The following is a 57,671-nucleotide window of genomic DNA, read 5'->3' on the forward strand; positions in this document are numbered from 1 at the left end:
CAACAACGGCACCGCGATAGAGCCCACGACGATCAAGGAGGTGCGTACCGGCACCGGTGAGATCATCAAGCCGGAGCAGCAGGTGGTGCCCGAAGCCGTGTCGCCGGGGAACGCCTTCCTCCTGACGAAGGTGCTCGAGCAGGTGATCGAGCGAGGCACGGGGCAAGCCGCGGACATCGGACGGCCCGCGGCGGGCAAGACGGGAACGACCAACGAGTACAACGACGCCTGGTTCGCCGGCTACACGCCCGACCTGGCCGTGGCGGTCTGGGTCGGATATCGCTACCCGAAGCCGATGACGAACGTCCATGGGATCCGCGTGTTCGGCGGGACGTTCCCGGCGCAGATATGGAGAGACTTCATGCTGGCCGCCCACGCAGGGCTTCCGGTGAAGCGCTTCAAGTTGCCCAAGAGCGACCTCGTGACCGTGATGATCGACCCGGTCACCGGGCTTCTGGCGGCGCCGTGGTGTCCGGGGAAGCCGCAGACGATGCTTCGCCAGCTGGCCCCCACGGAGTACTGTCCACCACCGCCACCGGCACCAGTTCCGACCTTGTCACCGGGGGCCACCCCGTCACCGGCCGGCACGCGCCGGCCCTCGCCGGAGGCGACGGTGGGTGCGCGCGGCAACGCCAGCCCTGAGCCGACGCCGTCAGGGCAGACCTCGCCAACACCCCGCCCCACGCGTACCGGCTAACGCGGCGCGGGCACCCGCACCTCGACGCGAGTTCCGTCGTCCGCCGCGACGGTCATCGTCCCGCCCAGCTCGTCGATCAACGAGCGGACGATCTGGAGACCGAGCCGCGCGCCGCTCAGCACGTTGGTCGAGATCCCGATCCCGTCGTCCCACACGACCATCACCACGTGGTCGTCTTCGCGCGATAACTCGACCTTGATCGTCCCGGCGCGATCGTCGGGGAACGCATGCTCGATCGCGTTCTGCAACAGCTCTGCAAGCGTGACCGCCAGCGGCGTCGCGAGATCCGCCCCCAGCGCCCCGGCCACGCCCGACACCTTGACGTCCACGCTTTGGTGCGGGAGCACCAAGCCGTCTCCGACCATCTGACCGATCCGGCGGGCGACCTCTCCGAACTCGGCCACGTCTTGCGGGTTCTCGGCCAACGTCTCGTGCACCAGCGCGATCGAGCCGATGCGAACGACGCTCTCGTTCAACGCGGCCTTGGCTTCCTCGGAGTGAACCCTCCGACCCTGCAAGCGCAGCAGCGATGCGATCGTCTGCAGGTTGTTCTTCACACGGTGATGGATCTCTCGGATCGTCGCGTCCTTCACCAAGATGACCCGATCCTTCTGACGCAGCTCGGAGACGTCGCGGGAAAGCGCGAGGCCACCCGCCACACGTTCGCCCTCGAACAGAGGGAGCACACGGAGCCGGATGTGAGTGTCACCGCGCGACAGCTCACCGTCCAGGAGACGGCCCTCCAGCAGGGCCTCCTTCACCGGGGTCTGCCCCAGCCCCAGCTCGTCCAGCTCGCGCCCCAGGACGTTCTGCGCGACCCCCAGCCGCCGCAGCGAGCTCACGGCGTTCGGCGAAGCCCAGGTGAGGTGACCCGCCTCGTCGAACGTCAAAAGCCCGTCACCGACACGCGGCCAATCGCCCGCGGGCGTGTCGGGGTACGGGAACGTGCCGGCGCTGATCATCTGCGAGACATGCTCGGCCGCGTCCAGGTACACCTGCTCCATCCGGCCCGGCCTGCGAGAGGTGGCGGGACTGCCCTCCTTCGTGACGACGCCGACCACGCGTTCCCCATACCGCACCGGCACCGCATCCATCCGGATCGGGATCCCGTCGACCAGCACCGGATCCGCCTGCGCCCACACGCGGCCCTCGCGGAATGCCCGCTCCACGATCGGTTGCTCCGGCTGCGTCACCCGGTGCCCCACGAGGTCCTGCGGGTACAACGTCTGGGACGTGAACGGCCGCAGCTGCGCGGAGATCTCGAAAGAGTCCTCGTCGGCAACCTTCACGTAGAGCAAGAGGTCCGAGAAGGAGAGGTCGGCCAGCACCTGCCACGACCGGCACAGGCTGCGCAGATGCTCGGCCTCGGGGCGGGTGAGCGGCGAGACGGCGAGGATGCGGTCGGCGAGCGTCGCCATCGCTGCATCGTAAGTCGCACGCTCTTGTGACCACTACTATCCGCACCCATGCGCATAGCCGTGCTCGCCGACATCCATGGGAACCTCGTCGCGCTCGAGGCCGTCGTCGAAGACATCGCGAAGCATTCGCCCGATCAGATCTGGTGTGGAGGCGACCTTGGGTGGCTGGGCCCACGCGCGCAGGAATGCATAGCCGTCGTGCGAGAGGCGGGGTGGCCGACGGTGAAGGGCAACACCGACGTCTGGATCACCGGCGATCCGCAGACGGTGGAAGACGAAGACTCCAGGTCCACCCTCATCGGGGTCGCGGGAGCTCACGACGTTTCCGAAGACGACGTGCGCTGGTTGATATCGCTGCCGCTGGGACATGCAGGACCCGGCTCGATCCTGATGGTGCACGGGACGCCGGAGTCTCCGTTCACCGCACCCTTCCCCGACGAACCTCCCGCTGCCTTCGCTCCGTACGAAGGCAAAGCGGGGCTCGTGCTGTTCGGCCACGTCCACATCCCGTTCGTCCGGCGCCTGAGCGACGGGACCGTAGTTGCGAACCCGGGCTCCGTTGGGCTGCCGGTCGAGGGACAGGACGCCTCGTACATGATCGTGGACCAGCACGGTCCCCACTGGACGATCCACCACCACCACGTCGCGTTCGACGTCGATGAAGCGATCTCGCAGGCGCGCGACTTCGGCGGTCCCGCGGGAGAACGCTTCATCGCGCTCCTCCGCGACTAGCGCGCGAGCACACCCAGTGAGCGAGAAGCGCTACACCGTCCGGGAGGCGAACGCGCTGCTGCCCTACCTCGCCCCGACGCTCGTCGAGCTGCGACAGAAGTCCGAAGAAGCCATTCGGATCCAGGAAGCGATAGAGCAGTCGAGCGTCTCGAACGGCGGTTCGGCCAAACGCGAGAGGTGGACCCGCACGCTTGCGCGCGTGCAAGAGCTGATCGATCGTCTGAACGAGTGGGAGATCGAGCTGAGAGACCTAGACAGCGGCCTGGTGGACTTCCCGGCGGTCATCGCGGGATCCGATGCGTATCTGTGTTGGCGGTTGGGCGAACCGGCCGTCGCGCACTGGCACTCGCCCGAGGACGGGTTCCAGGGCCGCAGACCGCTCTAGCACCATCAGTGGCCCTTGAAATCCGGGGGGCGGTTCTCGGATAGAGCGCGCAACCCCTCCTGTAGATCCTCGCTCGCGTACACCGCGGCGACCAGCCGGTCGAGCTCCGTCACCACCTGCTTCTTGTCTTCCCGCGTGCTGCCGAGGTGATCCAGGACCGCTTGGATGGACACCTTGGTGCCCTGGACCGACAGCGGGGCGCGCTGTGACAGCTCGCGGGCCAGGTTCTGAGTCGCCGCCTCGAGGTGCTCCGGCGCGATCGACCGCGTGATGATCCCCGCGGCCTGGGCCTCCTCGCCCGAGTACGTCCGACCGGACATCAACATCTCTTTCGCGATGGCTTGCCCGGCGAGGAGCACGAGGCGCTCTATGTTCTCGAAGTTCACAAGGATGCCGAGCTTCGAGGACGGGATGCCGATCTTTGCCACGGACTCCGCCATCCGGAAGTCACAGACGCTGGCTAGCTGGAACCCGCCACCGAGAGCGGCCCCGTGGATCGAGGCGATCGTTGGGAGCCGATGCCGAGCGAGCGCGTCGAGCATGCGCTCGAAGGCCGGCAGGAACTGCAGCGCGCCAGTGCCAGACACGGCCGCGAGGTCGGCGCCCGAGCAGAAGACGGGGCCCGCACCCTTGACGACCAGCACCCGCGCGGCGCTCCCGTCGACCTCCCTGATGCCGCCCACGATGGCGTCGCACATCGCGACCGAGAGCGCATTGCGCCCGTCCGGGCGATTCAGGGTGAGGGTAGCTACGCGGCCATCGTCGCTGCTGTCTAGGAGGATCATGAGGGGTCTATAACCGCGATCACGTCTCCCTCTTGTACGACGTCTCCCTCGGACGTCAGGAGCTCGCTGATCGTGCCCGATGCCGTCGCCTCGACCGGGATCTCCATCTTCATCGATTCGAGGATGCAGATCGCGTCGCCCTCTTCGATCGCGTCGCCGGGGATGACGAGCACCTTCCACACGTTCGCGACCATCTCGGCCACGACCTCCTCAGCCATGCGCCGGCTCCTCGTAGGCGCTGCGGTCCGGCGGGTCTTGCAGTGACAGGAGTCGCCGGGCGGTGGCGGGGTCCGCTACGTCGCGCCCCGACAGCTCGACCAGATGAGCTGCCGCTTCCACCAGCTCACCGTTGGACGAGGCCATCGAGCCAGTGGGGAGATAGAAGTTGTCCTCGAGGCCGACGCGCACGTTCCCACCGAGAGAACACGCGGCGGCGACGAGAGACCACTGCAGGCGGCTGATCCCGATGACCTCCCAGGTGGAACCGTCGGGGAGAAGGCTCGCCATGTGTGCGAGCGTCCTCGCATCCGGCGGCGCGCCACCCAGCACGCCGAGGATCAACGAGAACTGGACCGGCTGCTTCAACAGTTCCATGTCGATCAACGGCATGACGTTTCCGATGTGGCCCGTGTCGAAGCACTCGCACTCCGGCTTGACGCCGACAGAGTTCATGCGCTCGAGCAGATAGGTGATGTCGCTGAAAGGGTTGGTGAAGACGAAGTCGAAGATCATCGACTTGCGCTTGGACGAGTACTTCGCGTAGTTCATCGAGCCCATGTTGAGCGCCCCCAGCTCCGGTCTCAGGGCCACGATCTTCTGCACCCGCTCCTCGATCGGGATCCCGACCGCGCCCGTGGAAAAGTTCACGATCACGTCTGGGACCTCCGCCAGGATCGCCTGGGTGATCGCGCGGTACTCCTCGACGCGATAGCTGGGCCTGCCGTCGGGGTAACGCGCGTGGATGTGCAAAACGGACGCACCCGCGTCGCGGGCGCGCCGAGCCTCTTTGGCGTAGTCCTCGGGCGTGTACGGGATCCCGGGGCACTGGTCCCTGTTCGCGGCGACCCCGCTCATCGCACAGGTGATCACGCAGAGGTCCACGACGCGGAAAGCTAAACGATTATCCTCGCCCGCGTGACTGTGACGGTGGTCGATCACCCGCTGGCACAACACCTCTTGCTCTCACTGCGCGACGAAACGACGGCGCCCGAGCAGTTCCGGCACGTTACGAAGCGCCTCACGACGCTGCTCATGCTTCAGGCGACGGTCGACTTCCCCACACGCGAGGAAACGGTTACTACACCGCTCGAGAACACGCAGGGCCGCGTCCTGGACGGTGCGCTGGTGGCGGTTCCGATCCTGCGGGCGGGGCTCGGGATGCTAGACGCCGTGGTGGAGCTGTTCCCGACGGTGCGCGTCGGCTACCTCGGCCTCGAGCGCGACGAGGCAACCTTCGAGCCGTCGGAGTACTACGCGAAGCTGCCGCGCCTCGAGGAGGCGCTGACGTTCGTGCTGGACCCGATGCTCGCGACAGGCGGCTCCGCGAACGCCGCTCTGGACTCCGTCAAGGAAGCCGGTGCTTCCTCTATCCGGATGGTGTCGATCGTGGCCGCGCCCGAGGGAGTGGCGGCCCTCCAGCAGAGACACCCGGACGTGGAGATAGTGACGGCGTCGGTCGACCGGGAGCTGAACCGCTCCGCCTACATCGTCCCGGGACTCGGCGACTTCGGCGACCGATTGTTCGGAACCGAGCCTTAGCCGGGGACCCGCTGCGGTTGCGTCAGGTCCAGCGCGACAGGCGCTTCAGGTAGCCGACGAGGTGGCGGTTGGTCTCCTCCGGTTGCTCTTGTTGCGTCCAGTGACCGCAGTTCGTGATCAGCACGGTCTCTAGGTCCGGGACGCGCGCCTCCATCCCCGTGGCCAACCCCGGATGCAGCACGGGATCCCCTTCGGCGGTGATCATCAGACACGGAACCTCGATCTTGATGTCGGCTAGGTCCTCGGTCAGGTCCCAGTTGCGGTCGAGGTTCCGGTAGTACTCGAGCGGAGGCGTGATCGAGCCCTTCATCCGGAAGGCGTCGACGTAGGCGGCGATCACCTCGTCGGTAAAGACCTCTTTGCGCACGCAGGCGGGGCCGGTGAAGAAGAAGCGGAGGAAGCCTTCCGGGTCTCGCTCGAAGAGGTCTTCGGCGGGGCCCCGCTTCTGGAACTGCAGGATGTAGTCGTTCTGCGAGGCCCCCGAGCCCCGGATGTAGATCGTCGGGGGAACCGGAGGGCGAGGAAGGTCGGGGGTGTTGAGGCCGACGACCCCGGCGGTGCGCTCCGGATGCAGCCGCGCGAACGGCCACGCGATCAGCCCGCCCCAGTCGTGGCCGACCACGACCGCCTTCTCGTGGCCGAGCGCGGTGATCACGTCGGCCACGCACTGTGCCACCCACAGGACGTCGTATTCGACGTCGGGCTTGTCGGAGCGCCCAAAGCCGGGGAGGTCTATGGCGACGGCGCGGAACCCGGCGTCGGCGACCGGTCCCAGCTGGTTGCGCCACGAATAGGAGTACTCGGGAAACCCGTGCAGGAACAGGACCAGTGGGCCGGTGCCCTCTTCGACGTAGAAGAGCCGGATCCCGTTAGCGAGCGCGTAGCCGAAGCTGGGCATCAGCCACGCGCCTTGCAGCGGCGCGTCATACCGGAAGAACGCCGTGCTTGCGCCACGGTCGCTCCGTCTTCTTCGTCGCGGCCGAAGCGAGCGCTCTAGCGACCACTCGGCGCGTATCCGCGGGATCGATCACGTCGTCGATGAAGGCCCATCCTGCGGCGACATAAGGCGAGATCTGGTCGCGGATCACCGAGACCATGTTGTTTCGCGCCGCCTCCTGCTCCTCCTCGGGCATCGCTTCGATCTGCTTGCGGAAGATGATGTTGACGGCTCCCTCCGGGCCCATCACAGAGATCTCCGCGGTGGGCCAGCCGACGATCAGATCGGGCTCGAATGCGCGCCCGTTCATCACGTAGTAGCCGGCGCCGTAGCCCTTACGCATCACGACAGTGACCTTCGGCACCGTCGCCTCGGAGACGGCGAACAGCATCTTGGCGCCGTGGCGGATGATTCCTTGCTTCTCGACGGCGCTTCCGACGAGGAAGCCCGGACAGTCCATCAGGAACACGAGCGGGATGTGGAACGCGTCACACAGCCACACGAAGCGGGCTGCTTTGTCGGCCGCGTTCACGTCGAGGGCGCCGCCCAGGAACTTGGGTTGGTTCGCGACTATCCCGACGGCGCGGCCCCCGATCCGTGCGAAGCCCGTGACCAGGTTGCGCGCCCACTCCGGCTTCATCGGGAAGAAGTCGCCCTCGTCGACGATCGCCCCGATCACCTTGTGGACGTCGTACGCCTGCCGCGGGTTCGCGGGGACGATGTCGTACAGGTCCTGGACGCGGCGGTCCTCTGGGTCGCTGCTGTCGGTGACCGGCGACTGCTCCAGGTTCGACGACGGGAAGTACGAGAGGTATTTGCGGATCGCATCGAGACAAGCGCGGTCGTCGGGGACCTCTAGGTCGGCGACCCCGGACATCTTGCAGTGCACCTTCGAGCCACCCATCTCCTCGGCCGTGACCTCTTCTCCGACCGCGGCCTTGACGAGGTGCGGCCCCGCGAGCGCCATGTTCGAGTTGCCTTTCACCATCGGAACGAAGTCGGCGAGCCCCGGGATGTAGGCGGTTCCGGCTGCACCGGGACCCATCATGGCCGCGACCTGCGGGACGACGCCGCTCATGATCACCTGCTCGCGGAAGAGGTCGCCGGTGCGGGCGAACATCGAACCCGTTGCCTCCTGGATGCGCGCGCCCGCCGAGTCGATCAGCCACACAAGCGGGATGCGCTCCCGCAGCGCGAGCTCGCGCATCCGCGTCGCCTTGATCTCGGTGACCATCCCCATGGACCCGGCCATCACGGTGAAGTCATAGGCGATCACCGCCACCATCCGGCCGTCGATCCGCCCGATACCCGTTAACACTCCGTCTGCGGGCGTGAACTTCCCCTGCATGGCCGGGGACTGCGACTGGTTATGCGCGAGGAGGCCGCGTTCCTCGAAGGAGCCGGCGTCGAACAGCAGGTCGATGCGCTCTCGCACCGTCAACTTGTTCTGATCGTGCTGGCGCTGGATCCGCTCGGGACCACCCATGCCGAGGTACTCGTCCCTCTTGCGCGTCAGCTCCTCTACATGGCCGCGCATATCGGGGCCCTCGTACGAATACGTCACCTGCGTGCGCTCTTGCGACACGATGCTCACCTTCCTTCTGGGGCCCGTCGCCGGCGCGGAGCCGAAGTCTTCCGGGGCCTCGCTGCCGCACAGGCTAGCGGGCGCGCCTGAGCGTGTCCCGAGCCAACTTCCGCACCAGCGGGAACCCTTCGACGTCCACCGTCGTCTGAACCACGACAACGGACGCACGAGGAGGTCGTGACGTGGCCCGCACATATGGAACGGCACAGGGAGACGCCATCACCACGAGACGGCGGATCGCGGCGCTCTGCCTCCTGGGGGTACTCGCCCTCGCGGCTTGTTCCGGTGCGGATTCAGAGAGCACCAGCAGCGCGGGATCCGACGGAGAGGCCGCTCAGGAGATGGAGGCGGCCCCACGCGGTAACGAAGGTCGTGCCATCGCCGAGACGGGCAGCGGGGCAGGGTCCAGTGCGGCGCTGGCGCAGACAACCTCGAGCGGGGTGGGCGGTTCCGGCGGCGACACCAGCGGAGCCACCGGTGTCGCCACGAAACTCCCGTCGGTCGGGCCGTCGGTCATCAAGACCGCGACCGTCACCGTGGCCGTTCCCGATGACGAGCTCGACGAAACGCTCAACGAGGCGGTGTCCACCGCCGGGCGCTACGGCGGCTTCGTATTGTCCTCGCGCCTCGGCCGTCGCGACTCCGGCGGCACGCTCACGATGCGGATCCCGGCGAACCGGTTCGAGGCCGCGCTGGCAGACCTCGAGGCTCTTGGCGAGGTGCGCGCGGAGAACATCTCCGGCGAAGACGTGGGCCAGGAGTTCGTCGACCTCCAAGCGCGTCTCAGGAACTGGGAGTCGCAAGAGGCCGTGCTGTTGAAGCTGATGGGGCGCGCGGAGAGCGTCGTCGACACGATCCGGGTGCAGAGCGAGCTGTCGCGGGTCCAGCTCGAGATAGAGCAGCTGCGAGGCCGTCTCAACTTCCTGCGCGACCAGACCTCGCTCGGCACCATCACCGCGACCTTCAGCCCCCTTACGCCTCCCCGCCCCGACGCGCCCAGCCGGTTCGCGCAGGCATGGAGCCGCGCGCTCGACCTGATGCAGAGCTTCGTCGCCGGGATGATCGTGACGATGGGCGTGATCGTTCCCCTGGCTTTGATCGCGTTGGTCGGCTACCTGATCTTCAGGGGACTACGGCCGCGCCTCACGAGCTAGACGTCCGTTCCAGAGTGGAAGGGTCGCGAGTCAACGGCCCTTCCAGTCGGGCGGCCGCTTCTGCAGGAACGCGGTCACGCCCTCGACCGTGTCTTCCGTTCCGAGGCAGACCGTCAGCATCCCCGCGAGGTACTCCAGCGCATCACGATGCGGCATGTCCTCGGCTCGGTAGAACGCGCGCTTGCCGAGCGCGGCGATGAGCGGGCTCTTCGACCCGAGTACCGACGTCAGCTCTCCCACGGCCTCGTCGAGTTGAGCCCGGGGAACCACGCGGTTCACGAAACCCCAGCGCGCGCCCTCGTCGGCGGGCATCCGACGGCCCGTCAACATCAACTCCAGCGCCACCTTGCGTGGAACGTCGCGCTGGATCACCGCCGTGATCATGAAGGGCCACAGGCCGATGTTGATCTCCGGTGTCCCTAGCTCCGCGTCGTCCACCGCGATCACGAGGTCGCACGCGAGCATCAGCCCGAATCCGCCCGCGAGCGCGTGACCGTTCACACGCGCCACGATCGGCAGTCGCAGTGCTCTCATCTGCTCGAACAGCGCGCCGATCTCAGCGCGAACGAAGTGCTCGTCCACCTTCGACCCCGCGGTCATCCCGCCCAGGTCACCGCCGGCGCAGAAAGCCCGATCACCGGTGCCGGTGAGCACGACGGCGTGCAGATCCCGATCCTTCTCCGCCTCCTCGAGCGCGGAGGAGATACCGGAGACCACCTCCGGGCTGATCGCATTGCGTCGCTCCGCGCGGTCGATCGCGATGGTCGCGACACCACCGGAGCGTTCGAAGAGGACCGCGCCTCGGTCGTTCAAGGAGCGAGAAAGGTCAGACGATCTCTAGGCGGCGAGCAAGTTCCTGGATCGCGGACGACGGGAAACGGCGGTGTCCGCCCAGCGTCATCACGTGCGGGATCTTGCCTTCCTTGGCCCAGCGAGAGACGGTCTTCGGGGAAACCCTGAGGATCTTGGCGGCCTCTGCCGTGCGGATGTACACATCGTTGTTGGAGCCGTTCTGCACCTCGGCCATACCCACCGGCGGGCCTCCTGGGTCTGTCGCGTCTGTCCGTATGGGGAGTATCGGCCGAATCGAGGCACTACCTGAGGGGAAACGAGGGCCGGTCCGAGGCGACAAAGACGGGCCGATTTCGGGTGGGCCGACAAGCGAAGGTCAGGCTTGTTCGAGCAGCGTTGCGATACGGGTCTTCAAGCCGTCGGGACAGGGGTTGGCGGTGCGGAGGCGAGCCATCAGAGAGAAGAGCTCCTGCTCCAGCCCGTAGCGCTCGAGACAGGGGGTGCACTCTTCGAGATGGACCTGGATGTCGAAGCGTTCCGTCTCCGAGAGGACCTCCCCGTCGAGGAAGAGGTAGGCCCGTTGGAGGGTCTCCCTGCAGACCTCGTTCACGGACGGTGCCCGTCTTTATCGCTCATGCCGTCTCCGGTGGGTTCGCTTTGGGCCGCGGCGCCGATGCCCCGGTCTTTTGCTAGCTCCCACAACCGCTTCTGGAGCGCTTTTCTTCCCCGATGGAGCCGCGACATGACGGTTCCCAGCGGAACCTCCATGATCTCGGCCATCTCGGCGTAGGAGAAATCTTCTACGTCCGACAGCACGACCGCAAGCCTGAATTGCTCGGGGAGGTCGTCCAAGGCCTGGATGATGTCGGAATCCACGACGGAATCCATGACGATCGACTCGGGGCTCCGGGTGTAGGCGGGGTCGTGGTTCTTCAGCTCCTGGTAGAGGTCGAAGTCCTCGACCTCCTCAGAGGAGAGCTTCTGAGGCTCCCTCTGCTTCTTCCGGTAGACGTTGATGTAGGCGTTGGTGAGGATCCGGAACAGCCAGGCTTTCAGGTTCGTGCCGGCCTCGAAGCGGTCGAAGGCCCGATATGCCCGAAGCATCGTCTCCTGGACGAGGTCCTCGGCGTCGGCGGGGTTGCGCGTCATCCTGAGCGCGCCGGCGTAGAGCGAGTCCAGCAGCGGGAGCGCGTCCTCCTGGAAGCGCCTCTTCTCGTCCGCGGAGAGGTCGACGGGCGTGGTCTCAGCCACGGGTTTTCGCTCCCCTGGCGGCGCGATCCAGCATCCCGGACTCGAAGCTGAAGAGACGCTCGCTGGTGGAGCGGTGGCGCTGCAGCGCGATGTCGACGAGCTCGTCGGCGAGGTCGGCGAAGGCGAGGCCGCTCGCCTCCCACAGGTAGAAGGCGAAGGAACCGGGGGTCGTGTTGATCTCCATCACCCAAGTCTCCCCGCTCTGCGGATTTAGGAAGGAGTCGATCCGCGCCACGCCGGACGCACCGATGGCCCGGAAGGCCTGCAGCGCGTTCTCCTGGATCTGCTTGGTGGACTCTTCGGAGATGGGGGCCGGGATCCTGCGGTCGAGCGAGGCCATCCCTGTGGCGGATTTTGCCCCGAACGGAGCCTCCCCCGCCGACGACCCCGAGCTCTTCCCGCCCCTCATGTACTTGTCCTCGAAGGAGAGGAACTCCTCCCAGGCCACCGGTTGCTCGCACACCGATGCCCGCGGGTCGCGGCCGCCGCCGCCGAGGACCGAGCAGTTGATCTCGACGCAGTTCTCCATCGCCTTCTCCACGAGGACGCGGGAGTCGTATCGCGCCGCCACCTCGACGAGTTCTTTCAGGGCGCCGCGGTCGCGGGCTTTGCCGATCCCGACGCTGGAGCCGGCCTTCACCGGCTTCACGAAGGCCGGATAGGCAACCTCGCTCTCGACCCGGTCGAGACTCGCCTCGAGCCGATCGGGCCGGTCCATGTCGATCAAGACGTCGCGGACGAGGGGAAGGCCGACCCCCTTGAACGCGGTCTTCATCGCGACCTTGTCCATCCCGACGGCTGAAGCGGCTACGCCGGAACCGGCGTACGGCAGCCCCGCAAGCTCGAGCGCGCCCTGCAGTGTCCCGTCCTCGCCGTAGGTGCCGTGGATGGAGGGGATCACGACGTCGAGAGCGACCTGGCGGGACGGCTTGAGCCGGCCGCCCTGGATCAAGAGGCCGCCGAAGCCGTGGGTCGACGGCAGCAGGGCCTCGTCACCCGCCTGTTCCCAGCGGCGATCCCGATAGACGGAGAGGTCGTTGAGGGCGGAGCCGGTGAACCAGCGCCCATCGCGGTCGACGTAGATGGGGACCACGTCGTGGCGCTCCTGCAGGACCGCCATCAACTGATGGGCGGACACGATAGACACCTCGTGCTCGACCGAGCGGCCCCCGAAGATCACTCCAACCCGCATGGCGGGGCAGTCTAGTGGCCGGGTAAGACGCGGCCTCGGGGGCAGTGCAGGAGGGGTCAGCCGCCGCTTTTCGACAAAACGTGCGTTTAACGCACGTTTCATACGAGAGCGTGGCGCGTTGGGGCTAGTGCTCGTACTGGTCGGGAAGATCGTTTTCGAACAACACGACGTCCCCGGGCTGGAGCCGCCCCTGAAGTTGCTGCGTCGCCTCTTCGAGCGAGTCCACCGACACCACCTCGGCCCTCCCGCCGGCGGCACCCGCGAGGAGGGCGTCGCGGTTGAGTGACGCGACGAAGATGACCGTGTCGGCGACGTCCGCGGCCCGGCGGCCGAACCTCTCGTTCTCCTCCGCTTGCAGGGGGCCGAGCTCGACGATGCCGGGGGTGACCACCACGCGCTTGCGCGCCGGCATGGCCGCGAGCACTTCGAGGGCCGCGGCCGCGCCCTCTGGGTTCGAGTTATAGGCATCGTCGATCACGGTCACTCCGCCGGCGCCCTGGATCACCTGAAGACGGTGCTCCACCGGCTCGAGCGCGGCGATCCGTTCGACCAGGTCCCGCAGCGAGCGTCCGCTGACGGTCGCTACCGCCACGGCCGCCAGGATGTGCCCGAGCGCGTGACGACCCAGGAGCCGCGTGGTCACCCTGGCCTGGTCGCTCCCAGTGACGACGGTGAAAGAGGTGCCGGCCGACGCCGTCTCTATGTCGCGCGCGGTGACGTCCGGCCGTCCCTCCGCATCCAGCCCGTACCGAACCAGCCGCACGTTCGTCGTCGCGTCGGCGAGCTTCCTAACCTCGGGGTCGTCGACGTTCATGACCGCGGTGCCGTCGCTGCCGAGACTCTCCACGATCTCGTACTTGCCCCTTCGGATCGCGTCCATCGAGCCGAACCGCTCCAGATGCGCGGGTCCGATCGCGGTGAGGACTCCGATCGTCGGGCGGACGAACCGGCACAGCTCCGCGATCTCGCCGACGCCGTACGCGCCCATCTCGACGACGAAGTACCGGTGGATGGGCTGCAACTGCTCGTTGATCGTGCGACACACGCCCAGCGGGGTGTTGAACGAGCCGGGTGTCGCTAGGACCTCGTTCGTCGGGCCGATCAGTCGCTGGATCGCGAACTTGGTCGAGGTCTTCCCAAACGAGCCGGTGACACCGATGACCCGCGGCGAGACCTCGTCGAGCTTCGCCTTCGCCTTGCGGAGGTAGGTCGCATTGATCGTGCGCTGAACCGGCGCCATCAAGATGTCGGCCAGGATCAGTAGGCGCGGGAGCCCGAAGAAGAGCAGCGCGATCATCGTCCCGCACGTGACGAGGTCCCACGGTGTCCCCAAGGTGACGTGGACGACGCCCGACGGGACGAGCACACCGAACACCGAAAGGAGCGTGCCGGTCACCAACAGCCGCCAGGCCCGGCCCGTCATCACGAGCGGCTTCTTCTGCGGGAACGAGATCATGAAGAGCCTGCGCTCCGGATTCGCGCTGCACCACGCGAGGAAGCGCTTGCGCTTGTACCCCTCGAGTTGGAAGACGTGCAGAGCGCGCCGCAGACGGAAGAACTGGAGCACGCCGAAAGCGGGAACGACCACGTAGATGATCACTCGCAAGACCCAGGAGTAGAAAGGGAAAGGATCCGGGCGCATCAACTTCCTACGCCCAGGAAGTGGCGAACGACGACGCAGAACCGCTCGGGCTGATCGAGGTAGGCGAAGTGTCCGGCCCCCTCGAAGACGACGAGGCCCGCATCCGGGATGAGCTTCTCCATCGTGCGGCCGTGTTGCAGGGGGGCCGCGTCGTCGTCACTGCCCCAGATCAAGAGCGTCGACGCTTGGACCCGCGGCAAGACGCTCTTCATGTCCTCGTTCACGACCTTCACGAGGATCGGGCGCATCTCTCCCGCGTCGCGGTAGTCACTGGACTGGATTCGCTCGTACAGCGCGTCCCGCAGCTGCTCGCCGGATGGACCGAACTTTGCGAGCGTCCTAGCGCCCTTCGACACACCTCGCTTCAACCGCGCCTGCAGCGACGGCGGCGTCCGCAGACCCGAGGACCCCTGGAGCACGAGCTTGTCCACCAAGGACGGATGTGTCGCGGCTAGATAGAACGAGGTCTTGGCGCCGAACGAATGGCCGACGAAGTGAGTGCGCTGGAGGCCGAGCTTGCCGAGGACGTCGCGGACGAACGTCGCGTAATCCGCGGTCCCCCAGGTGCCGCTCGGAACAGAAGACTCACCGAACCCCGGGAGGTCGAGAGCGACGACGCGGAACGATGCGCTGAGGCAGTCGATCACCGGTGTCATCGACTCGATCCGACCGCCCCACCCGTGCAGAACCACGACGGGATCACCCGAACCGCGTTCGAGGAGCCGTGTGCTCTGGCCCCCGACCTCGATAGATGTCTCGCCCTGTGCGCTCACCGCCCGAGTATCCCCGCTGCCGATCACCCGACGCCGCTATCGACGAAGGTCCCCGGGGCCACGCTGTAGGCACTCACGTCCGGCCGCGCCTGAACTTCGTCATGAAATACCGACTGAGTCGACCTCCGGTGCCAATGTTCGGCGTTCGCGCCCGCCGGTCGGAGGGTGGCGCCGACTTCGCTATCATGGCCGGGCAGGGTGGAGCAGTCTGGTAGCTCGCCGGGCTCATAACCCGGAGGTCGCGGGTTCAAATCCCGCCCCTGCAACCATAAAGGCCCTGGTAACGGGGCCTTTACTTTTTCTGGGTCTAGCGCCGAACAGCCGATTTGCTAACGGCCGGAGCCCCAGCGCCCGTCGCGCCGGCTCATCAATCGGTCCGCCAGGGTCACGCCGAGGACCAGAACGATTGCTCCACCACCCAGGTTGATCGCCGTTTCCCATCCGTCGCTCACCTGTCGTTGGAGTAAGTAGCCAAATCCATAGACGGCAATGAGGGTTACCACGACCAACCATGCTGGCCAATCTCGTGGACTCATCTTCATGTTGGGTCAGCTGGCCTTCGCGATCTGGACGTCGTAGGTGCCCGATGACGATACTGCTGGGGTATGAGGAGACCACGCGGATTTAGCAGAGGCGTGCTATCCGAAATCTCTCTGCTGCGTCTCTGATGATCTCCAGGCAGCCCGGACCAGCGGGGGAGGTAGCGAGTACGCTTCTTCGATGCTTCTACTCGCGTTGCTATTCGTCCTCGTTCCGCTCGGTATCAGTTTCCTCATTCCCTCCCTACGCGTTGCGACTGTCATATCGCTGACCAGCGCCGCGATGGCGTGGTTGTTCATCGCAAGATTCACCTACCTACAACCGATTCCTTTGAACGAGCCGGAGTGGTGGGGCGGATTAGCGATCATCTCTACGCTCACCGCGATCGGAGTCATCATGGGCGTCTTCATGCGCCGTCGGCAGACACGCTCGCTACGGAACAGCGAACCCTAACCGTCTCAGAATCCCTCGGCTGGTCGTGGTCTGGGTTATCGAGCAAGGACTCGAGCGACCGTCTGGGGGTGCCACTTGCCAAGTTCCTACCAGAGGACTTCGGTAGCCCCCCGGTAGCCCCTCCCTGCACGACTCGATAAGACCAAGCTCTCCGAGTTCTCGGTTCACCGGCCTGTAACCGCAAGTAGAGCCCTGATTTGCAGACCGCGTAGCACCCATTGCCACGGCCGCAATCACGGTCATGCCCGGAGGTCGCGGGTTCAAATCCCGCCCCTGCAACCAGTCAAAGGCCCTCTCACGAGGGCCTTTTTCTCGTTCTGCTGGAGGTGGGGCACCAGGAAACCCGTGGTCGACGCAGAAGAATGGTGAGTGAAACCCCGTCTGGTGCGCTGCGTTGTGGCGGCGCTACTGCTCAGCGTCACCGTTCTTCCGGCAAGAGCGATCTCCGCAGAACCACCCTCCCGCTCCGTGATGCCTCCTCGCCCGCTTTGCTGCGGCAACGGCGTGGCCCTGCAGGGCGATCGCCTGTTCATGAACCACGCGGCCCTTGACCGGATCAGCCGGATCAACGTCGACACCCGCTCTATCAAGGTCTTGGCGAGTGAACGAGACCCTGACGACGAGGAGCTGGTGACACCGGACGACCTGTGGATCGACCGCAAAACCGGCGACATCTACGTAACCGAGATCCTCGTTAACAGGGTGACGCGTATCTCTCCGGACGGAACGCGGACCACGATCGTCGCCGGGTTCGCGGACGGAACCGCTCACCCGAACGCGATCACCGGGCTGCGCCGGAAGGGCGAGGACCTGCGGCTATTCATCACTATGGTGTCGTTCGAACCCGACTCGAAGACCGGGATCTACGAGATCGATCCCCAGCGGCGCTTCCCGCCCCGGCTTGTGTATGGAGCCGCGGGTGGCCAAGTGATCTACGGCCACGGGATGCGAGCGCCGAATGCCATGGAGTTCGATCGCCGGGGACGAAGGCTCTACGTGCCAGAAACGTATGGCGGAAACGTCTACGCGGTCGACGTCGACGAGCACACTGCGCGCCTCGTCTACAGAGGACGTTCTAAGACGACCAATGCAACCGCAGTGCGGTTCGCGCGCGACGGGTCTCTGTTGTACGCGGAACAGAGCTCCGGCCGCCTTTTGCGACTCGATCCCAAGGGTCCGGCATCACAGGAGCCGGAGGTCATAGCGCGCCTCAACCCGGGCATCGACGGTATCGCCGAGCACCGCGACGGGCGTATCTTCCTGTCTAACTTCCGCTTCGGCGGTCTAAGCGTCGTTCATAACAGCGGGCGCGTCTCGCAGCTATTTCGCCTCTCGCTCTCGTTGCCGAACGGCGTTACACCGCTGGAGGACGGACGCATCGCGGTCGCGGACCTCGGCTCCCTCGCACTCGTCAATCCGAATCGCGAACGACGCCGCCTGTCTCGCCCGAAGCAGTTCCTACGGGACAACTTCGACATAGCGGTGGGAGTGGCGACGACAGGAGGTTGCGACGTTTACGCCACGGGTTTCTTCCGCGGAACACTGCAACACGTCGATGTGTGTGAGCCGTCGAAGCCGCACACAGAGATCGTCCGCCGAAGGACGTTCGTTGCCGCGTGGGACATCGCTGCGCGAGATTCGGAGCTCTGGGTAACGGATGCCACCGGAAGCGTCTATCACGTGACCGGGGTGAACGGCGCGGATCAAGCCCGGGCGCGCCTGCTCCTGAGCGGCCTCGCCAATCCCACCGGCATCGCGATCGGCGACGGTGTGCTGTACGTGTCGGAATCGGACGGAGACCAGATCCGCCGGATCGACCCCGTCACCGGCGCCACGACGGGCGTCATCACCGGTCTTGACGAGCCAGAGGGCCTGGCGGTTGAAGCGGATGGTTCCATCGTCGTCGTGGAAGCAGGTGCCGGGCAACTCGTTCGCGTGCGCCCCGACGGCGAGCGCGAGGTCGTCCTTCATGATCTGAAGACCAACATCCGCGGGATAGGCCCACTAGCCTTCGTGAACTTCTACTCCGATGTCGCGCTGACCGCACGTGGAGACATCCTCGTGACGTTGCCGAAGAAGGGCTCGCTGCTCGAAGTTTCCGACTGACCACCGCGCTCTCCTCGACACGCGAACATGCCCCACCAGGATGAGCTCAGCCCACTGAGAGAGGAACCGCGTGCTCAGCGCGCTCCCGCGGGTGAACCGCTACCGTTCGCAGCCTCGCAAGGTCTCGCCTGAGCTACATGTATCTTCGTCTGGACCGCCCGCGAGAAGGTCGATCGCCGCACCGCCGTCAAGGCGGTCCGAGTCGTAGCCGCCGTACAGCGAGTCATCGCCTCCTGCCCCGGAGACCTCATCGTCTCCGTAGCCACCCGTGATCGTGTTCGGACCATCGTCCCCGCGGATGACATCCGCGGACCAGGAGCCGATGACCCCCTCGATCCCGAGGAGGACATCTCGGTCGTTCTCCTCCAAGCCGACGCCCGTCGCGAGGTCGACCCTGACGCCACTGGAGTTGCGATACGTCACCGTGTCGATGCCCTCGCCTCCGTCGACGTCGTCACTCCCCGACGCAGCGTCCAGGATGTCATCACCCCCTCCGCCCCGAAGGGTGTCCTCACCCTCCGCTCCCGTCAACACGTTGCTCCCTGAGTCGCCGATCAACACGTCCCCGAAGAACGACCCCATCACGGCCTCGACCTCGGCGACCGACGCGTCTCCCTCTCCTAGCGCGATCCCCTGCGACAGGTCGACGGTCACGGGGACGTTCGAGCCCTCGAAGTTGAGGAAGTCCCTGCCTTCGCCACCGATGTAGGTGTCGTTGCCACGCGATGTCTCCATCTGGTCGTCCCCGGCGCCACCGACCAAGCGGTCGTCGGATGCGTCCTGGTCTCCGGACACGAGTTGGTCGATCCCCTCTCCACCATCGACGTCGTCGGCTCCGCCACCCGCTCCCACTCGGTCATCGCCGCCTCCGGCCCGGATGACATCGTCACCGCGACCGGCATCGATGAAGTTGGGGTCATCGTCGCCCACGAGGGTGTCCGCGAAGGTCGAGCCCCGTAAGCCGTCGATACCGATCAACCGATCGGAGCCAGCGCCGCTCGCGACGCCCATAGTGAGGTCCACCTCGACGGACTCCCTGGAGCCCGTGAAGAACGCAAACGCGTAGGCGCGGTGAGCATCGAGGATGTCGTCTCCGCTCCCGCCGACAAGCCGGGTGAGGGTACTGGCGCTGCGCGCGATCAGCCGGTCGGCGCCGGCGCCCCCGCCTAGGAGGTTCCCCGTGTTCGAGTACCCGGAGAAGCCGTAGATCACGTCCGCGCCGGCGCCCCCTCGGGCGCTCTCGAAGAAGTCGCTCGACCCAACATCTACCAAGTCGTCACCGCGACCAGCGCGGATGCTGTCGTCGTCACCGCCGCCACAGATCAGGTCGTTACCGCCGCCTCCATCGATCCGGTCGGGGCCCCCCAAGCCGACGATGACATCGGGGCGCGGCGTCCCGCGGAGGTCGTCGCGCCCGCTGGTTCCGACGATCGTCGCCCGCTTGCCGAAGCACGTGACCGACGAGCCTGCGCCCGCGACGCCACCGAGCAAGCTCAGGCCGAGCCCTAGCAGCGTCGCGGCTGTCAGGCTCCGAGGCATGGCAGGTTTCACGATCTTGCCGTCCGGTGGTCACTCATCGTTCTTTAGACGTCCGACGTCATCCATCCGCTGCTTGGGCTGGGAAAAAGCGTCCGAAGAAAACCGCAGCGGTGGAGCAGTGGACGCTTCAGGCGGCGGCGAACACCAGCTCGATCTCGTCGGGGTCATGGACGACGGCCGCTGGGGCCTCTTGGCCGACCGGCTGCCCAAGGTCAGACACCCGTTTCCGCAGCTCCTCTAGATCTCCGGCGTCACTTACTGCGAACACGATGCGGTCCAGGCCCGCGCGATGTCGAGGTGCAGCGCGGCCCCCGCGCGATCTCCAGACGTTGCTTCCGATGTGGTGGTGATAGGCGTTGGACGAGAAGAACCTGGCGCTGTCACCGATCCTCGCGGTGACATCGAGCCCGAGCTCGTCGCCGTAGAAGCGCGTTGTTGCCTCGATGTTGGAGACCTGGAGATGCACGTGGCCGACGTCTGTTCCCAAAGGAGCGCCGGCTTCAACCGCGCCCCGTCCGCGACCAGCGTCCAGCAGGCCCTCTAGGTCGACCGGGAGTGACGGCATCGGAACCAGCATCCCGTCCCTCGGGCCTGGCCACTCCTCGACCGGGCGGTCCCAGTAGAGCTCGACGCCGTTGCCCGCGGGATCGTTCACGTAGAGAGCCTCGCTGACGAGGTGGTCGCCCGCTCCGACCTCCAGCCCCGCATCCACCAACCGCGCGAGGGCGTCTCCGAGTGCTGGGCGCGTAGGGAACCTGATCGCGGTGTGGAACAGACCGGTTGCGGCGGGATCAGTGGGTCCGGTGACCCCGGCGCTATCAAGCATGAGAAAAGGGGCTCCCCCACCAGCGCCGAGGCTCGCCTGCGACCCATCGCGTTCCACAACCCGAAGACCGACGACGTCCCGGTAAAAAGCAACCGCAGCGTCGAGATCCGTCACGCGCAGATCGACCCGAACGATGTGGTCGATGAGCGTGCTTTTGAAGAGCTCCGGCCTGTACGTCGTCGCCGACACGTCCACCTCCTAGCTGCCTGTGGTGAGCTCAGTCACTCGACTTCGCACAGGACGGCAGCTTCCCTGGGACGTGATTGCCGCTCAGCGGCAACCAGGTCCCAAAGAAGCTATTTGTCGGCGGGTTCAGTCTCCGATTGCTCGCCGTCGGCTTCGTTCTGCCAGCCGGCCCCCTCCCCGGGAGCCTCCTGGGCCTCTTTCGCCTTCTCCTCGTAACTCTCTTCCTGTTGCTCCACTGCAGATCCTCCTTCGTCCGTGCTCGACCCTGCTATCGCGAAGCCGTCCCCAGCAGGCGCCCGAGCCTTTGGATCAGGCGTCCGTACGTTTCGAAGTCTCCTTCGGCCAAGGCGTCCTGAGCTCGCTCGTAGAGCCGCGCTGCCTCCTGGAGGACCTGCTGCAGCCGCGCGTCGTCCTCGTCGGGGCGACCGGGTCCCTGTCGATCATCCGGCTCCTGCGGCTCGACCGGCTCCGTCGGCGCCGCCGGCTCCTCGAGATCGAACAGCGCCGCAAGTGCCTCTTCGAAGGTGTCTTCCATCACGACCTCTTCTCCGAGCACCATCACGACCTTCTTGAGCTCGGGGATCCCGCCGGCGTCCGCGGCGGTCACGAACAGTGGCTGCACGTAGAGGATCGCCTCTTCGATCGGCAGGATCACCAACGAGCCGAACGAGACGTTAGACCCCTGCTGGCCCAACAACGTGAGCTCGCGCGAGATCTCGACATCTTGGTTGATGAGGTTGTCCACCTGCACGGGCCCCGGCACCGTGATCTGACGTGGGAACTGCAGGTTGACGAGTTCCCCGTAGTGATCGGGATCCGATCGCGCGGCCATGAAGGCGATCATGTTCGGGCGCGCCTTGGGCGTGAAGGGTCGGGTGAGGACGAACTCTTGCTCGGTTTCGCCCGGAAGCTGGAACAGCAGATACGTCGGGCTCAGCAAGCCCTCGCTCGTGACGCTGTCACCGGTGATCTGCGGGGCGCGGGGGACCTCCCACTCGTCCCCCTTCGAGTAGAAGTCCATGGCGTCTTTGATGTGATACGTGCGATAGACCTCTGACTGCAGCTTGAACAGGTCCTCCGGGTATCTGAAGTGCTCTCTCAGCTCCTCGGAGGGCGCGTCGTCGGTGAACAGCGCCGGGAAGATGTCGCGCCACGCTTGGATCAAAGGATCCTCGTCGTCGATGGGATAGAAGGTCATCGTCCCGTCGTAGGCGTCGACGGTGACCTTCACGGAGTTCCGCACGTAGTTGATGTCGTCGCTAAGGGTTCCCGTCGCCTCGCCGGTGATCAAGCCAGAGTCGTACCGCTGCGAGTACGGGTACCACTGCGTCGAGGTGTAGGCGTCGATGATCCAGACGAGGCGCCCCTCGACGACCGCGGGATACGGATCCTGATCGACCTGGAGGAAGGGCGCAGCGCGCAACACACGATCACGCACGTTGCGATAGATGAGCACCTTCGACTGTGACGTGATGAGGTTGGACAGCACGAAGTTCGGATCCCCCTCGCGGACCGCGAAGGCAAGCTTCCTCCCCAGGCCACCGACCGCGATGCCTCCCTCGCCTTCGTAGCTGCTGCGTTCGGCGCCCTCATCGGTCTCGTAGTCGAGCTCTTCCTGCTTCGACGCCACGATCGAGTACTCGTCGTCGTCGAAAGCCTCGCCGTAGTAGATGCGCGGCTGTTCCGGCTCCAAAGCCTGTGCTGCAGGGTCGGTGGTGCCGGGGATGTTCCGTACCAGGAAGTCCGGCTGTCCCGCCGTGGTCAGTTCGTTGGCGAGGCTCGCGACCAGTCCGTACCCATGCGTGAACTGGAGATGGATGTTCGCCCACTTCTGCGATGCGGCGGGCAGGTCCTCCAGCGACAGCTCGCGAGCCGAGAGCAGCACCTGGCGCGTCTCACCGTCGATCTCGTACCGGTCTATGTCGACGTCGGGAAAGCTGTAGTAGGTCCGGATCGCCTGTAACTGCGCGTATGCCTGCTCCAGGATCTCGGGATCCCACAGACGGACGTTCTGAAGGAGGGATTCGTTCGCTTCGACCTGTTCTGCCGTCAGGTCGGTCGACGCGGGATACGACCTCGTCTCGACGTCATCCTCGGCCAGCTTGAAGGCTTGGCTCGTCGCCTCGATGTTCCGCTTTATGAAGGGTTCCTCACGTTGCGGCTCCTGCGGCTCGACCGAGAACCGCTGCACGAAAGCGGGCCACACTCCTCCCGCTAGGAATGCGACCGCGATCCAGATGCCGACCGCGGCCAGTGGCAGCGACAGCCGCCGGAACCTGATGTTGACCAGGAACAAGATCGCCGAGATGACAGAGATGACCGCCAGCAGTCGAAGGGCCGGAAGCTGCGCGTGGACGTCGGTGTAACTGGCTCCCGTGACCACGCCGCGAGGTGAGAAGTTCAGGTGGAACTGCCCTAGGTAGTACTGGGCCGCCTTCACGAGCGCGATGAGCCCGAGCAACACCGAGATGTGAGCGAGTGCGCCCGCCTCCATCCCGCGCAGCCCCCGTTGCGGCCGGATCGCGCCGAACAGGTAATAGGTCGCGATGGTGAGCACCAGTGTCAGGAAGATCATCGACCACAGCTGATCGAGGATCCGGTCGTAGAAGGGCAGCTCGAACACGTAGAACGAGACGTCGCGACCGAACTGTGGATCCTGCACTCCGAAGCTCTTGCGATTCGCCCACAAAAGGACCAGCTGCCACGCCGAGCTGGCGAAGAGCCCGGTGAAGAACCCGATCACGAGCGCGATCGCGAGCCGGATCCTTCGGTAGAACGGCGCGATCATCTCTCGGTACTGGTCGAGCGGGTCGTTCGCCGCCACCGTCAACGAGTAAACCGGGCCGGAGCGACCGGCGATCCAGAGGTTGACCCACAGGAACGCCGCCACCAGGAGTCCGGTAACCGCTCCGACCGCGAACTGCGCCGTCAAGCCCGTCCACAGCACCGACTCGATCCCGAGCTCCTGGAACCAGAGCAGGTCCGTATAGAAGTAGGCGATGAAGTTCGACAGCAGGAACAACACCAGCACGGCGCCGGCGACGATCGCCTTCTTGGGGACCGCGGGTCTGGGAGAAGCGCGACGAACCATCCGCCGCAGAGTAAATGCTGGGCACGGCTACGCCGGCGTCGACCCGCTCTTTCGCGTCATATCGATCGTGAGGTGGACACTTGGATCGACCTCGGCGCCGAGGATCTTCAGACGGTCCGGTTCAGTCAATCCAAGCCGCCGTCGAGAAGTCCCGTCTGCTGATCGGTCGGCGACGGAGATGGCGACGGCTGTGGTGGCAACTGATCTTCGACGTCTTCGAAAGCACACTCGGCCGTGTTGCCGCACTCGTCGGGCGGCGGAGGCTTCGGTTTCTCGGGGTTATCCGGGTCGTCGGGCTCCTGCGGCTCCTGCGGCTCGGGCGGGTCGTTGCCCTCGGCGGCAGCGGTGGGCCCGCTGAACGTCGGGGCTACGGCTCCGCCGGTCTCCGACGCCGCCGCCGCAGCAACCGTGAACGCAGCCTTCCCGTTTCCCTTGGCTGCAACGACGCCGGTGCCGAGGATGATCCGCTCCAGCTGTGCCACGACGGGTTGCGTCTCGACCCTCATGATCTTCGCCGCCACACCCCACCGCGCGCCTTGGTCGAAGAGGCCGAAGGCGGACTGGAAGCCCCGTCTCAAGGAGCCGTCGGCATTGCGCGCGATCGTGAACCCGATCAGGAGATCCGCAGGCTCGCGCCGGAGGTACGGCTTCATGAAATCGACGTTGCCGCCGTTGATCAACGCGCTGAAGTAGCCGAGCGACGGCCGCTCGCGCCCGAGTTGGTTTCCCAGCCCACGCGCCAGCAGCGCGAGTTGCTCTTCCAGGGTCACGACATCTTCGAGCAGGGACTGATCCCACGGGTCCTTCACGTCGAGCCGGTACGGCCGCGTCTGGGTCGGAAGGTCACCTGCGACGATCGTGGCCTGGAACAGAGTCGGCAGCGTCACGTCGGTCTGCCCAGGAGCATCGAGGTTCAGCTGCCCCGTATACACGGCCGCTCGTACGGAGCCGAAACCCCGGTCGACCCGGAACGCGGCCTCCGAGGCGCGTCCCGTGACGCCGTCGACGGTTACCCGTGTCGCGTCGGCGACCTGCATCAGGAGCTCTCCGGTCTCGGCCTCGACAGAGGTCGTGGAGGTGACTACGACCTTGCCCCCGCCCTGCATCTCGCCGTGGCGAACGTCTGGTCCGCCCGCGAGCGCGAACCTAGCGAGCGAATCTGCCTCGGTCACGATGACATCCCCGGGCTCGAGCTCGAGCCGGTTCTCGACGGCGATCGTCTCTCCGTCGCGGATGACGTTCACGATGCCGGACACGAGCCGGAGCTCCATGTCGCTCAGGGAACGGTCGTCCGCGCACGCAACGCCTGCGAGAACCAGAAGGGCGAGACACAGTGAGATCTTCTTCATAGGCCTACTGAGTAGTTTCGTCACGCCCCTTCTGTGCCTTGAGTCCGTTATATGCACAGTCTGACGAGCCTCTGTCGCCGAGGAAATAGCCCGAATGGACTACTTCTCACCCGCGCCCGCCACCGCCGGATCGCCGGCGGGGGTGCCTGCAGCGCCATTCGCCGGAGGGCCGTTGGTGGGCGCACCATCCGCCGCGGGTGCGCCCTCCGGCGCGTCGACGGCCTTGCCTCTGGTCCGGACGGCCGCCGGGATGCTGATCGTGAGCTTCGTACCCTGGTCGAGCTCACTCTCGACCGTCACTGTGCCGTCGTGAGCCTCGATGATCCGCTGGACGAAGGCGAGCCCGAGGCCGAGCCCGCCGTACGAGCGGGTTTCCGATCCGTCCAGCTGGTGGAAGTCCGAGAAGATCTTCGAGATGTCTTCGGGAGGGATCCCGATGCCCTCATCCGTTACGGTGATTTCGACGTGGCGGTGCCGGCGGTCGTCACCAGACGCTCCACCACCGGTCGCCGCCAACCGGATCGCGCCGCCGCGGGGGGAGAACTTCACCGCGTTGTCGAGAACCTCTTCCAGCGCTCGCTGGATCAGCCTCTGGTCTCCCGAGACGCGCGGGAGGGCGGGACTGACCTCAGCCACGATCCTGTGGCTCGTCGACTTCGCGTCCCACTGCTGAGCCAGCGTCTCCACCATCTCGCCGATCTCGATGGGCTTGCTGCGGGGAGCGAGCCGGCCCGCCTCCATGGCGGAGAAGTCGACCAGCAGCTGGATGATCCGTTCGAGACGAGATGTTCCCTCGAGGATGCCGCCGACGAACTTCTTGACCTTGTCGGGGGGGACCTCTTTGCGTCCGAGGATCTCGGCGTAGCCCTTGATCGGGGTAAGCGGCGTGCGCAACTCGTGCGAGATGTTCGCCAAGAACTCCGACTTCATCCGCTCGACCTCGCGCTCGCGCGACATATCTCGCAACACCGCCACGCCACCCGCGACATCGCCCTCTTCAGCGGTCAGGATCGCGCTGACGACCGTTACCGGCACCCGCTGGCCGTTCTTCTTCTGGAGGAAGACGTTGTCGACCGAGCCGGCGGCGAGGTCGAAGATCGGTAGCGGGATGCGTTCGCCGTGAGCGTCGCAAGCCGCCAGCACCTTCTCGACGGGCTTCCCGATCGCGTGCCGTGCCTTCAACCCCGTCAGGAGCTCAGCCTCCCGGTTAAATGCCAGCACCTTGTGCTCGGCATCCGTTGCGACAAGCCCGTCGGCCATGGACTGGATGATCGTCTCGATGCGAGCCCTCAACCTGTGCTCCTCGCGCGCCGCGCTGCGCAGGTCGTTCGTCATCTTGAACAGCGACGAGGTCATCTGGTTGAACGTCTCGCCGAGACGCCCGACCTCGTCGTCTCCCGCCACGTCTGCTTGTGCGCTCAGGTCTCCCTCCCGCACGGCGGTCGCGGTTCGCGTCAGTGACTGGATCGGGCTCGTGATGCGCCGCCCGGAGAAGTAGGCCAGCAGCAGCGCGATCGCACCGACGCCGAGGGCAACGATGAAGAGGATCCTCGTCAGCTCAACGCGCGTGTCGACGATGCTCTCCGCCGGAGACGACAGGACAAGGGTCGCGACCTGGCCTCCCCCTTGACTGTCGAGCGTGGCGAAGGCGCTGAAGAAGGAGCGGCCCCGGAGCACCTGCCGCGACACCACCGGCTCATCCACCGCGCTGATCTGGGTCTCGATGTCTCTTGGGACCAACCGCGCGTCGCGGACCGCAGGCGGAAGCGTCGAGGCGATGGTCCTCCCGTTCAGAACCAACGACGCCCTCGCCGCGAGTCGATCGGAGATCTTCTCTACGTCGAGCTGGTTGATGAAGCGGCCCGCGGCGATGATCCCGGCGGTGCGGTTCGGCTGCACCGGGTCTTCCACCCTTCGCGCCGCCAGGTTCGCGACCAGCGTCTCGCCGATCTCGGTTGGGCTGGCGGCGAAGTCCGTCGCGCCCTTCGCTACCTGCGTCACCACCTTCGTCCCGGCGATCTTGAGGATCTCGATGCGGGACAGGCGCCGAGGAACGGCGTCGGTGTCGGCAGCGTCGAACCCCAAGATCGCGCCGCGGGGGTCCAGGATCATCACGAAGTCGAACTCGAGGAACTTCAGCTCGTCGATGATGTCGTTCGCCAGCCCATCCAGGTTTCCGCCCGCCGCTACAGGGACCTGGACCGTGTCCTCCAGGGTCGTCACCACCTCGACGTCTCCGGCCAACTCGCTTGTCGCGTCGTTCTCGAGCTCGTTCACGACGTTTCCAAGCTGCCGATCGAGCTGGGCGAGCTCGCCCTTCTCGACGTTGTTCGTGAGCACACCGGTGAGTGCGGACGCGAGCGCGAGGACCACCATCACCAAGAGGGCCGCGAACGATGCGACGAAGCGCGTGCGGATGCTCGAGCGAACCGCCGACCACAGCCATGCCGACATAGCGAGGTACCCCGCCAGCTTGAACCCATGGGCGGCATAGGCGAACGTCGTCACGGCTCCGGTTCCGAAGCTTGCCTGGGGATCGAACGCCGTCAGCACCTCGGATACGGCGACGGCCAGCGCGCCCAGCGCTAACCGGCGATACGCCCGCGGCCCGTTCTTGAACGAGCCGGAAAGAGCGCTCACGGCAAGAAGGGTCGCGGCGCCCGCGGGGGCGAACAGGAGAGGCTGCTGGATCGCGACGACGGCGCCGGCGGAAGTGCCGGCCCTGAGCCCGCCCGAGATCCCGACGAAGACGAACGCTAGCCCTGCGGCGCGCGCGGCCACCAGCAGCTGCTCACCATCCGCCTCGAAGGCGTACTCGCCGATGACGAAGGAGCCTCCGTGTAAGACCTGCGCGAGCGCCAGGATCACGAACCCAACGGCGGCGGTGATCCTGTTCGAGGGGTCGCCCGGAACCAGCGACCGGCGCGTGAGAGCGAGGATCGCCCCTCCGGCAGAGACCAAGAAGCCGAGGAACTCGATCGAGAAGTGCAGCGGGACCGCCATGAAGCTCTCAAACATCGTGAACAAGTGTCCCACGGCTTGCCGACGCTCTGCATTCGGTCGCGCCCACTTTTATCCCGACGGCAGCCCCTCCAGATAATCGAGAGCATCGTCGAACGTGGCCACTGCCACCACCTCGATCTCATCGGCGACCCGTTCCGCCGCAGCGGCGTTGCCGGCGGGGGCAAGGAAGATCTCGGCCCCCTCTTCCTCGGCGCCTGCGACCTTCTGTTCGACGCCGCCTATCGGCCCTACCCCACCGTCACACCCGATGGTCCCCGTTCCCGCCACCTTCCGGCCCCCGGTCAGGTCCTCGGGCGTTAGCTGGTCGTAGAGGGCAAGCGTCATCATGAGCCCCCCAGAGGGGCCGCCGATCTTCCCGGTGTCGAAGGTGACGTCGAAGCCGGGGTCGAACGACCGGTTCACGTCGTCCATGAAGACCCCGATGATCGCCGAGTCGGGATCGTTCGGGTCCTGGATCGTCCCGACGTCGAGCGTTCGCTTTTCGCCGTCTCTCTTGAGCCCGATCGTGAGCTCGCGGCCGGGCTCGTAGCTTCCGATCACGCGGCCGACCTCGCAGGTGGTGGCCACCGGTTGGCCCTCGACCGACACGATGATGTCTCCTTCGATCAACAAACCGTCGGCGGGCGCGTTGTCGGCCGTCTCGATCACCCTGGCCCCGTCACCGGTCGGCCGGGCCAGCCCCAAAGCCGCCAGCGCGACCTCTTGGGCCGCCTGCTTGCTGCGACGCATCTCCACCTTCTGCGCCTCGATCAGCTCGTCGAGCGACTGCCCGCCGGTCACCTCCTCCTTCATCACGATCGCCGTGGACTCGTCGAACGAGCTCTTGATGACCTCCGCCAGCGTCACCTGCGGATCGACGCTGACCGTGGTGAGGAGGAGGCTTCCTTCGGACGAATATGACTCGGTCGATCCGACGTCTACCAGTTGCTCCACGTCTCTCACCGGACCGGGGAGGTACGCATAGAACACGGGGATCGGTACGTAGAAAGCGGCCAGGACCAGTACGAGACCAAGGACGGCCAGGATGATCAGCCTGGTGCCCGGGCCTCGCACGGGCTGCGCTGGAGGTCCGCTGGAGCTCCATTCCGGTTGCTGCATGAGGACAAGGTTAGGTGCGTCGGAGGCTTAACGTTCCGTCCCGGCCCGGGAGCGCTCGATCTTGCTCGAGGGCCAGCAGCCGTTTCAGGCCGCGGTTCGGGCGCGCCGTCGCAGCATCCGCACTGCCGCGAGCGCACCCGCCACCCCCACGCCGGCGGCCGCGCCGCGGGCGAGACCCGACTTGCGGACGCGGGTGCGACCGAACCTGAGGTTCTCTTTAGCGGCCTCTGCTCCCGCCATGAAGGTGTCGAGGTTCGAGTAACGGCAGGTGAAGCCGGCGGAGCGGAGCTTCTCGGCGGAAACGATCCAGGGATGCATGACGTAATGCAGCATGCCGGCGGGAGCCTCCGCCAAGCCCAGCGACCACATCCGCTCGGCCAGCGAGAAGGCGAGCGGCTCGGGGAGATCGATCTTCGGGCGGCCGATGATCGACAGCATGTCCTCGGCCTCGAGCCATCCGTCCGCGGCCAGGTTGTAGACGCCGGGGAGGTCTTCGAACACCGCAAGCGACAGAGCCGCCGCCACGTCTTCTTCGTGCACGAACTGAAGCGGCGGAGCATGGTCCTGTACGGCAAACAAGACCGGTAGCTCGAGCGCGTGCGACCACGCGTTGTCGACGTGGGGGCCGAACACGATGGCCGGGCGGAAGACCGTCATCTTCAGCTCGGGGAACTGCTCCTGGATCTCTCGAACGACGTATTCCACTTCGAGCTTGTGTGCGGCGTACGAGAAGTCGAGGTTGGCGCGCAGCGGAGCCTCCTCCGATAGCGGGATCCGGTTGTCGGGGTGCGCGCCGTACACGATCGCGGACGACGTGTACACGATCTTCGCGACACCCGCCCGGCCTGCCGCTTTGAATACGTTTTGGCTGCCGTTCACGTTCACATCTCTCATAGCCATCTCGTCTTTGATCGGGTCCATGACGAACGCGAGATGGATCAGGACGTCGATGCCTCGTAGCCGAGCTTCGATGGCTGGGTCCCGCACGTCGATCTCGTCGAACACGAACTTCTCGTCGGTGAAGGCTGGATGCCTCACGTCGAAACCGAGGACGCGCTGTACCCGCTCGTCCGCGCAAAGATCCTGTACGAGCCGGGTCGCGATGAACCCGGAGGCGCCGGTTACGGCGATCGACAGCGGGTTCTGGACCACGGCAGACATGCCGGGAGAGTATCCGCAGTCACAAAGGGGGTGCGACGATAGAGACATGAGCCAACCGTTCGGCGACATCCCGCTCTTCCGGGAGCTGCAAAGGATCCTCGCCTCCGGCCAAGGCCCCGTGAACTTCGAGATCGCACGACAGATCGCGGGGACGATCGCGACGCAAACGGCCGACCCGGCCCCGTCGCCTGATGCTGCCCGCAGGTTCTCCGACGCCGTGCGCGAAGCGGAGCTGCTGCTGACCGGATACACGAGGCTCACGCTCGACGAGCCGGTAGCGACCAAGACGATCGGGCGCGCGACCTGGGTGCTCGCGGCCCTCGACGGATGGCGATGGCTGCTCGAGAGCGTCGCGAGTCGCTTCACCTCCGAGTTGTCGGGCGTCGCGGGTGAGTCACGCGAGTCGCCGCTGGGACCGATGGAGCAGATGATGGGGCAGATCGCTCCCCTGCTCCTCGGCATCCAGATCGGCACCGTGATCGGGCACCTCGCGAACGACGTGGTGGCTCGGCACGATCCTCCGATCCCGTTCGAAGACGACGGCGCTTTGTTCTTTGTCACACCCAACCTCGACAGGTTGGTCGATGAGTACGACTTCGGTGCCGAGGCTTTTGCTCGCTGGCTGGCTCTGCACGAAGCGGCGCGCCAGATCGTGCTGACCGCGACTCCATGGGTGAATCGCTACTTCCGCAGCTTGTTGCTCGCGCTGGTGGACGCGATCGAGATAGACACGAGCGACCTCGAGCGAAGGCTCATCGATCTGCAGTCCGGCGGACCCGAGGCACTCACCGCCGGAGCGGGACTGGATCAGATGTTCCCCGTCGCTCAGACGGAGCGATACCAGCGGGCGCTTGCGGACCTGAAGAGTTTCCTCGCCGTCTACGACGGCTACGCCGAGCATGCGGCAGCCGCCGTGTCGTCGCAGCTCCTGGGGGACACCACCCGGATCGATGAGGGGATGGCGCGCCATCGAGCCTCTCCGAGCGAGGGCAAAGCGATGCTCGCGAGCGTCCTTGGCATCGAGCGGGACCGGTCGCTCGAGACCAGCGGCAAGACCTTCTGCGCCGCCGTCGTTCAGCTGAAGGGGATCTCCGCGCTGAACATCGTGTGGGCGGCGCCCGACAACCTCCCGACGTTGCCGGAGATCAAAGACCCCTTCCTCTGGATAGAAAGGATGCTCTCGGAAGAGGGGCCGGCCTCCTAACGACGCCGAGCGCGCGCCGGGAGATAGAAGTCGTTGCCGCGGAACCGCGCGCGGAACGAATGTCGGCCCGTCCAGAACCGCCTGGGAAGCCGCCCCACCGCGACGCCGCGCCGGTTGGTCTTGTCGCTATCGACGCGCCGTCGATCGGCGAAGAAACGGACCGTCTGGTCGAAGACCGGGCCTCCAGCGGCATCGCGGTCCGCCAGAGTCGCCGATACGTACCGCCGGGCGACATCCAGCGACAGCCTCGCTCGCTCCTTTTCCACCACGAAGTTCGTGAGGTCGGCGGATCCCTCCAAAGCGGCGGTCGGCTCGAAACGAGCGGTGAGCGCGTAAGCACCGGGAAGATCCACCAAGGAGACACGGGTGGCGGCGACGCCGGAAGCGTCCGTGACCGCGGTGAACGAGCGGACGCCGTGACTGCCGCGAAGCTCGAAGGTGACGTCGCCCCCGGGAACCGGAGCGCCATCGTCCGTCGTGACTTGCGCCTCGAACAACGCGTCGTCTGAGTACTGCCCGGACTCGGAAGAGCGGTCTGTAAACCGGGCCTCGGTCGCGCGAGGGCCTGCGGAGGTCTGCGTCTGCTGCGGCGTCGGAGTGTTGCCACCACCGTTGCCGGGCCCGCCGCCACCGCCGGGTTCACCGTTCCCGGGGTCGCCAGGATCGCCACCGTTGCCAGGATCAGTAGGGGGACCCGGTTCCACCGGCGGCGCGGGCTGTACCGGACGGGGCTCCGTCCCACGCACCTCGGCGCTGCGCGAACCGTTGATCTCGCCGAAGGTGTCGACGATGCCTCCGCGGTCCACGTACGCGACCTCGTCTATATAGAGGGTGCCTGGCCACGTGCAGTTGCCCTCGATGTCACAGCTCGCAGGCTCGGTCCGCGAAGCGCCGTCGTCATTGAGGATCGTGACCGTCGCGGTGTCGACCTGTCCCACCGAGATCCACGGTCTGAACGTGCACGAGAAGCAGTAGGTGTAGTCCTTCGGTTCCTCGTTCCACGTCTCGCACCGGTTGATCTTGCGACCGTCGCTCGTGGTCTCGTCGTACCCGTAGTTCTCGCAGTTGATGTAAGTGCGATGAACGCGCGGGAAAGTCTTAGCTCCGGTCTCCGGACGCTCCGGGAGCTTCGTCGCCGGCCACGTATCCGGGTAAGCGATCGGGCCGAGGGTGATCGTCTTCTTGGGGGCCTTGTCCTCGCCGCATCTCGGGTACTCCGGGCAGTACTCCCGGGACTCCCGCGGCCCGACCTGGAACGTCAGAGATCCTCCATCCATCGCCAGGTCGTTCACGGTGATTCCCTCCCACGGCGTGACCTCGAAGGGATCCGAAGTCACGAGGTAGGGCTCGGTCGCCGCCGAAGCAGGAGCGTCGGGCTCGACGGGGCCGGTGCGGTGGTGTCCTCGGACCAGGAAGCGGTAGATCCCGTCCGGCACCTGACTGCAGCGCGGGGTCCAGCCCGTGGGGAAGTCATAGGTGGCGGGACACTTTGCGTCGGCTCCGGTCGCCGTGTCGATATCCGAGTCGAATGCCTCGAAGTAAGCGGTCCAGCGCCACTGGAACTGCCCTACGCGATACAGCGGCAGGTCCTCGGGCTCTGGGAAGTCGATGGTCGTCTGGACCTCGCCCGACTGGCCGAACGCGTCTACCCAGTCGTCGTCGTCCTCGCACGGTGCCCGGACGCAGCGCTGTACGACGACGGTCGGGTTGTCGACGTAGTTGTTCCCGCCGACCCACTCGAAGGTGGCGACATCGAAACGCTGGATGCTTTTCGGCTGCACGACCGGCGCTGGCGTCCCGCCGTCGGTCGGCAGCTGGCTCTCGTACGCGTCGAGGTATGCCTGCGCCGCGTGACCGAGAGCCGCGGCGCGAGCCTCTTGGTGGGCTCCATCGGCCATGTACGCCAGGTCTAGCGCGTTGTATGGGTAGTCCGGAAACCCCGCCGGATCCTTTAGGTGCCCGCCCATCGTGACCAGCCTCGTGGCGAGGAAGTCCGACGAGTGCTGTCCCATCCCCGTCAGCGCCTTGCGATAATGGTCGCCGCGCTGGTACTCCCTGTAGGACGCGATGTAGCCCCAGTAGTCGTTCGCCATGGAGACCGGTACGACGAGCGAGTAACCACGCTCTGTGTCGAGCTCCGCGGGGAAGGGCGCGCCCTGCCACTCCGGCGGGATGAAGGGACTCTGCGTGAAGTTCCCCTTGATCTTGTGGGTGCTGACGGGCTCGGACTCCGCGGCCAACGGACAGACACCCTCGTTGTTGAGCCCTTCTTGGTTCGCTCCGGTGACTAGCCCGGGACACCTCTCGAAGCCCGCGTCCCACCCGCTCGCGTCGTTGTTCACCTGCGCCCGCATCCGGTGGTACCTAAAGTCGGTGACCGGGATCTTGGCACCGTCAGCCCGATCGAAGTTGTTCCGGCCGGGATCCGAGCACAGCCACGTCGGCCTCTCGGGTTCCGCATCCGGATCGCCTTTACCGGTCTCGGGGTCCCAGGTGCCGTCGGGAGGATTCACCGCCTCACAGCTCCAGTTGAACCCGATCCACATGTTTCCGTGAACCTTGTCGGCGCGCGTCTTGATGTTGCGCGACTGATCCGCCCACTGCTCACAGGGACAGATCGTCAACAGAACCTCGCCGAGCCGGACCGCCTGCAGGTGGATCTGGAAGGTTTCCTCCAGGCCGGTGTAGCCCGGAGCACCGTAGTTAGCAGGTATGGGAACGCCGGCCCGCTTCAGCTCCTCATAGGTGGTCCCTGGGTCGTACGGGAACTCCTCGAAGAACCGGTCTCGCGACGGCCGTTCGCAGTCCGGGAGTCCCACCACGGGGACGCCTGGCCGACCATGCGCGGCTTCGTCCGTCCGGCAGTTGGAGACCGACGGGTACGGATGCGAGTACGGCGGCGCGAATTGCTTGTCGTTCACGTCGACGACGAAGTCGCTCGAGAACGGCACGACCTGCACCTCGCCCGGGCCCGCGTTGCCGAGGCTGGGTATCAAGATCTCAGGAGCGGTCGGTGCCGTGGCCGCTCCGATCGCATGCCACGCGGCGACGAACGTGTCCGCCATGCGGCGCGCACCCCGCTCCGCTTGCGCGTACTCGCGATGATCGAACTCGGCCCGTTCTGAGCAGGGGTGGGTCTGGCACCGAGCGTCGGACTCCGAGGTCCCCGTGTTGTTCTGGGCGAACAGGTTCAACGCGCCCGTCTCTGCGTCGGTGAATCGCTGGAACGGCGCAATCCACTCGCCGGTGATGAGGTTGTTACCTTCGAGGAACTCCGGGTGCTGTCCAAAGGTCGTGTAGTTGGCGAGTGGCCGAGGGTGGTTCGGATCGGAGATGTCATCGAAGCGCAGAACCGAAATGGACTGGTCGTTATCGAGCCGCGGATATCCCGCGGGCGTGCGGTCGTCCGCGATGGCTGGGCCGAAGGAATGTTTCCGCGTTGCATCCCAGTACACAGTGGCCGCGCCCATCCGTACCGGCACCAGCGAGCCGGCGGCCTCGATCACCGACTCCGCCATCTTCTGAGCCATGTACTCGAAGAAGCGCAGGTCCATGACGTCCTGGAAGGCCCATAGCCCCCACGAAGGCGACGAGTAATAAGGAGACGAGTGGTTGTGCGAGACGGCGATCACGAGGTTCGAGTGGTCGATCCCCGTCGGTTCTCCTGAGACGAGGCCTGCGCCGACGGCCGCGTCATGCTCCTTCAGGATCTGCCCGACGCGCTGGTTTAAAAGGTCCTGTGGGATGTACAGGTCGTTCTTGACGAATGCGACCCTGGTCGAGTTTCCCTCGGCATCCTTGCCGGCGACCAGTAGAGCCCTTACGTCGAGCCGCGATTGCACGCCGTAGGAGGGGGCGCGGCGGGTCGAGTGCGTATGCGGGTCGCCGCCCTCGTGCGTGATGGGAACGGAGGTGGTCGCGTACTGGCCGGCGGACGCTCCCACGTGCCAGCTGGCGTCTACGTGGCCCACACCCGCGAGGACCGAAGTCGCGTGATCCCTAGGCTCTTCCTCTTCGGTCTGCGCGGCCACGGGAGGTAAAAGCGCGAGCAGAACGCAAAGGGTTGTCGCCACTGCGGCCACAGCGCGGGCGAAGCTACGCACGTTCGTCCCCCGGGATCGGATGTCGGATATGGCAGGTTTCTGCGCATCCGCGCGGGATTCCTGCCGCCCCTAGACCGGGAAGATCTCGCCCTCAACGTTGCCGTCTTCGATCCAGAGCAGACCCATCGAGGTGAACGGCGCCTGGCGCTTCCACGTCGGACTACCGGGGTTGAACACGAGGAGGCCGTCCCGGTCCTCGTTCCAGGGGATGTGAGAGTGGCCGAAGACGACGACGCGCGCGTGGGGGAAGAGGTCCCTCATGCGCTGGTGGCGTCGTGATCTCTGGCCGGAGTCGTGCACCATGCCGATCCGGACGCCGCCCAGAGTGATCTCCGCGGTCTCGGTCGCGCCCCACTCGCGCACGTCCATCCCGTCGCAGTTGCCCATCACGACGGTCACAGGAGCGAGGGCCGCGAGCTCGTGCAAGAGGGCCGGGTCGACGACATCGCCCGCGTGCAGGATGTGATCCGCGCTCTCGAGATACGGCCACGCGCCCATCGGGACGGTCCGGCTCATCCCCCTCGTGTGCGTGTCCGCAAGCACCGCCACCTTCACCCCCCAATCATGAACCGACCGCGCCGGCCGCCGCGGTGCGAGCTAGGGGAGGGGGCGCAGCGTGGGGCAGGTTGTTTCTATGGCGGAGCGCAGCGGGTGATCTAGGTCCCTTCCCGGAAGCTTCGTCTTGCCCTCGACGTAATAGCCGTCGCTCCACGAGCCCCACAGGTGCTGCCGGCAGAACGAGTCGACGATCATCCACTCGCGCTCGTCCTTCGGGCGCTTGGGCGCCGAGGAGAAGCCCGTCAGGGGGCCGTAGAGGCGACTCCGGAACTCCGCGATGCGCGCTGCGTCCTCGCCGCTCTCTCGGGCGAAGTAACTGCCGTGGCCCTCGTTCAGGTACTCGTCCTCGCCGATGGGGGGCAGCGCTCCGACACCTGCCGGTGTCATGCCGGGGTTCGTGTGCTCGGCGCCCTCGAACAGGCGCTGACGGAGCTCCTCCGCGGTCAGCTTGCCGTCACCCAGCTCACACTCGCGCCGGATGCCGCCGCAGTCGAACCGGCCGCGTGAGATGAGGCCGCCGCTCTGCAACCGGCTCGGGCCTGCCATGTCCTGTCGCGCTTGATACAGAGCGTTTGCGTAGGTGCCGGCGATCACCGGCGTTGCGTTGGACGTTCCGCCGAAACCGCCTGAGCCAGTGCCGCCGACGAACGGCGAGCCGTAGGCCGCGGGATAGCGACTCCCGAGGCTCGCGATATCCGCCGGCTTCCCATGACCCGTATAGGACGCGTGGGCACCGGGACTGACGGCGCCGACGGTCACGATCCAGTCCGGCCCCTCCTGCGATGAGAACAACGTCGTGTTCGGGATCAAGAAGGCGTTCTCTTGGCCGTTGCCTGCCGAGAAGAAGATGGTCTGGCCGCGCTCGCTCGCCTGCTTCTGGAGCTTCACGTTCGAGCCGCTGTAGAGGCGGTCGCGGGTAACCGGCGTGAGGCTGAACCCGTAGGAGTTGGTGATCGCGTCGATCCACGGTTGCTTCATCGCCCAGGAAAGCGCGGCCTCCCCGCTCTTTTGATCCGCGATGTCGAGGAAGACCATCAGGCAGCTCGGGCAGGTCCCGTGGATGTTGCCGACCGACACGCTCGAGGTGCCGGTGCCGTGCGACCGTGAGGGCCCGTGGATCTTGTTGCCGCCGAAGTCGATGGCGCCGATCACCTTCGTGTCGGGCATCCAGTAATAGTGGAGCTTCTTTCCTTCGCTCTTCTTGACACCCTCCCAAACCTTCTTGTCCTTCTTGTCGAGCGCCTCGATCACCGCGGTCTGGTTCTTCTCCTCCAGGCTGAGGTCGAGAGCTTTGTAGGAGGTGAACTCGGACGTGTCGGGGAAGCCGGGCAGCCACTTGTCCGGGGCCTTGTCGAGCGGGAGGTCGTTCGAGCGATCGCCGTCGGTCGCCTGCGGCATCTTCGAGGCGACGTAGTCCCAGTGATAAGGGGCGAAGGTGAAGTCGATCACGGCAACCACGGTCGCGTCGCCGGGTCCGGCGGAACGAGCCGAAGACCGCGGCCCTTCCGCATTGAGGACAACGCGGATCGGCTCTACCGTCTGCGCCGCCGCCGGTACCAGCTGCGCGGTCAGGCCAAACAAGGCCATCACACACACCAGAGCGCGTCGCACGAACGACCCCTTCCCGAGAGCACCGAGTCCTGGCTACAGGTTCGCTCAGGAGCTAGCGGTTCCTGCCTCCTGTAGCGTCCGGACCGGGCGAGCCGCGGCCTCGCCGCAGGTCGGGCAGCTGGGGTCGCGCCGCACCTTCACTTCGGCGAACCTCGTCGTCTGCGCGTCGAACGTCAGAAGCCGACCGACCAGCGGCTGGCCGTAGCCCACGACCAGCTTCAATGCCTCATTAGCTTGGAGAGAACCCACGATGCCCGGGAGCACGCCCAGGACGCCTGCCTCACTTCAGGTAGGGGCCAGCTCTGGTGGCGGAGCCTCGGGGTAGAGGCAGCGGTAGCAAGGTCCTTCGTAGGGCACGAAGGTCGAAGCCATCCCCTCGAAGCGGAAGATCGAGCCGTGGACGACGGGCTTGCGGAGAGCCACCGCCGCATCGTTCACCGCGTAGCGGGTTTCGAAGTTGTCACAACCATCAACGATTACGTCGTACTGAGACAGGAGATCCTGCGCGTTCGAGGCGTCGATCCTGAACGGATGCACGACGACGTCGATGTCTGGGTTCAGCGCGTTGATCTCCTCTTTCGCAGATTCTGCCTTCAGCATGCCGATGCGCTCGGTGTTGTGGATCACCTGCCGCTGCAGGTTGCTGGCCTCGACGACGTCGGAGTCGACGATGCCGATGGTGCCGACGCCCGCGGCCGCGAGGTAAAGCAGCGCGGGAGACCCGAGCCCGCCGGCGCCGATCGCCAGCACCTTGGAGTTCAGCAGCGCAAGCTGCCCCTTCTCGCCCACCTCCGGGAGGATCAGGTGCCGCGAGTAGCGATCCCGCTGATCGTGGTTCAGCACCTTGGGGACGGTGAAGTCGAAGCCGAGGTCCTTCCAGCGCGAGAAGCCACCGGCCATGCTGGTGACGTTGGTGTAGCCGAGCTCCTTCATCATCTTTGCGGAGAAGGCGCTGCGGACCCCACCGGCGCAGTAGACGACCACCTCCGCGTCCTTGTCGGGGATGACGTCTTCGATCCTGCTTTCGAAGTGGGCTCGGGACAGGTGCGCGGCCCCCGGGATCGTCCCGTTCGCCACCTCGTCCTGCTCCCGCACGTCCAGGAGGTGGAACCGGTCGCGCTGATCCAGCCTCTGCTTGATCTGCTCTGGGGAGACCTCGCCCACGTCGGCTTTCGCCTGACGCAGCAGATCGCGGAAGTTACTCATATATGCACGTGATTATAGTGCTTAAATCCGGGCGGCAGAGCCAAGCGCCGCCTGGACCTGTCGGATCGTGGGGTTCACCAGGAGCTCGCCCCCGACCTCCAGCGTCGGAACGGTGCGATACCCGCCGGTCTTCTCGATGATCCGGTCGTCATACGAATCGTTGAGGTCGAGATCGATCTCACGGTAGGCGATGCCCGCCTCATCCATCTGCCGCTTCAGACGCCGGCAGTACCCGCACCAGGTGGTGGAGTACATGGTGACGATGTCACTAGAAGTCATCCCTTTTCCTTTTTGCCCGGTTCCCGTCAAGATAAGCGGCCTCATGTCCCGTGATCGCGACCTTTCTCGCCCCCACTCGCACGACATGGGGCAGGTTGGCAAGAACCCCTGCAACCAGACGTTCTATTCCAAGCGTCTCTCGGCCTCGCGCGCGCCGGAGCTACTCGCCCGGTGAGAGCGGTGGTCTACGTCGGCGACGGAACCGTTCGCGTCGACGACGTTCCCGAACCCACGATCGAAGACACCGGCGACGCCATCGTCGAGGTCCGAAAAACGGCGATCTGTGGCTCCGACCTTCACCTGCTGGACGGAAAGACGCCGGGGATGCGCCCCGGAGGCGTCATCGGGCACGAGTTCATCGGCCGCGTGGCCGAGCTCGGGCGCGACGTGATCAGACATCACGAAGACACGCGCGTGCTGGGGTCGTTCTTGATCGCTTGCGGCGCCTGCAGGCACTGCACGGCGCGCCGGTTCAACTTCTGCACCAGCCGGCGCGCTCTGGGGCTAGGAACGTTAACGGGCGATCTCGACGGCGCGCAGGCGGAGTACGTGCGGGTGCCGAACGCCGATCTCAACCTGCGCGTCCTGGCCGGAGGACTGTCGGGGCTGGACGACGAGGAGGCGTTGTTCGGCGGCGACATCCTCGCAACGGGCTTCTATGCCGCAGCGCTGAGCGAGATCAAGCGCGATGACGTCGTGGTGGTCATAGGCGCCGGGCCGGTGGGTCTGTTCTGTGCGGCCGCAGCGCGCCGCTTCTCTCCATCGAAGGTGCTCGTGTTGGACCAAGACCCCGCGCGCGCGGCCTTCGCCCGAGACCAGATGGGGTTGGAGGCGGTCGACGTCTCCACGACCGACGCTCAGGCGGAGGTCGCCGCCGCGACGTCGGGCGACATGGCCGACATCGCGATAGATGCGGTGGGCTCCGTCGGCGCGGTGAAATCCGCGATGAAGTGCGTGCGCGACGGGGGCCGCGTGAGCGTGGTGGGGGTGTATGGGTCCGAACGCTACGAGCTGCCGATGGGCGTCGCGTGGGTCCGCGGCATCGACCTCAGGTTCTCGGGTATGGCCAACGTCCACGCGCACTGGGACGACGCGCTGCTGAGCGTGGCGAAGGGTGATCTCGATCCCAAGAAAGCGATCACGCACCGGCTCCCTCTGGAGCAGGCCGAAGAGGGTTACGCAATGTTCAAGGCGCGCGAGGCGATGAAGGTCGTCCTCACGCCATAGTGAAAGGCACCGCTCAGCAGCGAGGCATCCGCAGCGTCGTGCCCGGGTCGTCTCGACCCTCGAAGATCACCGTCACCCACAACCGGCCGTCCCGGAGGATCGCGCCCACACCCACGTGAGCGAACTGCCGCGACAAGATGTTGCCTCTGTGCGCAGACGAGCTCATGAAGGCTCGTTGAAGAGCATCGACATTCTGACCCACCGCGATGTTCTCGCCGAGCGCAGACCATCGCGTGACGCGGGCGCGGAGATCGTCGGGCGTCGAGTGGACGAGCGACCCCGTGGCCACCATCTCCCTCGTATGTATGCGCGCGACCTTCGAGAGCTCCGGGTCCAACTTCAGAGGCGCGGCCCCCGCTTCCGAACGCGCCCTGTTCGTCGCGTCGGCAAACGCGGATTCCGATGCCTTGTAGGTCCAACACGACTCCGCACCCGATGCAGCAACCGACCCCTCTCCACCGGCCGTTGTCGTGGACCGGTGCCGGTGGCGGGCAACGTCCGCCGCACGAGGGCAGCCAGACCTGCTCGCCGCAACGGCCGCATAGCGACCGACGCGGTCCTTCAGGCGGACCTTGAAGATCCCCGCCTCGTCCGTTCGAGCCAAGCCCACGCGCCTCCCCTCGTGCTTCAGGACCACGGGGATCCCCGAGCGACAAGCCTCGATATCCGAGGTCACGACGCCACTCGCGATCAGGTGTCTGGCGACGGTGAGATCGAGAGACCTCACCGCGGGAGGTGTGCTGCCGCTGGGACTGGGACTGGGCGTGGGCGTGGGAGACACCGGAGTGGGAGCCGGTGCCGGCGCTTCGGGCGTCGCCGTGGGTGCGGTTGTGGCCGGCGTCCGCAGCGGGGTCGGCGTCGGCTCTAGTTGCTGGCTCTGTGTCAATGACGGCGCGGGGGTCGGGTTCGCGGCGACGGGAGGTGCTGATTCGACCGGGACGCTCCCGATCTGCTGAAGCGAGCGCAAGAGGTTGAGTCGGCCGCCCGTCACCGACCGACCGGCCAGAGCGGGGATGTCGAGGCTGCCGTCCAGCAGCGCAGACTTCACAGCGCCCGCGCCCAGTGCCGGGCTCGCCGTGTTCAAGACGGCGGCCGCCCCAGCCACGTGTGGTGTGGCCATCGAGGTCCCCGAGAAGGTCGCTAGCTCGCTTCCTGAGTAGCTGGTGTCGGTGCAAACGATCTGCACGTCGTCGACATCTGCGCCGTCTCCCACCAGCTCATCGCCATCGGCCTTCAGCCGGAACCGGAGAAAGACCCCGCTGCGCGAGTCGAAGCCCGACATGTCTGCGGAGACGTCGGCCCACCGACCCCCGCTCGACCCCGACCACGAGCCCAGACTGCTCCACGTGCTTCCGTCCGTAGACGCCTCTGCGACGAGCAGATCGTCATTCGCCTCCACCTCCAGCCTCAGCGCATAGCGCAGAGAGCACCCCGCCGCGCCCGCGAGGTCGGCGCCGACAAGGCTGCGGACGGAGGCGTTGCTCGCAGCAGCGTAGGGACCGTCGGGACTATCGCTGAGATAGCTGCCGTAGCTGTCACTACGGAGCGTCCACGCGGGCTCCGGTGCCCAACGCTCGCCGAAGCCGCTCTCGAAGCCATCGGTGAAGGAAACGGCCTGGCTGGGGACGGTGCTCAGGATCCCCGACCCCGGCGCACCGATGTCCACACTCGTCGCGCCGTAGTTCGAGAAGCTGGAAAGAGCATCACCTTGAGTCACCGATGCGACGCAGATGATGTTCGCGGAGGCGTAGTTGCACGGATATGACGCGACCTGATCGTTGTCGACGGACTCGTTGCCTGCGGCCACGACGAACAACGTGTCCGGCCAGCGCTCGATCGCGTCGACCACAGATCTAGAGAACGACGGACCGCCGAGGCTGGCGTTGACCACGTCGATACCCATCGCGCCGGCGTAGGAGAAGGCCGACGCGATGCTCGAGCTCGTGCCCGACCCGTTCGCGTCCAACACGCGCAGGGGGACCAGACCCGCGTTCCAGGCGACGCCCGTGATGCCCACACCGTTGTTGCCAACAGCTCCGACAGTTCCCGCGACATGGGTGCCGTGACCGTGCAGGTCGCGCGGGTCGTTGTCGCGCTGCACCCAGTCCCAACCCCGGACATCGTCCACGTAGCCGTTGGCGTCGTCGTCTACACCGTTGGCCTCCCGGCCCCCGCCGGATTCTCCCGGGTTGCCCCAGATGTTGGCGGCGAGATCCGGATGGTCGTAGGCGACGCCCGTGTCGACGATGGCGACTGTGACGTCCCGTGAGCCGGTGCTGACGCCCCAGGATTCGGGTGCGTCGAGATCGGTGTTCCCGGCGTTCTGCAGACCCCAGAGGCTCGAGAAGCGCGGGTCGTTCGGAGTGATAGCGCCGGCGCTGTAGATGAAGTCGGGCTCAGAGTACGCAACGCCAGGATGCGCGGCCAGGGTGCGGCGCGCCTGTTCGACGGCCATCCCGGGACCGAGCCCAAGGAGCTCTGCGTCGGGAACCGGCAGCTTCCGGAGCAGCCGCGCACCGACCGCGGCTCGCGCGGCCGCGCGGGCCTGCTCTGACGCGTCTGGGCGGAAGCGGACGATGACACGGCGTTGAACGAAGGCTCCGTCCACCGGCGCCGCGACGACGGGCGCTGACGCGGAAGAGCCGTCGAGGGGGCGCAGTTCGCCCCCGAGCCGCGAGGTGTTGTCCCGCGCGGGCAGGTCATCGGCGACCCGGGAGCTGACGACGGCGCCGAAGCCTTGGATGGAGGCGTCCTGCGGCTGTTCGGACGGCGGCGTCTCGTGGACCACCACCGCCACCAGCGCGGAGCCGGCCATGAGGGTCGCTAGAACCGTCAGCGCCAGGTTCCTACGCGCTTTGGCTACGCTGCGCTTAGCCACCGGCATAAGAGGCACCCTGGCCGAATCGGTCTGCTCGGACCGCTAGTTCGGCAACGACTACGGCATCTTCCACTGGAAAGCCGGTCATGAGTCGCTACGCCGTCTTGGCTCTCGGCGCGAGGCGGGTTCTCGTCCGGGAGGTGCCCGGGAACGATCCAGCCGATCGCTGCTGGGTTCGTGGATCGCTTTCATCGAGCGCTTCCTTGACGCGCAAGACGTCGTCCAGCACATCGAAGAACGCGTCCAGCATCTCCGCGTCGAAGTGCGTTCCCCGCCCCTCGCGCAGCATCCGGGTGGCCTCCATCAACCCAAAGGCTTTCCGATACACGCGGTCGCTGGTGAGCGCATCGAACACATCTGCGATCGCAGCGACACGTCCCTCGAACGGGATCTCGTCCGCTACCAAACCCCGCGGGTATCCCGTGCCGTCGACCCTCTCGTGATGCGTCCACGCGATCGAGGCGCCTGCCTCTCCCAGCTCAGAGCGCGTGCCCGACAGGATGCGATGACCGATGACCGCGTGTTCCCGCATCGTCCGGTATTCCTCCGGCGTCAGCCGTCCCGGCTTCAGAAGGATCCGGTCCGGTATCCCAATCTTCCCCACGTCGTGCATCTGACTCGCGACCCTGATCACATCCGCACGCTCGGGATCGACGCCCAGACGGACGGCGAGGAGCTCGCAGTACCGGCTCATCCGCTGCACGTGCAGGGCCGTCTCCTCGTCCCGGTACTCGGCCGCGGTCGAGAGCCGGTTGATCGTCTCCTCGCGCGAGATCCGCAGCTCGTCCTGGGTCTCTTCCAGCCGCTGCACCGCCGTCCACAGCTCGGACGTCCGGTGGCGGACCTTCTCTTCCAACACGTCGTTCTGAAGCAGGACCTCACGGTGCAGCGAACGGATCCGAAGCAGGTTCTCCATCCGGAGAAGCACCTCGACGTGATCGAACGGCTTGGGGAGGAAATCGCTGGCACCTACGCTGAGGGCGTGCTGTTTGGCAGCGGCCGTCGCGTCTGCAGTGAGCACCAGGATCGGCAGATAGTCGGCGGGCGGGATCAATGGTCTGAGTCTCTCCATCACCTCGAAACCATCGAGATGGGGCATGTGAAGATCCAGCAGCACCAGGTCGGGAAGAGTCTGAGCTGCGAGCTCGACGGCCTCGCGTGGATCGGTCGTGCTGTGGACGTGCGGGTAGCCCGCCCTGCGCAACAACTTCTCCAGGAGGACCACGTTCTGACGCTGATCGTCCACGATGAGGATCGTGGCTTCCGCGAACTCGATCTTCATCGTGCCTCCTCGACCAAGACGCGCTCGGCCCCCTGCTCTGTCAGCAAGTCTTCGATGACCTCGTTGAACGCGACGACGTCGAACGGCTTGGTTAGGTAAGCGCGCGCTCCCGAGTGCAACAGCCGTCTTATCTGCCCTTGTGTTGCGTCCGCGCTCAACACGACGACCGGGATATCCGCGGTCAGCGGGTCGAGCTGGAGCCGATGCAACACCTCGTGGCCCGGCATGTCTGGAAGGTTGAGGTCTAGGAGAACGAGATGGGGGCGCTCACGAGCCGCAACATCGATCGCCTCTGACCCCGTGGTGCAGGAGGTCACTCGCAGGTTTTCGGCCCGACCGATGATGCGCTCGACCAGCCGCAGGTTGGAGACGTTGTCCTCCACGTACAGGATCACGCACTCCGGTTGAAGCTGCGGTGCAGGAAGCTCCGACACAGTGGCGCTACCGGCATCCAGGCCCACATGAAGCTCCAGAGTGAAGGTGCTGCCGCTGCCCACCACAGACTCCACCCCAAGTGAGCCGCCCATGGCCTCGGTCAAACGGCGGCCAATCGCAAGGCCCAGCCCCGTTCCCTCGATACTGGTCGCCTCGGCGCCCAACCGCTCGAACGGGGTGAAGATCGCCTCGACCAGGTCCGGCCTGATTCCCGATCCCGTGTCGGCGACGGATACCCCGATCCGGCCATCGCCTCGCGGCGATGCAGAAACAGTCACGGCGCCGTTGTCGCGGTTGTACTTGATCGCGTTCGAGAGAAGGTTGATCAGGATCTGCTTCAACCGCTGCTGATCGGCCATGACGTGTAGCTCTGGGTCCGGGAGCTCGACAGTCAGGGCGATCCCTCGTTGCGCCGCGAGGGGGCGGACGAGCCTCGTTGCTTCATCGATCACGTATGCGAGCGGCACCGGCTCGAGCGACAGAGCCAGCCTCCCGGTCTCGATGCGAGAGATGTCCAGGACCTCGTTGATCAACTCCAATAGATGCTTGCCGCCCCTGATCATCTCGGCCACGTTCTCGGCCTGGTCCTCGGTGAGATCGTCCATCTCCAGCAGCTGGCCGAAACCCAGGATCGCGTTGAGCGGCGTCCGAAGCTCATGGCTCATCCGCGACAGGAACTCGCTCTTCGCGAGGTTCGCCCGCTCCGCCGCCTGTGTCTGAGCCCGCAACGCCGTCTCGCTCTTCTCCAACGCCTGCCGTATCCGCTTCTCGGGGCCGATGTCCCGCTGGATCGATGCCGCGCCGAGGATCTCCCCCTGCTGCGACCTGATCGGAGAAACCGAGAGCGAGATGTCGAGGATGCGACCGCCCTTCCCGACGCGCCGCGTCTCGTAGTGGTCGATACTGTCGCCGCGCAGGATCAGGTCGAGGATCTTGCGCTCTTCGCCTGCGAGGTCCTCGGGTACCAGCATCGTGACGGGTCGTCCCACGATCTCGGCGGCGGAGTACCCGTAGAGAGATTCCGCGGCCCGGTTCCAGCTCGTGACGATGCCCTCGCGATCCTTCGTCAAGATGGCGTCGATACTCGACTCAACCGCGGCGGCGAGCAGTCGGTTCGCGTCGTCCGCTTTGGTTAGGGCAGCCTGCCTCTCTATCCCCGCCTTGCGCGCCTCGAGGAGATCCATCACGAGATCCGCCAGCTCCTTCAGGATCCGCTGGGCCTGCGGGTCGAGCGGATCGCGGGGTGACCTATCGACGATGCACAGCGTCCCCAACCTTTCGCCGGACGGCGTCACCAGCGGCGCCCCCGCGTAGAAGCGGATGAACGGTTCCCCCGTGACCAGTGGGTTCGCCGCGAAGCGCGAGTCTGCGGCCGCGTCCGGGATCACCATCACGTCGTCGGAGGAGAGCGCATGGCTACAGAACGAGACGTCGCGCGAGGTTTCGTCGGCGGCGTATCCGACGCAGGACTTGAACCACTGCCGGTTCTCGTCGACCAGCGACAGGAACGCCATCGGCGTTCGGAAGATGCGCGCGGCCGTCTGGGCGATCCGGTCGAAGGACGACTCGGTCTCCGAGTCGAGCACCTGATACGAGCGGAGCGCCTGGAGGCGCTTGGTCTCCTCGTCAGCTAGAAGCTGCATATTGAACCCTCCGGAGCAGCGTGCAGGCCCTCCCACCGAGGTCCCATTGCGGATGTTCGGCGCCGGGAGCAACGACGAGGTCACTTTCGCGTAACGAGGTGGGAACACCTTCCAGAAATCGGGTATTTCTGCCACCCATTTGGGGGAACCAGTTCGGTATTTCTGCCACCCATTTGAGGGGGAACCAGTTCCTTATGGGCCCCCCGTTGCCGCAGCCTGAGGATCGGTGGCCGGGCTCATAGGACGGCGTTGGTTGCGTGCCCGCCCGAGGAGGTGGAGGTGGCGCCGCGTTGGCGGTCTTGTACTAGAGCTTGCCGGTGTAGCGGAGGATGTCGATGCCTCTGTTCTGGTCGATCGCGTAGACGATCTTGTCGTCGACCCAGAAGGACGACAGCGTGAGCCCCCCGTAAGGCAGGAACGCCCCAACCTCGCTGAGCTTCCCATTGGGCTCGACCTTCAAGAACCGAGTTCCATGCTCGAACCAGGCGACCGTGACAAGACCGCCGCCCTTGAAGCTCGGATGCTCTTCGAAGAAGCTCGACGAACACCCGATCGCGTTGGCGGGAGGGTTGCCGTCGGCGAAGGTGCCGTTCTTCATGCGGAACTGGTCGATCAGGGTGAAGCTGTGGGTCCTCTTCCAGCGCCTGGCGTCCCAGGTGGTGAAGGCCGCGGACCTCTCGTTGCAGGGGCCGCTGGCGGGCGTCTCCCCCGCGATCAACAGGAACCTGTCCTTGGTGCCGCGCGGCCAGCGGGTCGAGCTGAGGATCTCGCGGGGGCGGTCGAGCGGAAGCTCCTGGGCCACCGGAGCGACGGCCAGCGGGCGCGGGCGCGCCGGATCCTTTCGGGCATCCAGGAAGTACACGCTCGGCTCGGACGCGGTCACGACACGGCCGGGGGCTACTTCCGTGACGTCGTGGGTGACGGTTGCGTCGAGCCCCTCGTTCCACTGCCCGACCAACTTCGGATTGGCGGGATCGCGCAGGTCCACGATGGAGTGGCGCGGTGAGGACCCGTAGACCCACGTGCAGTCGAGGACGCAAGTGAGCATGTGATCTCCCGCCTCGGGCAGCTGCGCGAGGGGAACCGGCTTGGTCTTGTCACTGACGTCCCAGACGTGAAGGATCCGGCGTGACTCCTGAGGGAAGACCAGGATCTTGCCGTTGGTGTCGATGTCCTCCATCGAGAACGGGTTGAAGCCGATCGGGGTCATGCTCTGCAGCTTGGGGTCGAGCGGATCGGAGATCTCGTAGATCGAGATGTGGTGATAGTTGGCGACGTACAGGTAGTCGCCGACGATGCGGGCGCTGGCCGCACCACCGCCTTCCAGCGCGATCGTCTCGAGGTACTCCACCGGCCCTGTGACCACGCCGCCCGACGTCGGTCCGGCCTCCGCTCCGGACAACCCAGAAAGGGCGAGCATGGCGAGCGTCATCGACACGCCGAGCTTTCGAATGATCCACATGTCGCGGATCCGCCTTTCCCCTCTCGTAACGCCGACGGAATCCTTCGGCGACCGTAGCGGGAATCCTGCGGCACGACCGTGACCATCTTTGGCACCGACCCACCTCTGAGCATTGGAGGAACCTGGAGGCCGAACCGGCCACCACGACCCCGCAGCAAGGCTGCTACACGACGATGTCGGGCCTGCTCGCCCCACTGCTCACGGGCGGCGCACGTCGTGGTGGAAGTCGTCGACGACCGTCCTGCGCGGGTCCCACGGCCCGCGGCCGCGCCCCCGCTCCAGCACCTCGACGCGCGCACCCGCCACCTCGATGTACGCGTAGCCGATGTTGTCGTCCTCGCGCGTCTCGAGCAGGTCGTCGGGCGCATCGCTGGTGATCAGGACGACGTAGCGGCCGTTTGGCAACCGCTCGCCGTCATCGTCACTGAACTCGATGTAGTTGCCCGGCAGTTGAGCACCATAGATATCTCCCCAACCACCGGAAAGCCCCATCGTCTGTCCGCTCGGTGGGTCCCCGTTCGGCAGGTGGCTGCACGTGCTCTGATCGTCACCCTTGGGCTCCTGATAGAACCGCCACCAGTCGGCGAGGCGGTACTCGCCCATGCAGAAGCCCATCTTGGGCCCGGTGCTCACCTTGCGGAGCGTTTGCGTGCGTGCGCTAGCGGCGAACAGCTCGAGCGTTCCGAGGCCTTTGTGATGGTAGTGGGCGTGGGTCTTGTGGTACTCGAAGCGGCCGGCCTCGCGGAGCCTGCTGGAGCCGTCGGCAAGGAACAAACGCTGGTACATCGTGCCCTCCGTCACCACACCCTCGAGCGGGGAGAACTCGAGCTGGAACCGCCCCGGACTCGCGTTCTCGAAGCCCAGCGCGAGACGCAGGCAGTGCCTCGCGCCGTGCTCTATCGTCTCGTCCGGCAGGCACGACCGCCCCGCATATGACTGGAACGTGAAGTCCCACGGGGGGATCACCCTCAGGTTCGGCGCCAGCAGCCCGTGGTGTGCCGATCGCGCCAGATCGGTGTCGGTGCGCGCCCGGACACGGTACGGCTCGCCGCCGCGGCCGACCTCGAGCGCCCACTGCCCGGGCGCGGGGTCGTCCACGAACAGCTCGACGCTCCACGAGAAGTCCTGAGAGTCGAAACGTTCGCCACCGGGACCGACGAGCTCGACCTCGTAGCGCGACTCGCGGTAGGGCCAGTCGAAGCCCACCCTGAGCCTGGACGCTCGTTCCGTCACCCTGAACGTGTGGACGGTCGGACCGGCGACGCCTTCGAAGAAGACGGCGCGTCCCGGCGCGAGCGTGCCCAGATCAACGCTGCTGGACGCTTGATCCGGAACCGCGGCCACCATCAACAACGCGGTGGCCGCGACCACGATCCCCGCTGCGGCGCGGGTCGCACGCGGGTGCCGCCGGCGGACGGGACGAAGGGGCCCGATCAGGAACACGGTTCGTTGATGATTCCGGTGCTCGTGAAGAAGGTCACGTCTGACTTGATCTCCGCGGTCTCGAGGCCTGGGCCTCATGTCCTATGGCTGCGGATGAGACGTCTATCCGGTGGATGCACCACCTGCCACCCGCCTCGACCCCTCAAGTACCTCTAGAAAAGAGGTTCGACGTCGCGGCCCTCGGTCCCATCCGCCAGGTGGCCGATTTTTACTCCAGGTACCTCCGTAGCTGCTCCAGCCTTCAACTCTGCCTCCCGAGCTCGATAGCGACCGCGGGCTCCGGGTGGGCTGCGTCGGTGAACGACACGGCGATCCGGCCGCCGGGCATCAGGGTGATGCTGGGGAAGTCGCAGGAACCGTCTCGGGCAGCCTTGACGCCTATCGGGAAACAGCTATATCCCCCCTCCCCCATGGCATAGATCTTCGTCACACGCGGTCGCTCACCGCGCAGCGAGAACCGGTAAACGAGGTCACGCGTCACGAGCGGGTCGTCCTTCGCGATCGTGTGCACGACGAGTACAGCGGTCCTCTCCTGGCCGCTCACGCGGAATGCCTTCTGGACGTCCGGCGGTATGTCACGAACCTTGTATCCGGCCAGCAGAGGGATCGATGTGGAGGACCATTTCCGGCCTCCATCGGTCGAGATCATGTACTCGATCGTGCGTTCGGTTAGCGAAACGTTGTGCAGACGACCCCGGGAGTCCGCGAGCGTGCGCCCGGCACCGAACACCCAGCGGGGAGACAGTGGCTCCGGGTCTCTCGGACCCTGCTCCGACGGGAAGTCGTACCTGGACCACCTCAGTGTCGCCGGATCCAGAATCGTGCGCGGCGCGCTGTCCTCGGGGTCGAGCAAGCCGTACCAGGGCCTCTCGGCCATCGCCTTGCCGCGGCCGTACGGGGTGACTCCGATCAGCTCGTGCGGTTGTATCCAATCGAGCTCCGGCCACCGCTCCACCTCTAACGGTCCCGAACGCGGGAGGTTGGTGGCCTGATCGGCCTGCCTGCTGCTCGGAACCGAGTAATTCAAGCCGTCGAAGCTGTATATGAAAGGCGCCTTCACGTAGAGCCCGGCGCGCATCACGGAGATGTAAGGCACCGTCTGACCACCGAACGTGAAGGGACCTGGCATGACTGCGACCGTCGGGCGGTCAACGAGTGGAGCGTGCACCTCCGCGACGGAATAGAACCACTTCTTCGCCGCAGCCTCGTACTTGAACGTCGGCGCGCGCAGCGCGCTGGAGGCGGCGTCCTGACCGACCGCAACAACGTCACCACCGGGCGCAACCGCAACCGCGCCCTCGAAACTCATCCACGACTCGCGCAGCTCGGGCGCAGGCAGGATCTCGGACCACGTACCACCCTGGTCCGACGATACGCGCAGCCACTCTCCGCCGAAGTCGAGCAGCATCCCATCTTGCGTCGACGCAAGGTAGTTCTCATGCTTGTTGCCCGTCCCACTCACGACGCGCCACCGGGTCGGGGCGAGCCGGCGTCCCCGCGCGTTGTAGGTCGCATAGCTGACTTCCTCGACCGTGGCCTCATCGAAGGGCTCCACGAAGGCCTCTAGCTTGAGGGGGATGGGTTGAGCCAATGCCCCGTCGGACGGACGCATCGGGACGGCCATAACTACGAGACCCAGCACAGGAACAAAGCGGGAAAGCGTCCGGAGCACCCGTCCCCAACGACGCTCGGGGCGCGCTCCGTGCGTGGTGATCGGGTTCGTCCACGTCATCGAGATCCTCCTACGAGACTGTCGGGGGGACAGTTATGCGATCGAAGCGCGAGTCCTGCGCCGACGTGTGCCAACCTCTGTCACCAGCGCTCGCGTCGTCGCGCCAACGTCCCGGAAGATCCCACGATTCAAAAGCCGAGCTGCGAGAGCCGCGCTGGAAGGTCGGCCGCGTTCTCGACACCTACGCGTCTGCGTAAGGTCGCTAAGCGCCGGTACACGCTGCGCTTACTCATATGAAGCGTGGCAGCGATCGTCTCCGGAGATTCGCCACGTGCCACCAGACGAGCGACCTGCTCCTCTTCGACCGTCATCCCGAGTGGGATCGTTCCCGTTTCCAGCAACTGCGCTGCCTCGTCCGGCATCAGAGGAACCAACAACATCTCACGTCCGCGATCTGCCCAGCGCGAGGCGGCCTGCGGCGTTGACATCAGAATCCACACGAGGTCGTCACTCATTGGAGAACACAGCTTCGATCCAACCTCCAGCTGGACGGGTCGAATCCTCGCCGGCGCAGTTTCCTTCCTCAACGTGAACTGTTACGAGCACCGTTGTCGGGAAGATCACGACCGTCTCGCTGGTGCCACCGCAATAGATCGTTGGGTCACCCACTGTTCCGTGACGATCCCATTGCGTTATGCGTACAAGAGCGGGAGCACCGGAGTCATCGCGAACCGCGATGCGGAGGAAGCCGTCCTCAGGTCGAACCTCGAATGGAGCGCAACCATCTCGTAGGAAGGCACATTGACTGCGGGGTTCAAAGTCCTGCCTGACGACCGGCATCTGGTATGCCTCACTAGCATGGCGAGAGCGATCGCCGTGGCGGGAAGGAGGCGGCGGGGCCTCCGCGCCGGCGGCCGCTTCCTTCTCTTTCGGATCGACTGGACCCGCGGCGGCAGGCGCGGCTGATGGCGGTCTCCTCCTCTGCGACGGAACCGCCGATGGCGGCCGCTGCCGTTGCACGACGCCGCCGATCGCGCCGCGGCGATCGGCCAGAGACCGCTCCAGACGCGGAAGCTCCAGCCGGTAGCGCTGATCCTCGTCAAGCTGGTCGTAGCTGCGATCCACCGGCGGTAGGTCGAGGTCATCGACGCCGAAGCCAACGCTGCTGATCTGCGGAGCGAGCGAGGCTACAGTTACGGCGACTGCAGCACCCACTACCACCATCATGCGGATCCGCTGCCGGCGGCGGTGGCGGACCGTCGTGCGCACGCATGCGAGATCACGCTCTACGAGCACGTCGACAGCGTCGGCGGTACCGATGAGGCCCTGGCGCAGGCGGCTATCGAGTTGCATCCACGCCCACCTCCTGCACCAACGCCTTGTTGAGCCGCTTGCGTGCCTTGTGGAGGTGCACCTTTACCGTCGACGGCGAGCACTCCATGAGTTGCGCGATCTCGGAGACAGGCTGATCCTCGAAGTAGAAGAGGACGATCGCAGCTCTCTGTGCGGGCGGAAGCGCCGACACCGCCTGCATGAGGTCCGTGTCCGGCCACGGGCGCGTTGGTTCAGGCAGCGCGATCCGGCTGAGCGCATGTTCGTTGAACCGCCTCCGGCGTAGGGCGCGCACGGACATCCTGATGGACACCCGTCGCACCCACGCCTCCGGCACCTCGTAGCGCGAGACCTTGTCCCATTTGCGGAAAAGCTGGACGAACGCCTCCTGCGCGACATCCCGCGCCGCTTCCTCGTCGCCCAGGATCAAGAAAGATGTCCTCAGGACGCGCGGATACTCGCTCCGAAAGAACCACTCGTAGTCTTCTTCGTCCGAAAGTCTCACCTAGAGCCCTTCGTTGTGGCCGGGAAACCGCTTCACGCGGCGTTGACTACCAACAGACCTGAGCGGCCCGAAAGGTTTATCGCGCACACAAGGTAAGGCGGCAATCTGTCTGGTTCCTCACCGCCCGCCGCGGCGAGACGCCACTGCTTGCGGATCCCCAGTTACATCATTGAAGGGACCGAGACGTTTACTCGGGCTTCGCTACGGCGACGCGAAGTCGACCGCGTGACCCCGAACGACCGCCCCCTCAAGCGTCCCGAAGTTGCCCGCGTTCCAGACGATCATGAACGGGAACATGACGGTGCAAGGAGTCTCGTTCTCTTGCATCAAGGGCGACCCCTGTGCACAGTTGCCGTAGTGGTGGTGAGCCCCCATCAGATGGCCAACCTCATGAGCAGCGATGACCGCCGCCATGTCGTCCCGAAGCTCGTCATACTCGCCGACGCCCTCGCTGAACGAGAACGCCTCCTCGTCGTAGCGGACTCCGCCGATGCAAGCGGCCATCCCCCCGAGAGCGTAGACAGGCTCGCCTTCGGCGTTTCTGTAGTAGACGTCCTTGCCCGTTAGCAGGTGAACGACATCCGAACCTTTGGGTCTCGCGCCGCCAACCGCCTTCTCCATCGCGGCGAACAATGCCTCGTGGCCCGCTGCCGGTCGGCTTCCACCTGGACGTGGAGGGTCGGCGGGAACGGAGATCCGCCGGTACCCGGTCACAACGATCTCGATGCCCAGGGGCGCGTAGCTCTCACTCACCCGCTCCATGACCGCACCCGCTCGCCCCTTAGGCATGCGATCCAGCAGGACCATCACCTCGAGCTTCACCACCTGTCCGTCGTCAGACACGCCGGAGACACCGGCGCTCTCCGGGACGAGCTCGAGGCAATCGCGTTCGGGATCATCGAGGGCAGTCGCGCCCAGAGGATCGGGAAGTTCCGCGGCGGCGGGCGAGGCCGCCTGGAAGGCCACAAAGACAAGGATCGATGCGATGGCCACCCGCAGTGCAGATCTCACGACACACTCCTTGCCGGTTGAGCCTTCCCCTCCCCTGGTTAGTACTGATTCGGCACATGCGAGTAACAACCTCTACCGCTGCAGAGCCCGAGAGCGTGGGTCCATCTGCCCCTTCGCTATCGAAGGGGCGGACGCGGCGGCGTGAGCACCAACAGGGCGTGGGTCCGCTCAGCCCGCGGCGTCGAGGTCGTCTGCCGCCGGCACCTCGAGCCGGTAGCCGATCCCGCGGACGGTATGGATGTATCGAGGAGCTGCCGGGTCGTCCTCGATCTTCGCGCGCAGACGCTTGATGGCCATATCTACGAGCCGCGAGCCGCCGAGGTAGTCGTAACCCCAGACGTTCTCTATGAGGATGTCGCGGGTGAGGACGCGTCCCTTGTGGGAGACGAGCTCCAACAGCAAGCGGAACTCGGTCGCCGAAAGCTCCACCTCCTGATCGCGCTTCCATACCCGATACGCCTTCGGATCGATCACGATGTCACCGGCGGTCAGGGTTTCTGCTACGACGCTTTCCTGCGGTTCCGACCGCCGCCGAAGCAGGGCGCGGATCCGCGCCTTCAGCTCGGTCATGTCGAAGGGCTTGCGGACGTAATCGTCGGCGCCAGATTCCAGTCCGACAACGGCGTCGACAGTGTCGATCCGCGCGGTCACCACGATGATCGGCGTTGACGCCATCTTGCGGATACGGCGACAAACCTCGAACCCGTCGATCGTCGGAAGCATCACGTCGACGATGACGAGGTCGAAGCGACCACCCGCGAATACGTCGACGGCCTTGACGCCGTCTTCCTCGACGGTAACCGCGTAGCCTTCCAGCTGGAGCGCGGCTGCCAACGACTTCCTCACCATCGGATCGTCCTCTACCAACAAGATCGACGAGGGTGGCTGCGGCGGGATCACTGGTCGCTCCCGGCAGCAGTCACAAGATCGTCTGCCTGATCGATCTGCTCTTCAGCCATCGGCACGTGAACCCGTACCTTCGTCCCGCGGCCAGGTTCGCTCTCGATCGTGATGAGCCCGCCGATACGGGCCACCGCGGAGCTGGCCGACGCGAGACCGAGCCCAACACCCTTCGCGCCTCCACCCCGTTTGGTCGTAAAGAAAGGTTCGAACGCTTGCTCTTGGGTCTCGAGGTCCATCCCGACACCGTCGTCTTCCACAGTCAACAGCAGCGCGCCCGCGTCCTTGTCTTCCGTCAGACGGATCGTTATTACGCCTCGTTCCGGTATCGCCTCGCTCGCGTTCATGACGAGGTTCAGCAAGACCTGGTTGAACTGGCTGACATCGACTTCGGCGGACGAGCGCGCAGCCTCCGAGCGGATATCAAGGGATACCCCTTCCTTGACAACCGTCCGCAGCAACGAAGCCATGTCGTGGACCAAAGCGTTGATATCGACGAGCTCGGGATACGGAGGCCGCATGAGGTTGAGGAGGTCGTTCACCAGATGGCCCGCCATCAAGGTGCCCTTCTCCAGATCGTTCAGCGCCTCCCGCCCGTCGTCCGACGAGACCTCCTGGCGCAGCAGATCCGAATTCAGCCCGATAGCGGTGAGCACGTTGCCCAGGTCGTGCGCGAACCCACGCGCTAAACGACCGACCGCTTCCATCTTCTCGCCCTGACGAACGCGCTCCTCCAACGCCCTGCGCGCACGCGCTGCTAGCTCATGCTCGATCGCGATCGCCGCGAGGCTGCTCAACATCTCGACGATCCTTACCTCATCGGTGCCTGGTCGCCGGGGCTGTGAGTGATAGATGGCGAACGTGCCGAGGACCGAGCCGGTGGACGATCTGATCGGCTCGGACCAGCAGGAACGCAGGTCGTGCCGCGACGCGTGCTCGGCGTAGGCGCGCCATCGCGGGTCGAGGAGGACGTCCTCCACGATAACGCGCCTGCTTTCGTGCGCGGCGGTCCCGCAAGAACCATTGCAGGGCCCAACCTTTACGCTTCCGATGTCTTCGTAGAACCGCTCGAGGCCGGGTGCTGCACCAACCACGAGAGACTCGCCCTTCTGGTCCGTGAGACAGATCGAGCAGAGGACCTCGTCGTTGTACTTCCCCACAGTGTGGCAGAGCTCCGCGAGAACGTCGTTCAAGGATGCGTCACGAGCGATTTCCCTGAGGATGCGCGCCTGATCCTCGAGCAACGAGTTCGCCCGCCGCTGCTGCGTCACGTCATGAAAGCTGACCACGCGGCCGATCACGTCGTCGCCCAGCCGTTGAGGCACGACGCGGGTCTCGAAGACGCTGCCGTTGTGGAGCTCCATCTCGTAGCACGCCGAGCGATGCGGGTCGCTCTCCACCGCGGCTGCTCGAGCACGGGCATCGGTCGGCTGCTTTATCTGTCGGAACGCGTGCTCCCGCCGACGGTCGCGGTCCCATCCCGCCCATACCTCCGGATCTACACCCCACATCGCCGGGAACTGTCTGTTGTAGGTCACTGGCCGGCCCTCTAGATCCGTCGCGATCACAGCGTCCGCGATGGAGTCGAACGTGGTGTTCAGAAGAGAAAGGGACCTCGTGACCGCCTGCTCGTGAGCCACGCGATCGGACACGTTGGCGGCCACTCCGAGCACCCCGACGATCTCCTCGCCGCGGTCCCGCAACGGTGAGTACCAGACCTCCCACCACCCGCCAAAGCCGCGAAAGTCCGCAACGATGTGCTGGTGCTCGCCTGCGAACGCCTTCTCCACGGCCTGCAGAGCCTCCGGCACCTCCGCTAGGAACTCCGACGCAGGAAGCCCGATGAGGTCCGTCAGATCGGTCCCGAACTCCTTGACCCCTCGCCCCGACACCATGTCGAGCCGCAGGTCCGCGTCGTAACTGAAGACGATCACCGGCAGGCTCCAGATCACGCTCTCCAGCTGCTCCGCCGTGTGCTTCAACTCGGCACGTGAGCGCCGGCGGTCGGTGACATCCTCGAGAATCACGCAGAGCATCCGGGACGCCTCGCCGTCTTCAGGTCCGACCGTCAGCATCGTGACTGTGGCGCAGACGTTCTCGCCGTTCCGCGCGATCAACTCCACCTCCGTCTGGTGCGCCCGCAGTTCGCCTCTGAGCGTCTTGTAGAGACACGTCTCCAGCTCGTTGGCTGCCTCGGGCGTCGTGAGGTCCTTCAGCGACATCGAAGCGAGATCATCGGCGTCGTACCCCAGCATCCTCTCGAACGCGGGATTCACGCTTGCGATCCCTCCGCTCGACACCATCGTCACCACACCGACCGGCGCCGACTCGAAGACGGCGTCCAGCGCCTTCATCCTCTGAAGGAGAGGCTTCTCGCGCTCCTTGGCGTCCGTGATGTCGAACAGGACGCCCTCGGTATAGAGCGGCTGACCATCGTCGGCGCGGA

General features: G+C 65.8%; 47 protein-coding genes and 1 tRNA gene (2 of these 48 running past the window's edge). 10 read left to right on the top strand and 38 right to left on the bottom strand.

The genetic code is table 11. From position 1 onward, the window contains the following. A protein-coding gene (locus M3N53_02510) for a PBP1A family penicillin-binding protein (protein ID MDP9067206.1) crosses the window boundary here: on the top strand, positions 1-697 show its end. It extends 1,418 nt beyond the left edge of the window; only the last 697 of its 2,115 coding nucleotides appear in the window; its start codon lies off the left edge, out of view; the stop codon is at positions 695-697. Here the strand turns inward: M3N53_02510 and M3N53_02515 are convergent. After that, positions 694-2,115, bottom strand: coding sequence for a sensor histidine kinase (locus M3N53_02515; GenBank protein ID MDP9067207.1), 1,422 nt, complete (start codon positions 2,113-2,115; stop codon positions 694-696). The genes M3N53_02510 and M3N53_02515 overlap by 4 nt on opposite strands. A 48-nt stretch (positions 2,116-2,163) precedes the next feature. Between M3N53_02515 and M3N53_02520 the strand changes: the two genes are divergently transcribed. Together M3N53_02520 and M3N53_02525 are read left to right on the top strand one after the other, a co-directional pair. Next, positions 2,164-2,847, top strand: coding sequence for a metallophosphatase family protein (locus M3N53_02520; GenBank protein ID MDP9067208.1), 684 nt, complete (start codon positions 2,164-2,166; stop codon positions 2,845-2,847). Between the two features lie 16 nt (positions 2,848-2,863). Further along, complete coding sequence (locus M3N53_02525; protein MDP9067209.1) at positions 2,864-3,232, top strand: DUF2203 domain-containing protein; 369 nt, start codon at positions 2,864-2,866, stop codon at positions 3,230-3,232. Between the two features lie 5 nt (positions 3,233-3,237). Here the strand turns inward: M3N53_02525 and M3N53_02530 are convergent, their stop codons facing one another. The 3 genes from M3N53_02530 to M3N53_02540 are packed head-to-tail and all read right to left on the bottom strand — an operon-like array spanning position 3,238 to position 5,118. Next, entirely contained in the window at positions 3,238-4,017 is a 780-nt protein-coding gene (locus M3N53_02530) for an enoyl-CoA hydratase/isomerase family protein (protein ID MDP9067210.1), read from the bottom strand. Then, positions 4,014-4,235 (bottom strand): biotin/lipoyl-binding carrier protein, encoded by a 222-nt coding sequence (locus M3N53_02535; protein ID MDP9067211.1) that lies wholly within the window; start codon positions 4,233-4,235, stop codon positions 4,014-4,016. Before M3N53_02535 ends, M3N53_02530 begins: the two co-directional genes overlap by 4 nt. Further along, complete coding sequence (locus M3N53_02540) at positions 4,228-5,118, bottom strand: 3-keto-5-aminohexanoate cleavage protein (GenBank protein MDP9067212.1); 891 nt, start codon at positions 5,116-5,118, stop codon at positions 4,228-4,230. Before M3N53_02540 ends, M3N53_02535 begins: the two co-directional genes overlap by 8 nt. Positions 5,119-5,151: 33 nt before the next feature. On the opposite strand from M3N53_02540, the gene upp reads away from it, so the two are divergent. After that, positions 5,152-5,775 (top strand): uracil phosphoribosyltransferase, encoded by a 624-nt coding sequence (gene upp, locus M3N53_02545; GenBank protein ID MDP9067213.1) that lies wholly within the window; start codon positions 5,152-5,154, stop codon positions 5,773-5,775. A gap of 22 nt (positions 5,776-5,797) precedes the next feature. Here upp and M3N53_02550 read toward each other — a convergent pair whose 3' ends face one another. Further along, positions 5,798-6,673, bottom strand: a complete 876-nt coding sequence (locus M3N53_02550) for an alpha/beta hydrolase (GenBank protein ID MDP9067214.1) — start codon at positions 6,671-6,673, stop codon at positions 5,798-5,800. Between the two features lie 25 nt (positions 6,674-6,698). Continuing rightward, complete coding sequence (locus M3N53_02555) at positions 6,699-8,297, bottom strand: acyl-CoA carboxylase subunit beta (protein ID MDP9067215.1); 1,599 nt, start codon at positions 8,295-8,297, stop codon at positions 6,699-6,701. Between the two features lie 182 nt (positions 8,298-8,479). Here M3N53_02555 and M3N53_02560 point away from each other — a divergent pair, with 182 nt between their 5' ends. Continuing rightward, the gene (locus M3N53_02560; GenBank protein ID MDP9067216.1) at positions 8,480-9,451 is read left to right on the top strand and encodes a DUF4349 domain-containing protein; all 972 of its coding nucleotides are present in this window, start codon (positions 8,480-8,482) and stop codon (positions 9,449-9,451) included. Between the two features lie 30 nt (positions 9,452-9,481). Here M3N53_02560 and M3N53_02565 read toward each other — a convergent pair whose 3' ends face one another. From M3N53_02565 to M3N53_02595, 7 genes are all read right to left on the bottom strand, one after another. Beyond that, complete coding sequence (locus tag M3N53_02565; protein ID MDP9067217.1) at positions 9,482-10,264, bottom strand: enoyl-CoA hydratase-related protein; 783 nt, start codon at positions 10,262-10,264, stop codon at positions 9,482-9,484. 13 nt (positions 10,265-10,277) lie between these two features. Then, positions 10,278-10,478, bottom strand: a complete 201-nt coding sequence (locus tag M3N53_02570) for a helix-turn-helix domain-containing protein (protein MDP9067218.1) — start codon at positions 10,476-10,478, stop codon at positions 10,278-10,280. A 141-nt stretch (positions 10,479-10,619) separates the two neighbouring features. Next, positions 10,620-10,853: a zf-HC2 domain-containing protein gene (locus tag M3N53_02575; GenBank protein ID MDP9067219.1), complete on the bottom strand. Its 234-nt coding sequence runs from the start codon at positions 10,851-10,853 to the stop codon at positions 10,620-10,622. Then, positions 10,850-11,494 carry a sigma-70 family RNA polymerase sigma factor gene (locus tag M3N53_02580; GenBank protein MDP9067220.1) on the bottom strand — a complete coding sequence of 215 codons (645 nt, stop codon included), beginning with the start codon at positions 11,492-11,494 and terminating at the stop codon, positions 10,850-10,852. Before M3N53_02580 ends, M3N53_02575 begins: the two co-directional genes overlap by 4 nt. After that, a complete protein-coding gene (locus tag M3N53_02585; protein MDP9067221.1) occupies positions 11,487-12,686 on the bottom strand; it encodes a D-alanine--D-alanine ligase in 1,200 nt (399 codons plus the stop codon). The genes M3N53_02580 and M3N53_02585 overlap by 8 nt, the downstream gene beginning before the upstream one ends. A gap of 124 nt (positions 12,687-12,810) precedes the next feature. Then, on the bottom strand, positions 12,811-14,328 hold the full coding sequence (locus tag M3N53_02590; protein ID MDP9067222.1) for a UDP-N-acetylmuramoyl-tripeptide--D-alanyl-D-alanine ligase: 1,518 nt from the start codon (positions 14,326-14,328) through the stop codon (positions 12,811-12,813). Further along, positions 14,328-15,101 carry an alpha/beta hydrolase gene (locus M3N53_02595; protein MDP9067223.1) on the bottom strand — a complete coding sequence of 258 codons (774 nt, stop codon included), beginning with the start codon at positions 15,099-15,101 and terminating at the stop codon, positions 14,328-14,330. The genes M3N53_02590 and M3N53_02595 overlap by 1 nt, the downstream gene beginning before the upstream one ends. Before the next feature lie 192 nt (positions 15,102-15,293). Between M3N53_02595 and M3N53_02600 the strand changes: the two genes are divergently transcribed. After that, positions 15,294-15,370: transfer RNA gene (locus tag M3N53_02600), tRNA-Met, on the top strand. A gap of 60 nt (positions 15,371-15,430) precedes the next feature. Here the strand turns inward: M3N53_02600 and M3N53_02605 are convergent. Next, positions 15,431-15,643: a hypothetical protein gene (locus M3N53_02605; GenBank protein MDP9067224.1), complete on the bottom strand. Its 213-nt coding sequence runs from the start codon at positions 15,641-15,643 to the stop codon at positions 15,431-15,433. 178 nt (positions 15,644-15,821) lie between these two features. Here M3N53_02605 and M3N53_02610 point away from each other — a divergent pair, with 178 nt between their 5' ends. Together M3N53_02610 and M3N53_02615 are read left to right on the top strand one after the other, a co-directional pair. Then, positions 15,822-16,094 carry a hypothetical protein gene (locus M3N53_02610; GenBank protein MDP9067225.1) on the top strand — a complete coding sequence of 91 codons (273 nt, stop codon included), beginning with the start codon at positions 15,822-15,824 and terminating at the stop codon, positions 16,092-16,094. Positions 16,095-16,463: 369 nt separating this feature from the next. Beyond that, entirely contained in the window at positions 16,464-18,200 is a 1,737-nt protein-coding gene (locus M3N53_02615; GenBank protein ID MDP9067226.1) for a hypothetical protein, read from the top strand. A 99-nt stretch (positions 18,201-18,299) separates the two neighbouring features. Here the strand turns inward: M3N53_02615 and M3N53_02620 are convergent, their stop codons facing one another. From M3N53_02620 to M3N53_02650, 7 genes are all read right to left on the bottom strand, one after another. After that, on the bottom strand, positions 18,300-19,739 hold the full coding sequence (locus M3N53_02620; GenBank protein MDP9067227.1) for a hypothetical protein: 1,440 nt from the start codon (positions 19,737-19,739) through the stop codon (positions 18,300-18,302). 127 nt (positions 19,740-19,866) lie between these two features. Beyond that, a complete protein-coding gene (locus tag M3N53_02625) occupies positions 19,867-20,754 on the bottom strand; it encodes a VOC family protein (GenBank protein ID MDP9067228.1) in 888 nt (295 codons plus the stop codon). A gap of 265 nt (positions 20,755-21,019) precedes the next feature. Then, on the bottom strand, positions 21,020-23,842 hold the full coding sequence (locus tag M3N53_02630) for a UPF0182 family protein (GenBank protein MDP9067229.1): 2,823 nt from the start codon (positions 23,840-23,842) through the stop codon (positions 21,020-21,022). A 125-nt stretch (positions 23,843-23,967) separates the two neighbouring features. Continuing rightward, a complete protein-coding gene (locus M3N53_02635; protein MDP9067230.1) occupies positions 23,968-25,191 on the bottom strand; it encodes a hypothetical protein in 1,224 nt (407 codons plus the stop codon). Between the two features lie 99 nt (positions 25,192-25,290). Continuing rightward, positions 25,291-28,209: a cell wall metabolism sensor histidine kinase WalK gene (locus tag M3N53_02640; GenBank protein ID MDP9067231.1), complete on the bottom strand. Its 2,919-nt coding sequence runs from the start codon at positions 28,207-28,209 to the stop codon at positions 25,291-25,293. A gap of 54 nt (positions 28,210-28,263) precedes the next feature. Then, positions 28,264-29,313: a PDZ domain-containing protein gene (locus tag M3N53_02645; GenBank protein ID MDP9067232.1), complete on the bottom strand. Its 1,050-nt coding sequence runs from the start codon at positions 29,311-29,313 to the stop codon at positions 28,264-28,266. An 84-nt stretch (positions 29,314-29,397) separates the two neighbouring features. Then, positions 29,398-30,474, bottom strand: coding sequence for an NAD-dependent epimerase/dehydratase family protein (locus M3N53_02650; protein MDP9067233.1), 1,077 nt, complete (start codon positions 30,472-30,474; stop codon positions 29,398-29,400). Between the two features lie 46 nt (positions 30,475-30,520). Between M3N53_02650 and M3N53_02655 the strand changes: the two genes are divergently transcribed. Beyond that, positions 30,521-31,678 (top strand): zinc-dependent metalloprotease, encoded by a 1,158-nt coding sequence (locus M3N53_02655; protein MDP9067234.1) that lies wholly within the window; start codon positions 30,521-30,523, stop codon positions 31,676-31,678. Here M3N53_02655 and M3N53_02660 read toward each other — a convergent pair. The 5 genes from M3N53_02660 to M3N53_02680 all read right to left on the bottom strand — a co-directional run bounded on the left by M3N53_02660 (position 31,675) and on the right by M3N53_02680 (position 39,435). Then, positions 31,675-35,760, bottom strand: coding sequence for a hypothetical protein (locus M3N53_02660; protein MDP9067235.1), 4,086 nt, complete (start codon positions 35,758-35,760; stop codon positions 31,675-31,677). The genes M3N53_02655 and M3N53_02660 overlap by 4 nt on opposite strands. A 90-nt stretch (positions 35,761-35,850) precedes the next feature. Next, positions 35,851-36,336, bottom strand: coding sequence for a metallophosphatase family protein (locus M3N53_02665; GenBank protein ID MDP9067236.1), 486 nt, complete (start codon positions 36,334-36,336; stop codon positions 35,851-35,853). A 42-nt stretch (positions 36,337-36,378) separates the two neighbouring features. Further along, positions 36,379-37,950, bottom strand: coding sequence for a S8/S53 family peptidase (locus M3N53_02670; protein ID MDP9067237.1), 1,572 nt, complete (start codon positions 37,948-37,950; stop codon positions 36,379-36,381). A gap of 45 nt (positions 37,951-37,995) precedes the next feature. Next, on the bottom strand, positions 37,996-39,156 hold the full coding sequence (moeB, locus tag M3N53_02675; protein MDP9067238.1) for a molybdopterin-synthase adenylyltransferase MoeB: 1,161 nt from the start codon (positions 39,154-39,156) through the stop codon (positions 37,996-37,998). A 21-nt stretch (positions 39,157-39,177) separates the two neighbouring features. Beyond that, on the bottom strand, positions 39,178-39,435 hold the full coding sequence (locus M3N53_02680; protein ID MDP9067239.1) for a glutaredoxin family protein: 258 nt from the start codon (positions 39,433-39,435) through the stop codon (positions 39,178-39,180). Between the two features lie 171 nt (positions 39,436-39,606). Between M3N53_02680 and M3N53_02685 the strand changes: the two genes are divergently transcribed. Further along, entirely contained in the window at positions 39,607-40,662 is a 1,056-nt protein-coding gene (locus tag M3N53_02685; GenBank protein MDP9067240.1) for an alcohol dehydrogenase catalytic domain-containing protein, read from the top strand. Positions 40,663-40,675: 13 nt separating this feature from the next. Here the strand turns inward: M3N53_02685 and M3N53_02690 are convergent, their stop codons facing one another. The 12 genes from M3N53_02690 to M3N53_02745 all read right to left on the bottom strand — a co-directional run. Further along, a complete protein-coding gene (locus M3N53_02690) occupies positions 40,676-43,540 on the bottom strand; it encodes a S8 family serine peptidase (GenBank protein MDP9067241.1) in 2,865 nt (954 codons plus the stop codon). A 94-nt stretch (positions 43,541-43,634) separates the two neighbouring features. Further along, a complete protein-coding gene (locus M3N53_02695; protein MDP9067242.1) occupies positions 43,635-44,822 on the bottom strand; it encodes a response regulator in 1,188 nt (395 codons plus the stop codon). Next, positions 44,819-46,900 carry a PAS domain S-box protein gene (locus tag M3N53_02700; GenBank protein ID MDP9067243.1) on the bottom strand — a complete coding sequence of 694 codons (2,082 nt, stop codon included), beginning with the start codon at positions 46,898-46,900 and terminating at the stop codon, positions 44,819-44,821. Before M3N53_02700 ends, M3N53_02695 begins: the two co-directional genes overlap by 4 nt. Before the next feature lie 304 nt (positions 46,901-47,204). Beyond that, positions 47,205-48,362 carry a hypothetical protein gene (locus M3N53_02705; protein ID MDP9067244.1) on the bottom strand — a complete coding sequence of 386 codons (1,158 nt, stop codon included), beginning with the start codon at positions 48,360-48,362 and terminating at the stop codon, positions 47,205-47,207. Between the two features lie 198 nt (positions 48,363-48,560). Continuing rightward, a complete protein-coding gene (locus M3N53_02710; protein ID MDP9067245.1) occupies positions 48,561-49,805 on the bottom strand; it encodes a hypothetical protein in 1,245 nt (414 codons plus the stop codon). Between the two features lie 241 nt (positions 49,806-50,046). Continuing rightward, on the bottom strand, positions 50,047-51,537 hold the full coding sequence (locus M3N53_02715; GenBank protein ID MDP9067246.1) for a hypothetical protein: 1,491 nt from the start codon (positions 51,535-51,537) through the stop codon (positions 50,047-50,049). Between the two features lie 128 nt (positions 51,538-51,665). After that, on the bottom strand, positions 51,666-51,992 hold the full coding sequence (locus tag M3N53_02720) for a helix-turn-helix domain-containing protein (protein ID MDP9067247.1): 327 nt from the start codon (positions 51,990-51,992) through the stop codon (positions 51,666-51,668). Then, positions 51,985-52,830, bottom strand: a complete 846-nt coding sequence (locus tag M3N53_02725; GenBank protein MDP9067248.1) for a hypothetical protein — start codon at positions 52,828-52,830, stop codon at positions 51,985-51,987. Before M3N53_02725 ends, M3N53_02720 begins: the two co-directional genes overlap by 8 nt. Then, positions 52,817-53,314, bottom strand: coding sequence for a SigE family RNA polymerase sigma factor (locus M3N53_02730; GenBank protein MDP9067249.1), 498 nt, complete (start codon positions 53,312-53,314; stop codon positions 52,817-52,819). Before M3N53_02730 ends, M3N53_02725 begins: the two co-directional genes overlap by 14 nt. Before the next feature lie 201 nt (positions 53,315-53,515). Further along, positions 53,516-54,325, bottom strand: a complete 810-nt coding sequence (locus tag M3N53_02735) for a hypothetical protein (GenBank protein MDP9067250.1) — start codon at positions 54,323-54,325, stop codon at positions 53,516-53,518. Between the two features lie 168 nt (positions 54,326-54,493). After that, complete coding sequence (locus M3N53_02740; protein ID MDP9067251.1) at positions 54,494-55,174, bottom strand: response regulator transcription factor; 681 nt, start codon at positions 55,172-55,174, stop codon at positions 54,494-54,496. Positions 55,175-55,221: 47 nt separating this feature from the next. After that, positions 55,222-57,671, bottom strand: partial view of a PAS domain S-box protein gene (locus M3N53_02745; protein MDP9067252.1) — the 3' portion only. Its footprint extends 472 nt past the window's final position; 2,450 of the gene's 2,922 nt are visible here — the last part of the coding sequence; its start codon lies beyond the right edge, outside the window; its stop codon occupies positions 55,222-55,224.

It is taken from the genome of Actinomycetota bacterium (genome assembly GCA_030776625.1).
Classification (GTDB): domain Bacteria; phylum Actinomycetota; class CADDZG01; order CADDZG01; family WHSQ01; genus MB1-2.

Bases quoted from the DNA above. Each gene is read 5' to 3' on its own strand.
- M3N53_02535 (MDP9067211.1), bottom strand. From the start codon at position 4,235: ATGGCTGAGGAGGTCGTGGCCGAGATGGTCGCGAACGTGTGGAAGGTG.
- M3N53_02725 (MDP9067248.1), bottom strand. From the start codon at position 52,830: ATGCAACTCGATAGCCGCCTGCGCCAGGGCCTCATCGGTACCGCCGAC.
- M3N53_02520 (MDP9067208.1), top strand. From the start codon at position 2,164: ATGCGCATAGCCGTGCTCGCCGACATCCATGGGAACCTCGTCGCGCTC.
- M3N53_02620 (MDP9067227.1), bottom strand. From the start codon at position 19,739: ATGCCTCGGAGCCTGACAGCCGCGACGCTGCTAGGGCTCGGCCTGAGC.
- M3N53_02680 (MDP9067239.1), bottom strand. From the start codon at position 39,435: ATGACTTCTAGTGACATCGTCACCATGTACTCCACCACCTGGTGCGGG.
- M3N53_02720 (MDP9067247.1), bottom strand. From the start codon at position 51,992: ATGAGTGACGACCTCGTGTGGATTCTGATGTCAACGCCGCAGGCCGCC.
- M3N53_02650 (MDP9067233.1), bottom strand. From the start codon at position 30,474: ATGTCTGCCGTGGTCCAGAACCCGCTGTCGATCGCCGTAACCGGCGCC.
- M3N53_02605 (MDP9067224.1), bottom strand. From the start codon at position 15,643: ATGAAGATGAGTCCACGAGATTGGCCAGCATGGTTGGTCGTGGTAACC.
- M3N53_02740 (MDP9067251.1), bottom strand. From the start codon at position 55,174: ATGGTGAGGAAGTCGTTGGCAGCCGCGCTCCAGCTGGAAGGCTACGCG.
- M3N53_02645 (MDP9067232.1), bottom strand. From the start codon at position 29,313: ATGCAGCAACCGGAATGGAGCTCCAGCGGACCTCCAGCGCAGCCCGTG.
- M3N53_02700 (MDP9067243.1), bottom strand. From the start codon at position 46,900: ATGCAGCTTCTAGCTGACGAGGAGACCAAGCGCCTCCAGGCGCTCCGC.
- M3N53_02550 (MDP9067214.1), bottom strand. From the start codon at position 6,673: ATGCCCAGCTTCGGCTACGCGCTCGCTAACGGGATCCGGCTCTTCTAC.
- M3N53_02630 (MDP9067229.1), bottom strand. From the start codon at position 23,842: ATGGTTCGTCGCGCTTCTCCCAGACCCGCGGTCCCCAAGAAGGCGATC.
- M3N53_02610 (MDP9067225.1), top strand. From the start codon at position 15,822: ATGCTTCTACTCGCGTTGCTATTCGTCCTCGTTCCGCTCGGTATCAGT.
- M3N53_02585 (MDP9067221.1), bottom strand. From the start codon at position 12,686: ATGCGGGTTGGAGTGATCTTCGGGGGCCGCTCGGTCGAGCACGAGGTG.
- M3N53_02705 (MDP9067244.1), bottom strand. From the start codon at position 48,362: ATGTGGATCATTCGAAAGCTCGGCGTGTCGATGACGCTCGCCATGCTC.
- M3N53_02640 (MDP9067231.1), bottom strand. From the start codon at position 28,209: ATGTTTGAGAGCTTCATGGCGGTCCCGCTGCACTTCTCGATCGAGTTC.
- M3N53_02655 (MDP9067234.1), top strand. From the start codon at position 30,521: ATGAGCCAACCGTTCGGCGACATCCCGCTCTTCCGGGAGCTGCAAAGG.
- M3N53_02715 (MDP9067246.1), bottom strand. From the start codon at position 51,537: ATGACGTGGACGAACCCGATCACCACGCACGGAGCGCGCCCCGAGCGT.
- M3N53_02635 (MDP9067230.1), bottom strand. From the start codon at position 25,191: ATGAAGAAGATCTCACTGTGTCTCGCCCTTCTGGTTCTCGCAGGCGTT.
- M3N53_02570 (MDP9067218.1), bottom strand. From the start codon at position 10,478: ATGGCCGAGGTGCAGAACGGCTCCAACAACGATGTGTACATCCGCACG.
- M3N53_02530 (MDP9067210.1), bottom strand. From the start codon at position 4,017: ATGATCCTCCTAGACAGCAGCGACGATGGCCGCGTAGCTACCCTCACC.
- M3N53_02515 (MDP9067207.1), bottom strand. From the start codon at position 2,115: ATGGCGACGCTCGCCGACCGCATCCTCGCCGTCTCGCCGCTCACCCGC.
- M3N53_02695 (MDP9067242.1), bottom strand. From the start codon at position 44,822: ATGAAGATCGAGTTCGCGGAAGCCACGATCCTCATCGTGGACGATCAG.
- M3N53_02590 (MDP9067222.1), bottom strand. From the start codon at position 14,328: ATGCGCCCGGATCCTTTCCCTTTCTACTCCTGGGTCTTGCGAGTGATC.